General features: G+C 58.0%; 60 protein-coding genes. 51 read left to right on the top strand and 9 right to left on the bottom strand.

Going from position 1 to position 55366, the window contains the following annotated elements:
• The first annotated feature begins 132 nt into the window (after positions 1-132).
• The 37 genes from rplJ to AC0IW7_RS23245 all read left to right on the top strand — a co-directional run bounded on the left by rplJ (position 133) and on the right by AC0IW7_RS23245 (position 29682).
• Entirely contained in the window at positions 133-633 is a 501-nt protein-coding gene (gene rplJ / locus AC0IW7_RS23425) for a 50S ribosomal protein L10 (RefSeq protein ID WP_108096540.1), read from the top strand.
• Between the two features lie 78 nt (positions 634-711).
• The gene (gene rplL, locus AC0IW7_RS23420) at positions 712-1080 is read left to right on the top strand and encodes a 50S ribosomal protein L7/L12 (RefSeq protein WP_122453847.1); all 369 of its coding nucleotides are present in this window, start codon (positions 712-714) and stop codon (positions 1078-1080) included.
• Between the two features lie 220 nt (positions 1081-1300).
• Entirely contained in the window at positions 1301-5374 is a 4074-nt protein-coding gene (gene rpoB / locus AC0IW7_RS23415; RefSeq protein ID WP_122453848.1) for a DNA-directed RNA polymerase subunit beta, read from the top strand.
• A 62-nt stretch (positions 5375-5436) separates the two neighbouring features.
• Positions 5437-9630, top strand: a complete 4194-nt coding sequence (gene rpoC / locus AC0IW7_RS23410; RefSeq protein WP_471821161.1) for a DNA-directed RNA polymerase subunit beta' — start codon at positions 5437-5439, stop codon at positions 9628-9630.
• A gap of 182 nt (positions 9631-9812) precedes the next feature.
• The gene (rpsL, locus tag AC0IW7_RS23405) at positions 9813-10184 is read left to right on the top strand and encodes a 30S ribosomal protein S12 (protein ID WP_003186084.1); all 372 of its coding nucleotides are present in this window, start codon (positions 9813-9815) and stop codon (positions 10182-10184) included.
• 150 nt (positions 10185-10334) lie between these two features.
• Positions 10335-10805 (top strand): 30S ribosomal protein S7, encoded by a 471-nt coding sequence (gene rpsG, locus AC0IW7_RS23400; protein ID WP_002555493.1) that lies wholly within the window; start codon positions 10335-10337, stop codon positions 10803-10805.
• Positions 10806-10835: 30 nt separating this feature from the next.
• Entirely contained in the window at positions 10836-12941 is a 2106-nt protein-coding gene (gene fusA, locus AC0IW7_RS23395) for an elongation factor G (protein WP_122453850.1), read from the top strand.
• 32 nt (positions 12942-12973) lie between these two features.
• Positions 12974-14167: an elongation factor Tu gene (gene tuf / locus AC0IW7_RS23390; RefSeq protein ID WP_122453844.1), complete on the top strand. Its 1194-nt coding sequence runs from the start codon at positions 12974-12976 to the stop codon at positions 14165-14167.
• Between the two features lie 141 nt (positions 14168-14308).
• Positions 14309-14620: a 30S ribosomal protein S10 gene (rpsJ, locus tag AC0IW7_RS23385; RefSeq protein WP_003186070.1), complete on the top strand. Its 312-nt coding sequence runs from the start codon at positions 14309-14311 to the stop codon at positions 14618-14620.
• A gap of 83 nt (positions 14621-14703) precedes the next feature.
• Complete coding sequence (rplC, locus tag AC0IW7_RS23380) at positions 14704-15339, top strand: 50S ribosomal protein L3 (protein ID WP_122453851.1); 636 nt, start codon at positions 14704-14706, stop codon at positions 15337-15339.
• Between the two features lie 12 nt (positions 15340-15351).
• Positions 15352-15954 carry a 50S ribosomal protein L4 gene (rplD, locus tag AC0IW7_RS23375; protein WP_110618208.1) on the top strand — a complete coding sequence of 201 codons (603 nt, stop codon included), beginning with the start codon at positions 15352-15354 and terminating at the stop codon, positions 15952-15954.
• On the top strand, positions 15951-16250 hold the full coding sequence (gene rplW, locus AC0IW7_RS23370; protein WP_002555488.1) for a 50S ribosomal protein L23: 300 nt from the start codon (positions 15951-15953) through the stop codon (positions 16248-16250). The genes rplD and rplW overlap by 4 nt, the downstream gene beginning before the upstream one ends.
• 14 nt (positions 16251-16264) lie before the next feature.
• A complete protein-coding gene (gene rplB / locus AC0IW7_RS23365; protein WP_122453852.1) occupies positions 16265-17089 on the top strand; it encodes a 50S ribosomal protein L2 in 825 nt (274 codons plus the stop codon).
• Between the two features lie 16 nt (positions 17090-17105).
• The gene (rpsS, locus tag AC0IW7_RS23360) at positions 17106-17381 is read left to right on the top strand and encodes a 30S ribosomal protein S19 (protein ID WP_003255482.1); all 276 of its coding nucleotides are present in this window, start codon (positions 17106-17108) and stop codon (positions 17379-17381) included.
• 11 nt (positions 17382-17392) lie between these two features.
• A complete protein-coding gene (gene rplV, locus AC0IW7_RS23355) occupies positions 17393-17725 on the top strand; it encodes a 50S ribosomal protein L22 (RefSeq protein ID WP_003103908.1) in 333 nt (110 codons plus the stop codon).
• 13 nt (positions 17726-17738) lie between these two features.
• Positions 17739-18425, top strand: coding sequence for a 30S ribosomal protein S3 (gene rpsC, locus AC0IW7_RS23350; RefSeq protein WP_027982006.1), 687 nt, complete (start codon positions 17739-17741; stop codon positions 18423-18425).
• A gap of 12 nt (positions 18426-18437) precedes the next feature.
• Complete coding sequence (rplP, locus tag AC0IW7_RS23345) at positions 18438-18851, top strand: 50S ribosomal protein L16 (RefSeq protein WP_110618209.1); 414 nt, start codon at positions 18438-18440, stop codon at positions 18849-18851.
• On the top strand, positions 18851-19042 hold the full coding sequence (rpmC, locus tag AC0IW7_RS23340) for a 50S ribosomal protein L29 (protein ID WP_002555481.1): 192 nt from the start codon (positions 18851-18853) through the stop codon (positions 19040-19042). Before rplP ends, rpmC begins: the two co-directional genes overlap by 1 nt.
• 2 nt (positions 19043-19044) lie before the next feature.
• Entirely contained in the window at positions 19045-19311 is a 267-nt protein-coding gene (gene rpsQ / locus AC0IW7_RS23335; RefSeq protein ID WP_108096530.1) for a 30S ribosomal protein S17, read from the top strand.
• A 23-nt stretch (positions 19312-19334) separates the two neighbouring features.
• Entirely contained in the window at positions 19335-19703 is a 369-nt protein-coding gene (gene rplN / locus AC0IW7_RS23330; protein ID WP_003289207.1) for a 50S ribosomal protein L14, read from the top strand.
• An 11-nt stretch (positions 19704-19714) separates the two neighbouring features.
• A complete protein-coding gene (gene rplX / locus AC0IW7_RS23325; protein WP_056836274.1) occupies positions 19715-20029 on the top strand; it encodes a 50S ribosomal protein L24 in 315 nt (104 codons plus the stop codon).
• 20 nt (positions 20030-20049) lie between these two features.
• Positions 20050-20589, top strand: coding sequence for a 50S ribosomal protein L5 (gene rplE / locus AC0IW7_RS23320; protein WP_110618210.1), 540 nt, complete (start codon positions 20050-20052; stop codon positions 20587-20589).
• 13 nt (positions 20590-20602) lie between these two features.
• On the top strand, positions 20603-20908 hold the full coding sequence (rpsN, locus tag AC0IW7_RS23315) for a 30S ribosomal protein S14 (protein ID WP_122453853.1): 306 nt from the start codon (positions 20603-20605) through the stop codon (positions 20906-20908).
• 212 nt (positions 20909-21120) lie between these two features.
• The gene (rpsH, locus tag AC0IW7_RS23310; RefSeq protein ID WP_108096527.1) at positions 21121-21513 is read left to right on the top strand and encodes a 30S ribosomal protein S8; all 393 of its coding nucleotides are present in this window, start codon (positions 21121-21123) and stop codon (positions 21511-21513) included.
• A gap of 13 nt (positions 21514-21526) precedes the next feature.
• Complete coding sequence (rplF, locus tag AC0IW7_RS23305) at positions 21527-22060, top strand: 50S ribosomal protein L6 (RefSeq protein WP_108096526.1); 534 nt, start codon at positions 21527-21529, stop codon at positions 22058-22060.
• Between the two features lie 10 nt (positions 22061-22070).
• Complete coding sequence (gene rplR / locus AC0IW7_RS23300; protein ID WP_110618212.1) at positions 22071-22421, top strand: 50S ribosomal protein L18; 351 nt, start codon at positions 22071-22073, stop codon at positions 22419-22421.
• Positions 22422-22424: 3 nt separating this feature from the next.
• A complete protein-coding gene (gene rpsE, locus AC0IW7_RS23295) occupies positions 22425-22946 on the top strand; it encodes a 30S ribosomal protein S5 (protein ID WP_108096524.1) in 522 nt (173 codons plus the stop codon).
• Positions 22947-22948: 2 nt separating this feature from the next.
• On the top strand, positions 22949-23125 hold the full coding sequence (gene rpmD, locus AC0IW7_RS23290) for a 50S ribosomal protein L30 (RefSeq protein WP_003176408.1): 177 nt from the start codon (positions 22949-22951) through the stop codon (positions 23123-23125).
• 3 nt (positions 23126-23128) lie between these two features.
• Positions 23129-23563, top strand: coding sequence for a 50S ribosomal protein L15 (gene rplO, locus AC0IW7_RS23285; protein WP_110618214.1), 435 nt, complete (start codon positions 23129-23131; stop codon positions 23561-23563).
• A complete protein-coding gene (gene secY / locus AC0IW7_RS23280) occupies positions 23564-24892 on the top strand; it encodes a preprotein translocase subunit SecY (protein WP_471821156.1) in 1329 nt (442 codons plus the stop codon). It begins immediately after the preceding gene.
• A gap of 28 nt (positions 24893-24920) precedes the next feature.
• Complete coding sequence (gene rpmJ / locus AC0IW7_RS23275) at positions 24921-25037, top strand: 50S ribosomal protein L36 (RefSeq protein ID WP_002555468.1); 117 nt, start codon at positions 24921-24923, stop codon at positions 25035-25037.
• A 131-nt stretch (positions 25038-25168) separates the two neighbouring features.
• Positions 25169-25525 (top strand): 30S ribosomal protein S13, encoded by a 357-nt coding sequence (rpsM, locus tag AC0IW7_RS23270; RefSeq protein ID WP_108096520.1) that lies wholly within the window; start codon positions 25169-25171, stop codon positions 25523-25525.
• Positions 25526-25555: 30 nt separating this feature from the next.
• Positions 25556-25945 carry a 30S ribosomal protein S11 gene (gene rpsK / locus AC0IW7_RS23265; protein ID WP_002555466.1) on the top strand — a complete coding sequence of 130 codons (390 nt, stop codon included), beginning with the start codon at positions 25556-25558 and terminating at the stop codon, positions 25943-25945.
• A gap of 17 nt (positions 25946-25962) precedes the next feature.
• Complete coding sequence (gene rpsD, locus AC0IW7_RS23260; protein ID WP_108096519.1) at positions 25963-26583, top strand: 30S ribosomal protein S4; 621 nt, start codon at positions 25963-25965, stop codon at positions 26581-26583.
• 22 nt (positions 26584-26605) lie between these two features.
• Positions 26606-27607 carry a DNA-directed RNA polymerase subunit alpha gene (locus AC0IW7_RS23255; protein WP_108096518.1) on the top strand — a complete coding sequence of 334 codons (1002 nt, stop codon included), beginning with the start codon at positions 26606-26608 and terminating at the stop codon, positions 27605-27607.
• Between the two features lie 42 nt (positions 27608-27649).
• A complete protein-coding gene (gene rplQ / locus AC0IW7_RS23250) occupies positions 27650-28036 on the top strand; it encodes a 50S ribosomal protein L17 (protein WP_108096517.1) in 387 nt (128 codons plus the stop codon).
• 197 nt (positions 28037-28233) lie between these two features.
• Complete coding sequence (locus AC0IW7_RS23245; protein WP_471821153.1) at positions 28234-29682, top strand: catalase; 1449 nt, start codon at positions 28234-28236, stop codon at positions 29680-29682.
• A gap of 57 nt (positions 29683-29739) precedes the next feature.
• On the opposite strand, the gene AC0IW7_RS23240 is transcribed toward AC0IW7_RS23245, so the two are convergent.
• A complete protein-coding gene (locus AC0IW7_RS23240; protein WP_471821151.1) occupies positions 29740-30201 on the bottom strand; it encodes a tRNA (cytidine(34)-2'-O)-methyltransferase in 462 nt (153 codons plus the stop codon).
• A gap of 21 nt (positions 30202-30222) precedes the next feature.
• On the opposite strand from AC0IW7_RS23240, the gene AC0IW7_RS23235 reads away from it, so the two are divergent.
• A complete protein-coding gene (locus AC0IW7_RS23235) occupies positions 30223-30642 on the top strand; it encodes a hypothetical protein (RefSeq protein WP_471821149.1) in 420 nt (139 codons plus the stop codon).
• Positions 30643-30838: 196 nt separating this feature from the next.
• Here the strand turns inward: AC0IW7_RS23235 and ntrC are convergent, their stop codons facing one another.
• From ntrC to glnA, 6 genes are all read right to left on the bottom strand, one after another.
• Entirely contained in the window at positions 30839-32272 is a 1434-nt protein-coding gene (gene ntrC / locus AC0IW7_RS23230; RefSeq protein WP_122493530.1) for a nitrogen regulation protein NR(I), read from the bottom strand.
• Positions 32269-33354: a nitrogen regulation protein NR(II) gene (gene glnL, locus AC0IW7_RS23225; RefSeq protein WP_122493529.1), complete on the bottom strand. Its 1086-nt coding sequence runs from the start codon at positions 33352-33354 to the stop codon at positions 32269-32271. The genes ntrC and glnL overlap by 4 nt, the downstream gene beginning before the upstream one ends.
• Positions 33355-33545: 191 nt before the next feature.
• Positions 33546-34166 (bottom strand): DUF4124 domain-containing protein, encoded by a 621-nt coding sequence (locus tag AC0IW7_RS23220; protein WP_471821147.1) that lies wholly within the window; start codon positions 34164-34166, stop codon positions 33546-33548.
• A gap of 3 nt (positions 34167-34169) precedes the next feature.
• Positions 34170-34727, bottom strand: a complete 558-nt coding sequence (locus AC0IW7_RS23215) for a DUF4124 domain-containing protein (protein ID WP_471821145.1) — start codon at positions 34725-34727, stop codon at positions 34170-34172.
• Positions 34728-34910: 183 nt separating this feature from the next.
• Positions 34911-35336 carry a cupin domain-containing protein gene (locus AC0IW7_RS23210; RefSeq protein ID WP_471821143.1) on the bottom strand — a complete coding sequence of 142 codons (426 nt, stop codon included), beginning with the start codon at positions 35334-35336 and terminating at the stop codon, positions 34911-34913.
• Between the two features lie 194 nt (positions 35337-35530).
• On the bottom strand, positions 35531-36937 hold the full coding sequence (gene glnA, locus AC0IW7_RS23205; protein ID WP_122493526.1) for a glutamate--ammonia ligase: 1407 nt from the start codon (positions 36935-36937) through the stop codon (positions 35531-35533).
• A 331-nt stretch (positions 36938-37268) separates the two neighbouring features.
• Between glnA and thiI the strand changes: the two genes are divergently transcribed.
• Positions 37269-38723, top strand: coding sequence for a tRNA uracil 4-sulfurtransferase ThiI (thiI, locus tag AC0IW7_RS23200; protein ID WP_471821141.1), 1455 nt, complete (start codon positions 37269-37271; stop codon positions 38721-38723).
• 129 nt (positions 38724-38852) lie between these two features.
• Positions 38853-40673 carry a translational GTPase TypA gene (gene typA, locus AC0IW7_RS23195; protein WP_122453865.1) on the top strand — a complete coding sequence of 607 codons (1821 nt, stop codon included), beginning with the start codon at positions 38853-38855 and terminating at the stop codon, positions 40671-40673.
• Positions 40674-40861: 188 nt separating this feature from the next.
• On the opposite strand, the gene AC0IW7_RS23190 is transcribed toward typA, so the two are convergent.
• The gene (locus AC0IW7_RS23190; protein WP_122453866.1) at positions 40862-41269 is read right to left on the bottom strand and encodes a YkgJ family cysteine cluster protein; all 408 of its coding nucleotides are present in this window, start codon (positions 41267-41269) and stop codon (positions 40862-40864) included.
• 285 nt (positions 41270-41554) lie between these two features.
• Here AC0IW7_RS23190 and AC0IW7_RS23185 point away from each other — a divergent pair, with 285 nt between their 5' ends.
• The 7 genes from AC0IW7_RS23185 to AC0IW7_RS23155 all read left to right on the top strand — a co-directional run bounded on the left by AC0IW7_RS23185 (position 41555) and on the right by AC0IW7_RS23155 (position 51063).
• Positions 41555-45226, top strand: coding sequence for a DUF2339 domain-containing protein (locus AC0IW7_RS23185; RefSeq protein WP_471821139.1), 3672 nt, complete (start codon positions 41555-41557; stop codon positions 45224-45226).
• Positions 45223-46611: a DUF3999 domain-containing protein gene (locus tag AC0IW7_RS23180; protein ID WP_471821138.1), complete on the top strand. Its 1389-nt coding sequence runs from the start codon at positions 45223-45225 to the stop codon at positions 46609-46611. The genes AC0IW7_RS23185 and AC0IW7_RS23180 overlap by 4 nt, the downstream gene beginning before the upstream one ends.
• A 183-nt stretch (positions 46612-46794) precedes the next feature.
• A complete protein-coding gene (locus tag AC0IW7_RS23175) occupies positions 46795-48450 on the top strand; it encodes a histidine kinase N-terminal 7TM domain-containing diguanylate cyclase (protein WP_463551261.1) in 1656 nt (551 codons plus the stop codon).
• A gap of 113 nt (positions 48451-48563) precedes the next feature.
• Positions 48564-49574 (top strand): class 1 fructose-bisphosphatase, encoded by a 1011-nt coding sequence (locus tag AC0IW7_RS23170; protein WP_122453869.1) that lies wholly within the window; start codon positions 48564-48566, stop codon positions 49572-49574.
• Between the two features lie 3 nt (positions 49575-49577).
• On the top strand, positions 49578-50180 hold the full coding sequence (locus AC0IW7_RS23165) for a DUF924 family protein (RefSeq protein WP_471821136.1): 603 nt from the start codon (positions 49578-49580) through the stop codon (positions 50178-50180).
• A 59-nt stretch (positions 50181-50239) separates the two neighbouring features.
• Complete coding sequence (bamE, locus tag AC0IW7_RS23160) at positions 50240-50494, top strand: outer membrane protein assembly factor BamE domain-containing protein (protein ID WP_122493520.1); 255 nt, start codon at positions 50240-50242, stop codon at positions 50492-50494.
• An 11-nt stretch (positions 50495-50505) separates the two neighbouring features.
• Positions 50506-51063, top strand: a complete 558-nt coding sequence (locus AC0IW7_RS23155) for a lipocalin family protein (protein WP_122493519.1) — start codon at positions 50506-50508, stop codon at positions 51061-51063.
• An 84-nt stretch (positions 51064-51147) separates the two neighbouring features.
• On the opposite strand, the gene AC0IW7_RS23150 is transcribed toward AC0IW7_RS23155, so the two are convergent.
• Complete coding sequence (locus AC0IW7_RS23150; protein ID WP_471821133.1) at positions 51148-51594, bottom strand: DUF2141 domain-containing protein; 447 nt, start codon at positions 51592-51594, stop codon at positions 51148-51150.
• Positions 51595-51629: 35 nt separating this feature from the next.
• Here AC0IW7_RS23150 and AC0IW7_RS23145 point away from each other — a divergent pair, with 35 nt between their 5' ends.
• The 4 genes from AC0IW7_RS23145 to darH all read left to right on the top strand — a co-directional run bounded on the left by AC0IW7_RS23145 (position 51630) and on the right by darH (position 55196).
• Positions 51630-52547, top strand: a complete 918-nt coding sequence (locus tag AC0IW7_RS23145; RefSeq protein ID WP_471821131.1) for a dialkylrecorsinol condensing enzyme — start codon at positions 51630-51632, stop codon at positions 52545-52547.
• A gap of 63 nt (positions 52548-52610) precedes the next feature.
• On the top strand, positions 52611-53768 hold the full coding sequence (locus tag AC0IW7_RS23140; RefSeq protein ID WP_471821129.1) for a beta-ketoacyl-ACP synthase III: 1158 nt from the start codon (positions 52611-52613) through the stop codon (positions 53766-53768).
• On the top strand, positions 53758-54201 hold the full coding sequence (locus AC0IW7_RS23135) for a DarG family dialkylresorcinol biosynthesis protein (RefSeq protein ID WP_463540933.1): 444 nt from the start codon (positions 53758-53760) through the stop codon (positions 54199-54201). The genes AC0IW7_RS23140 and AC0IW7_RS23135 overlap by 11 nt, the downstream gene beginning before the upstream one ends.
• Positions 54198-55196: a BtrH-related acyltransferase DarH gene (darH, locus tag AC0IW7_RS23130; protein WP_463384593.1), complete on the top strand. Its 999-nt coding sequence runs from the start codon at positions 54198-54200 to the stop codon at positions 55194-55196. Before AC0IW7_RS23135 ends, darH begins: the two co-directional genes overlap by 4 nt.
• The last annotated feature ends 170 nt before the right edge of the window (positions 55197-55366 follow it).

Raw genomic sequence — 55366 nt, 5'->3', positions numbered from 1 at the left:
ATCCAAGACCGTAGGCGACGCAAGTCTTAAACCACAAGCCTACGCAGATGGTGCTCCCGGTTCCTTACGGAATCTGACACCAAACGACATCCGGCTCCGGCCAGATGAAACGTAACAAGCAGGAGTTAACCCGTGGCAATTAAACTCGAAGACAAGAAGGCCATCGTCGCTGAAGTCAACGAGGCTGCCAAAGTCGCTCTGTCCGCTGTCGTGGCTGATGCCCGTGGTGTGACAGTAGGCGCAATGACCGGACTCCGTAAAGAGGCTCGTGAAGCTGGCGTTTACGTACGCGTTGTACGTAACACCCTGCTCAAGCGCGCCGTTGCCGGCACTCAATATGACGTGCTCAACGACGTATTCACTGGCCCGACCCTGGTTGCATTCTCTAACGAACATCCTGGTGCTGCTGCCCGTTTGTTCAAAGAGTTCGCCAAAGGTCAGGATAAGTTCGAGATCAAGGCAGCTGCGTTCGAGGGCAAGTTCCTCGCAGCTAATCAGATCGACGTACTGGCAAGCCTGCCGACCCGTGACGAAGCAATTTCTCAGCTGATGAGCGTGATTCAAGGCGCAACCAGCAAATTGGCTCGTACTCTGGCGGCCCTTCGCGACCAGAAAGAAGCTGCCGCAGCCTGAGGCTGAGCAACTCCTTTCGCGTTTATTGTTTATTTCGATGGCCGCGTAGGCTGTCACCCCAATACAGGAATTAGAGTCATGGCTCTGTCTAATCAAGAAATCATCGACGCAATCGGCGAGAAATCCGTTCTGGAAATCGTTGAGCTGATCAAAGCAATGGAAGAGAAGTTCGGCGTTAGCGCTGCTGCTGCTTCCGCTGGCCCAGCTGCTGGCCCAGCTGCTGTTGCTGAAGAACAAACCGAATTCAACGTAATGCTGCTTGAATCCGGCGAGAAGAAAGTAAACGTGATCAAGGTCGTTCGTGAACTGACCGGTCTGGGTCTGAAAGAAGCTAAAGCTGTTGTTGACAGCGCTCCTGGCATCGTTAAAGAAGGCGTGTCGAAAGACGAAGCCGAAGCTGCCAAGAAAGCTCTGGAAGAAGCAGGCGCTAAAGTCGAGCTCAAGTAAGCGACGACCTTGCGTCTACAGCCCAAGCGTTGAGCGAAAGGCTGATGGCTGGTGGCAATTGCCACCGGCCTTTTTCCGTTATAGGCCGCCTTCGAGGGTTGGCCTGTAGCTGAAGCAGTAACCGCCCCGAGGGGTGGCGCAAACCGAGAGTTTGCAAGATTTTCTGGCTGCTCCCGTCGGGAGGAGCCAAATAAGCAGGTGACCAAGCTGGGGAACGCTGATGGCTTACTCATATACTGAGAAAAAACGTATCCGCAAGGACTTTAGCAAGTTGCCGGATGTCATGGATGTGCCTTATCTGTTGGCCATCCAGCTGGATTCGTATCGCGAATTCCTGCAGGCGGGAGCTACAAAGGATCAGTTCCGCGACATCGGCCTGCATGCGGCCTTCAAGTCCGTTTTCCCGATTATCAGCTATTCCGGCAATGCTGCTCTGGAATATGTCGGTTATCGCCTGGGCGAACCGGCATTTGACGTGAAAGAGTGCGTGCTGCGTGGCGTGACATTCGCCGTGCCGCTGCGGGTAAAAGTCCGTCTGATCATTTTCGATAAGGAATCGTCGAACAAAGCGATCAAGGACATCAAAGAGCAAGAAGTTTACATGGGGGAAATCCCCCTGATGACCGAGAACGGTACCTTCGTTATCAACGGTACCGAGCGCGTCATCGTGTCCCAGCTGCACCGCTCCCCAGGTGTGTTCTTCGACCACGACCGTGGCAAGACTCACAGCTCGGGCAAGCTGCTGTACTCCGCGCGCATCATTCCTTACCGCGGTTCGTGGTTGGACTTCGAGTTCGATCCGAAAGACGCCGTATTCGTACGTATCGACCGTCGCCGCAAGTTGCCGGCGTCCGTACTGCTGCGCGCTCTGGGTTACACCACTGAGCAAGTGCTCGACGCGTTCTACGAGACCAACGTGTTCCACGTACAGGGCGAGAACCTCAGCCTTGAGCTGGTTCCGCACCGTCTGCGTGGCGAAATTGCTGTTCTCGATATCAAAGACGAGAAGGGCAAGGTCATCGTTGAGCAAGGCCGCCGTATTACTGCGCGCCACATCAACCAGTTGGACAAGTCCGGGATCAAGACCCTGGAAGTGCCGCTGGACTACGTAATCGGTCGTACCTCGGCAAAAGCCATCGTACATCCGGCTACGGGCGAAATCATCGCCGAATGCAACACCGAGCTGAACACCGAGATCCTGGCGAAAATTGCCAAGGCTCAGGTCGTGCGTATCGAAACGTTGTACACCAACGATATCGACCGCGGTCCGTTCATCTCTGACACATTGAAAATCGACGGCACTACCAATCAATTGGAAGCGCTGGTTGAGATCTATCGCATGATGCGTCCAGGCGAGCCACCTACCAAGGACGCCGCCGAGACCCTGTTCAACAACCTGTTCTTCAGCGCTGAGCGCTACGACCTCTCTGCTGTAGGTCGCATGAAGTTCAACCGTCGTATCGGTCGGACCGAAATCGAAGGTTCGGGCGTATTGAGCAAGGAAGACATCGTCGAAGTTCTCAAGACACTGGTCGACATCCGCAACGGTAAAGGCATCGTCGACGACATCGACCACTTGGGTAACCGTCGCGTGCGTTGTGTTGGCGAGATGGCCGAGAACCAGTTCCGCGTGGGCCTGGTGCGCGTAGAGCGCGCGGTCAAAGAGCGTCTGTCGATGGCTGAAAGCGAAGGCCTGATGCCGCAAGATCTGATCAACGCCAAGCCTGTGGCTGCGGCGGTGAAAGAGTTCTTCGGTTCGAGCCAGCTTTCGCAGTTCATGGACCAGAACAACCCGCTGTCCGAGATCACCCACAAGCGCCGCGTTTCTGCTCTCGGCCCAGGTGGTTTGACTCGTGAGCGTGCTGGCTTCGAAGTTCGTGACGTACACCCGACGCACTATGGTCGTGTTTGCCCGATCGAAACGCCGGAAGGTCCGAACATCGGTCTGATCAACTCCCTGGCAGCCTATGCCCGCACCAACCAGTACGGTTTCCTCGAGAGCCCGTACCGTGTGGTGAAGGACACCCTGGTTACTGACGAAATCGTGTTCCTCTCTGCAATTGAAGAGGCAGACCACGTGATCGCTCAGGCATCGGCAACGATGAACCAGAAAGGTCAGCTGGTAGACGAGCTGGTAGCTGTTCGTCACTTGAACGAGTTCACCGTCAAGGTGCCGGAAGACGTCACGCTGATGGACGTTTCGCCGAAGCAGGTTGTGTCCGTCGCCGCTTCGTTGATTCCGTTCCTCGAGCACGACGACGCCAACCGTGCGTTGATGGGTTCGAACATGCAGCGTCAGGCTGTTCCGACATTGCGTTCGGACAAGCCGCTGGTTGGTACCGGCATGGAGCGCAACGTTGCGCGTGATTCCGGCGTATGCGTCGTGGCCCGTCGTGGCGGCGTGATCGACTCTGTCGATGCCAGCCGTATCGTGGTTCGTGTTGCTGATGATGAAGTTGAAACTGGCGAAGCCGGTGTAGACATCTACAACCTGACCAAATACACCCGTTCGAACCAGAACACCTGCATCAACCAGCGTCCGCTGGTGAGCAAAGGTGACAAGGTCGAGCGCAGCGACATCCTGGCCGATGGCCCGTCCACCGATATGGGTGAACTGGCGCTGGGTCAGAACATGCGCATCGCGTTCATGGCCTGGAACGGTTACAACTTCGAAGACTCCATCCTCCTGTCGGAGCGTGTGGTTCAGGAAGACCGTTTCACCACGATCCACATTCAGGAACTGACCTGTGTGGCACGTGACACCAAGCTCGGGCCAGAAGAGATCACGTCGGATATTCCGAACGTGGGCGAAGCTGCGCTGAACAAGCTGGACGAAGCCGGTATCGTTTACGTGGGTGCTGAAGTTGGCGCCGGCGACATTCTGGTAGGCAAGGTCACTCCGAAAGGCGAGACCCAACTGACCCCGGAAGAGAAGCTGCTGCGTGCGATCTTCGGTGAGAAGGCTTCCGACGTAAAAGACACCTCTCTGCGTGTACCAACTGGTACTAAAGGGACTGTCATCGACGTACAAGTCTTCACCCGTGACGGCGTAGAGCGTGACGCTCGTGCACTGTCCATCGAGAAGATGCAGCTCGACGAGATCCGTAAAGACCTCAACGAAGAGTTCCGCATCGTCGAAGGCGCAACCTTCGAGCGTCTGCGTTCCGCTCTGGTTGGCAAGAAAGCCGAAGGCGGTGCTGGTCTGAAGAAAGGCGCCGAGATCACCGACGAGTTCCTCGACGGCCTTGAGCGTGGTCAGTGGTTCAAGCTGCGTATGGCTGAAGATGCTCTGAACGAGCAGCTTGAGAAAGCGCAGGCTTATATCGTTGACCGCCGCCAATTGCTCGACGACAAGTTCGAAGACAAGAAGCGCAAGCTGCAGCAAGGCGATGACCTGGCTCCGGGCGTGCTGAAGATCGTCAAGGTTTACCTGGCAATTCGTCGCCGCATCCAGCCGGGCGACAAGATGGCCGGTCGTCACGGTAACAAGGGTGTGGTCTCCGTGATCATGCCGGTTGAAGACATGCCGCACGATGCCTACGGCACCCCGGTCGACATCGTTCTCAACCCGCTGGGCGTACCTTCGCGTATGAACGTCGGTCAGATCCTTGAAACCCACCTGGGCCTCGCGGCCAAAGGTCTGGGCGAGAAGATCAACCGCATGCTCGAAGAGCAGCGCAAGGTTGCTGAGCTGCGTAAGTTCCTGCACCAGATCTACAACGAGATCGGTGGCCGTCAAGAAACGCTGGCAGACCTGTCTGACCAGGAAATTCTGGATCTGGCTAAGAACCTGCGCGGCGGCGTTCCGATGGCAACGCCTGTGTTTGACGGTGCCAAGGAAAGCGAAATCAAGGCCATGCTGAAACTGGCAGACCTGCCAGAAAGCGGCCAGATGCAGCTGTTCGACGGCCGTACCGGCAACCAGTTCGAGCGCCGGGTGACCGTTGGCTACATGTACATGCTGAAACTGAACCACCTGGTGGACGACAAGATGCACGCTCGTTCTACCGGTTCCTACAGCCTGGTTACCCAGCAACCGCTGGGTGGTAAGGCGCAGTTCGGTGGTCAGCGCTTCGGGGAGATGGAAGTTTGGGCGTTGGAAGCATATGGCGCCGCGTACACCCTGCAGGAAATGCTGACCGTTAAGTCGGATGACGTGAACGGCCGTACCAAGATGTACAAAAACATCGTGGACGGTGATCACCGCATGGAGCCGGGCATGCCCGAGTCCTTCAACGTGTTGATCAAAGAAATCCGTTCGCTCGGTATCGATATCGATCTGGAAACCGAATAACACGAAGCGCAATGGGAGCGGGGCTGTAGAGCCCGCTCCTTGCTCCGCCAGGAGGAAAGGCCTTGAAAGACCTACTGAATTTGCTGAAAAACCAGGGTCAAGTCGAAGAGTTCGATGCCATCCGTATTGGGTTGGCGTCGCCAGAGATGATCCGTTCGTGGTCCTTCGGTGAAGTTAAAAAGCCGGAAACCATCAACTACCGTACGTTCAAACCTGAGCGTGACGGCCTGTTCTGCGCCAAGATCTTTGGCCCAGTAAAAGACTATGAGTGCTTGTGCGGTAAGTACAAGCGCCTCAAGCACCGTGGCGTGATCTGCGAGAAGTGCGGCGTTGAAGTTGCGCTGGCCAAGGTTCGTCGTGAGCGCATGGCGCACATCGAACTGGCTTCGCCGGTTGCCCACATCTGGTTCCTGAAATCGCTGCCGTCCCGTATCGGCCTGCTGCTGGACATGACCCTGCGCGATATCGAGCGCGTTCTCTATTTCGAGAGCTATGTCGTTATCGATCCGGGCATGACCACCCTGGAAAAGGGTCAGCTGCTGAACGACGAGCAATATTTCGAAGCCATCGAAGAGTTCGGTGACGACTTCGACGCCCGCATGGGTGCCGAGGCTGTCCGCGAGCTGTTGACTGCTATCGATCTGGAGCACGAAATCGGCCGCCTGCGCGAAGAGATTCCGCAGACCAATTCCGAAACCAAGATCAAGAAGCTGTCCAAGCGTCTGAAATTGATGGAAGCCTTCCAGGGTTCCGGCAATCACCCAGAGTGGATGGTGCTGACCGTTCTGCCGGTTCTGCCGCCAGATCTGCGTCCATTGGTTCCGCTGGATGGTGGTCGTTTCGCCACGTCCGACCTCAACGATCTGTATCGCCGGGTTATCAACCGTAACAACCGTCTGAAGCGCCTGCTCGATCTGTCCGCACCGGACATCATCGTGCGCAACGAAAAGCGCATGCTGCAGGAAGCGGTTGATGCCTTGCTCGACAACGGCCGCCGCGGTCGTGCCATCACTGGCTCGAACAAGCGTCCGTTGAAATCCCTGGCTGACATGATCAAGGGTAAGCAAGGTCGTTTCCGTCAGAACTTGCTCGGTAAGCGCGTGGACTACTCCGGTCGTTCCGTTATTACTGTGGGCCCGACTCTTCGTCTGCACCAGTGCGGTCTGCCGAAGAAGATGGCTCTCGAGCTGTTCAAACCGTTCATTTTCGGCAAGTTGGAAATGCGTGGCCTGGCCACCACCATCAAAGCTGCCAAGAAAATGGTTGAGCGCGAGCTGCCAGAAGTGTGGGACGTTCTCGCAGAAGTGATTCGCGAACACCCCGTGCTCCTGAACCGTGCACCGACCCTTCACCGTCTGGGTATTCAGGCGTTTGAACCGGTACTGATCGAAGGTAAAGCCATTCAGCTGCACCCGCTGGTCTGCGCCGCGTACAACGCCGACTTCGACGGCGACCAAATGGCCGTGCACGTACCGCTGACACTGGAAGCCCAGTTGGAAGCGCGCGCGTTGATGATGTCGACCAACAACATTCTGTCGCCCGCCAACGGTGAGCCAATCATCGTTCCGTCGCAGGACGTTGTACTGGGTCTGTATTACATGACCCGTGAAGCGATCAACGCCAAGGGCGAAGGTCGTGTGTTTGCCGATCTGCAGGAAGTCGACCGCGTATTCCGCGCCGGCGAAGCAGCGCTGCACGCCAAAGTTAAGGTGCGTATCAACGAGGTCATCAAAGACCGCGATGGCAGCATCACCAAGAACACCCGCATCGTCGACACCACTGTCGGCCGCGCGCTGCTGTTCCAGGTTGTTCCAGCCGGCCTGGCGTATGACGTCGTCAACCAGCCGATGAAGAAAAAAGCGATCTCCAAGCTGATCAACCAGTGCTACCGCACCGTAGGCTTGAAAGACACCGTGATCTTCGCTGACCAACTGATGTACACAGGTTTCGCCTACTCGACTATCTCCGGCGTTTCCATCGGCGTGAATGACTTCGTCATCCCTGATGAAAAAGCTCGCATCATCGATGCAGCCACCGAAGAAGTTAAGGAAATCGAAAGCCAGTACGCTTCCGGCCTGGTAACTCAGGGCGAGAAGTACAACAAGGTAATCGACCTCTGGTCCAAGGCTAACGACGAAGTGTCGAAGGCGATGATGGCGAACCTCTCGAAAGAGAAAGTGATCGACCGTCATGGCAAAGAGGTCGACCAAGAGTCCTTCAACTCCATGTACATGATGGCTGACTCCGGTGCTCGGGGTTCGGCAGCTCAGATTCGTCAGTTGGCCGGTATGCGTGGCCTGATGGCCAAGCCGGACGGCTCGATCATCGAGACGCCGATCACCGCGAACTTCCGTGAAGGCCTCAGCGTACTGCAGTACTTCATCTCCACTCACGGTGCTCGTAAAGGTCTCGCGGATACCGCGTTGAAAACTGCGAACTCCGGTTACCTGACTCGCCGTCTGGTAGACGTGGCGCAAGACTTGGTAGTTACCGAGGTCGATTGCGGCACCGAACACGGCCTGTTGATGACGCCGCACATTGAAGGCGGTGACGTGGTTGAGCCGTTGGGTGAACGTGTTCTGGGTCGAGTTATTGCCCGTGACGTATTCAAGCCTGGCACCGAAGAAGTCATCGTGCCTGCCGGTACCTTGGTAGACGAGCAGTGGGTTGAGTTCATCGAGCTGAACAGCATTGACGAAGTGATCGTTCGCTCGCCAATCAGCTGTGAAACTCGCTACGGCATCTGCGCCAAGTGCTACGGTCGCGATCTGGCCCGTGGTCACCAGGTGAATATCGGTGAAGCTGTCGGCGTTATCGCTGCGCAGTCGATCGGTGAGCCGGGTACCCAGCTGACCATGCGTACATTCCACATCGGTGGTGCGGCGAGCCGGACCTCGGCTGCTGACAGCGTTCAGGTCAAGAACGGCGGCACAATCCGCCTGCACAACCTGAAACACGTTGAGCGTGCTGACGGCAACCTGGTTGCGGTATCCCGTTCCGGTGAGCTGGCTGTTGCCGACGAGTTCGGTCGCGAGCGCGAGCGTTACAAGCTGCCTTACGGTGCGGTTATCTCCGTCAAGGAAGGCGACAAAGTGGATGCCGGCGCAATCGTTGCCAAATGGGATCCGCACACCCACCCGATCGTTACCGAAATGAAAGGTACCGTGACGTATGTGGGTATGGAAGAAGGCATCACCATCAAGCGTCAAACAGACGAATTGACGGGTTTGACCAACATCGAAGTACTGGATCCGAAAGATCGCCCGGCCGCCGGCAAGGACATCCGTCCCGCTGTGAAGATGGTTGGCATCGATGGCAAAGACTTGCTGCTGCCAGGTACTGACGTACCGGCTCAGTACTTCCTGCCAGCCAACGCCCTGGTCGGTGTGGCGGATGGTGTGCAAGTGGGTGTCGGTGATGTAATCGCTCGTATCCCGCAGGAAACTTCGAAAACTCGCGACATCACCGGTGGTCTGCCGCGTGTTGCCGACTTGTTCGAAGCACGTCGTCCGAAAGAAGCCTCGATTCTGGCTGAAGTCAGCGGCACCATCGCGTTCGGTAAAGAAACCAAAGGCAAGCGCCGTCTGGTTATCACCCCGAACGACGGTAGCGACCCGTACGAGGAGCTGATTCCGAAATGGCGTCACCTGAACGTCTTCGAAGGCGAACAAGTGAACCGCGGCGAAGTTATCTCCGACGGTCCGAGCGATCCGCACGACATTCTGCGTCTGCTGGGTGTGAGCGCGCTGGCCAAGTACATCGTCAACGAGATCCAGGACGTTTACCGCCTGCAGGGCGTGAAGATCAACGACAAGCACATCGAGACGATCCTTCGTCAAATGCTGCGTAAAGTTGAGATCACCGAATCGGGCGACTCCAGCTTCATCAAGGGCGACCAGATGGAACTGACTCACGTACTAGGCGAGAACGAGCGTCTGAGCACGGACGATAAATTTATCTCCAAGTTCGACCGCGTTCTGTTGGGTATTACCAAGGCCTCGTTGTCGACCGAGTCGTTCATCTCTGCGGCTTCCTTCCAGGAAACCACCCGCGTACTCACTGAGGCTGCAGTTACAGGCAAGCGTGACTTCCTGCGCGGCCTGAAAGAGAACGTGGTTGTGGGTCGTCTGATTCCGGCCGGTACCGGTCTGGCTTATCACAGCGAGCGCAAGCGTCGTCGTGAAGCCGGCAAGCCGGTTCAAGTGAGCGCCAGCGAAGCTGAAGCTCAACTGTCGGAAGCGTTGAACAACCTGTAATTAATACGGGTTGCCAATCAGGTCGGGGCCCGGTGAAGCGTTAAGCGTCACCGGGCCTTGTCTTGACGCGGTGTTAGAAGCTCTTTAGACTCTTGTACCCCTAAATTTGGCGGGACTGTGGTCCTGCCATTTTGTTTTTCTTGTAAGACAATAGCGTCGAAAGACAACAGTGGAGCTAGTAGATGGCAACTATCAACCAGCTGGTACGTCAGCCGCGTAAGCGTATCGTCGAGAAATCCGACGTGCCTGCGCTGCAGAACTGCCCGCAACGTCGTGGCGTATGCACCCGTGTGTATACCACCACGCCGAAAAAACCTAACTCGGCACTGCGTAAAGTATGCCGTGTGCGTCTGACCAACGGTTTCGAGGTTTCCTCGTACATCGGCGGTGAAGGCCACAACCTGCAAGAACACAGCGTGGTACTGATCCGCGGCGGTCGTGTAAAAGACTTGCCAGGTGTTCGTTACCACACCGTTCGTGGTTCTTTGGATACTTCCGGTGTTAAAGGTCGTAACCAGGGCCGTTCGAAATACGGTACCAAGCGTCCGAAGTAAGTGCAGCGTCCGAGTGATCGGTCGTTTCACCCAAAATAGATTTTCATTTTTCTGAGTCGATAAGAGTAAGGTCGGGCGTTTAACCCAGGATTGTCATCCAGAGGTTTTATTGTTCCCGGGCTAACCTGAAGACCGTTTGAGGGCTTATCCATGCCAAGAAGACGTGTAGCAGCCAAGCGCGAAGTGCTTGACGATCCAAAATACGGTAGCCAGATCCTGGCCAAGTTCATGAACCACGTAATGGAAAGCGGCAAGAAAGCCGTTGCCGAGCGTATCGTTTATGGCGCCCTGGAAAAGGTTAAAGAGCGCAAGAACAGCGATCCCCTGGAAATCTTCGAGAAAGCTCTCGACGCCATCGCTCCGCTGGTCGAAGTGAAGTCGCGCCGTGTAGGCGGTGCTACTTACCAGGTTCCGGTCGAAGTTCGTCCGTCCCGTCGTAACGCCCTGGCCATGCGCTGGTTGGTGGATTTCGCCCGTAAGCGTGGCGAGAAATCCATGGCCCTGCGCTTGGCTGGCGAGCTGTTGGATGCTGCTGAAGGCAAAGGTGCTGCAGTTAAGAAGCGTGAAGACGTGCACCGTATGGCTGAAGCCAACAAAGCGTTTTCGCACTACCGCTTCTAAATTTAGCGCTTTTAATATTGCGAGGGCTTTATGGCTCGTCTTACACCGATTTCCCGCTACCGTAACATCGGTATCGTCGCGCACGTGGATGCTGGCAAAACCACTACCACCGAGCGCGTGCTTTTTTACACAGGCGTGAACCACAAAATGGGCGAGGTGCATGATGGCGCCGCGACCATGGACTGGATGGTTCAGGAGCAGGAGCGCGGTATCACCATTACCTCCGCTGCTACTACTGCGTTCTGGTCTGGCTCCGTTAAGCAGCACAAAGACAGCTACCGCTTCAACATCATCGATACCCCCGGGCACGTTGACTTCACCATCGAAGTAGAGCGCTCGCTGCGCGTACTCGACGGCGCCGTCGTTGTGTTCTGTGGTACTTCGGGCGTTGAGCCACAGTCGGAAACCGTATGGCGTCAAGCCAACAAATACGGCGTTCCACGTCTTGTTTACGTAAACAAGATGGACCGTGCTGGCGCAAACTTCCTGCGCGTAGTTGGTCAGATCAAGCAGCGTCTGGGTCACACTCCGGTGCCAATCCAGTTGGCTATCGGTGCTGAAGACAACTTCCAGGGTCAGATCGATCTGATGACCATGGAAGCTGTTTACTGGGATGACGCCGACAAGGGCATGGCTCCTCGTCGCGAAGCAATCCCGGCCGAGCTGCAAGAGTTGGCTGACGAGTGGCGCAGCAACATGGTTGAAGCTGCCGCTGAAGCCAACGAAGAGCTGATGAACAAATACCTTGAAGGTGAAGAACTCACCAACGAGGAAATCAAGGCCGCTCTGCGTCAGCGTACTATCGCTGGCGAAATCGTCCTGGCTGTTTGTGGTTCTTCGTTCAAGAACAAAGGCGTGCCTTTGGTTCTCGATGCTGTTGTCGACTACCTGCCTGCTCCTGTCGACATCCCGGCCATCAAGGGTTCCGACCCGGATGACGAGACTGTCGAGATGGAGCGTCACGCAGACGACAGTGAGCCTTTCTCTGCTCTGGCATTCAAAATTGCCACCGACCCATTCGTGGGTACTTTGACCTTTGCCCGTGTTTACTCGGGCGTGTTGAGCTCCGGCGACGGCGTGATCAACTCGGTTAAAGGCAAGAAAGAGCGCGTGGGCCGTATGGTTCAGATGCACGCGAACACTCGCGAAGAGATCAAAGAAGTACGCGCTGGCGACATCGCGGCCCTGATCGGCATGAAGGACGTCACTACCGGTGACACCCTGTGCTCCGCTGAAAAGCCAATCATCCTGGTTCGTATGGACTTCCCGGAGCCGGTTATTTCGGTTGCCGTTGAGCCTAAGACCAAGGATGACCAGGAAAAGATGGGTATCGCTCTGGGCAAGCTTGCTCAGGAAGACCCGTCGTTCCGCGTCAAGACCGACGAAGAGACTGGCCAGACCATCATCTCCGGTATGGGCGAGTTGCACTTGGATATTCTCGTCGACCGCATGAAGCGCGAGTTCGGTGTAGAAGCCAACATCGGTAAGCCGCAGGTTTCTTACCGCGAGAAGATCTCCAAGAGCTGTGAGATCGAAGGCAAGTTCGTTCGCCAGTCCGGCGGTCGTGGCCAGTTTGGTCACTGCTGGATTCGCTTCGCACCGGCTGACGAAGGTCAGGAAGGTCTGGAGTTTGTGAACGAGGTTGTGGGTGGTGTGGTTCCGAAGGAATACATCCCGGCAATCCAGAAAGGTATCGAAGAGCAGATGAAGAACGGCGTCGTCGCCGGCTATCCGCTGATCGGCCTGAAGGCTACCGTGTTTGACGGTTCCTACCACGACGTCGACTCCAACGAGATGGCGTTCAAAATCGCAGCTTCCATGGCGACCAAGCAGCTGGCCCAGAAGGGCGGCGGTGTTGTGCTTGAGCCGATCATGAAAGTTGAAGTGGTAACCCCGGAAGATTACATGGGTGACGTGATGGGTGACCTGAACCGTCGTCGTGGTTTGATTCAAGGTATGGAAGATACGGTTTCCGGCAAGGTTATCCGTGCCGAAGTGCCGTTGGGTGAGATGTTCGGTTACGCGACCGACGTCCGTTCCATGTCTCAGGGTCGCGCGAGCTACTCCATGGAATTCTCTAAATACTCCGAGGCTCCGTCGAACATCGTCGAAGCTCTGGTTAAAAAACAAGGCTGATTTCAGCCCCTTTAGGCAAGGAGTTTATTGTCGTGGCTAAAGAAAAATTTGAACGTAACAAACCGCACGTCAACGTTGGCACCATCGGTCACGTTGACCACGGTAAAACCACTCTGACCGCTGCGCTGACTCGTGTTTGCTCCGAGGTTTTCGGTTCGGCTCGCGTTGACTTCGACAAGATCGACAGCGCTCCAGAAGAAAAAGCTCGTGGTATCACCATCAACACCGCTCACGTTGAATACGATTCGGCCGTGCGTCACTACGCACACGTTGACTGCCCAGGTCACGCCGACTACGTGAAAAACATGATCACCGGTGCTGCGCAGATGGACGGCGCGATCCTGGTTTGCTCGGCCGCTGATGGTCCGATGCCGCAAACTCGTGAGCACATCCTGCTGTCCCGTCAGGTAGGCGTTCCTTACATCGTTGTCTTCCTGAACAAGGCTGACATGGTGGACGACGCTGAGCTGCTGGAACTGGTAGAGATGGAAGTTCGTGATCTGCTGAGCACTTACGAGTTCCCAGGCGACGACACTCCGATCATCATCGGTTCGGCTCTGATGGCTTTGAACGGCCAAGACGACAACGAAATGGGCACCAGCGCTGTCAAGAAGCTGGTTGAGACTCTGGATAGCTACATTCCTGAGCCAGTTCGTGTTATCGACAAGCCATTCCTGATGCCAATCGAAGACGTATTCTCGATCTCGGGTCGCGGTACTGTAGTTACCGGTCGTATCGAGCGCGGTATCGTCAAGGTTCAAGAGCCTCTGGAAATCGTTGGTCTGCGTGACACCACTCAGACTACCTGCACCGGCGTTGAAATGTTCCGCAAACTGCTCGACGAAGGTCGTGCTGGCGAGAACTGCGGCGTTCTGCTGCGTGGTACCAAGCGTGAAGACGTTGAGCGTGGTCAAGTACTGGCCAAGCCGGGTTCGGTTAAGCCGCACACCAAGTTCGAAGCTGAGGTTTACATCCTGAGCAAAGACGAAGGTGGTCGTCACACTCCGTTCTTCAAAGGCTACCGTCCTCAGTTCTACTTCCGTACTACCGACGTTACTGGTAGCTGCGAACTGCCGGAAGGCGTTGAGATGGTAATGCCAGGCGACAACATCAAGATGGTTGTTACCTTGATCAAGTCGATCGCCATGGAAGATGGTCTGCGTTTCGCGATTCGCGAAGGCGGCCGTACCGTTGGTGCTGGCGTAGTTGCCAAAATCATCGAGTAATCGTTGATTGGCTAGAAAAAACCCCCGCTTGCGGGGGTTTTTTTATTGAGTTGACACCCGTAGGGGGCATCTATAGAATTGCGCCTCCTTTTAACGGGCGTATTGCGCGCGTTGGGAATAGCAACTGGGAGTCTGTGGACAATGCAAAATCAACAAATCCGGATTCGGTTGAAGGCTTTTGATCATCGCCTGATTGACCAGTCCACCCAGGAAATCGTGGAAACCGCGAAACGTACTGGTGCTCAAGTGCGTGGTCCGATTCCTCTGCCCACTCGCAAAGAGCGTTTCACTGTTCTGGTTTCCCCGCACGTCAACAAAGACGCGCGTGACCAGTACGAGATTCGCACTCACAAGCGCGTTCTGGACATCGTCCAACCAACGGATAAAACCGTTGACGCTCTTATGAAGCTTGATCTTGCAGCTGGCGTAGAAGTTCAGATCAGCCTCGGCTAAAACCGTCTGGTTTTAGTCGTGTAACGCTCTGAAATGGGCGGCCATAGCGGGTGAAAGCCCCGTACACTCATGAGGTTTACAACATGACTATTGGTGTAGTCGGTCGTAAATGCGGTATGACCCGTATTTTCACCGAAGAAGGTGTCTCCATTCCGGTTACGGTCATTGAGATCGAGCCGAATCGCGTCACCCAGTTCAAAACTGAAGAAAGCGATGGCTATCGTGCAGTGCAAGTCACTGTCGGTGAGCGTCGTGCTTCGCGCGTGACTGCTGCTCAGGCAGGTCACTTCGCTAAAGCAAACGTAGCTGCCGGTCGCGGCGTCTGGGAATTCCGTCTTGAAGAAGGCGAGTACCAGGCTGGCGATCTGATCAATGCAGAAATTTTCCAAGCAGGTCAGCTGGTGGATGTCACCGGTCAGTCCAAGGGTAAAGGCTTCGCCGGTACCATCAAGCGCTGGAACTTCCGCGGTCAAGATAACACCCACGGTAACTCCGTCTCCCACCGCGTCCCTGGCTCTATCGGCCAGTGCCAGACTCCTGGTCGTGTATTCAAGGGCAAAAAAATGTCCGGTCATATGGGCGCTGAGCGCGTGACCGTGCAGTCCCTCGAAGTTGTGCGCGTCGACGCTGAACGCAATCTGCTGCTGGTAAAGGGCGCTGTTCCTGGCGCTACCGGTGGCAACCTGGTTGTGCGTCCGGCAGCCAAGGCTCGCGGTTAAGGGGAAGCTGACATGCAATTAAATGTAAATGGCGCTCAGGCGATCGAAGTTTCCGAACTGACCTTCGGCGGCGAATTCAACGAGACACTGGTGCACCAGGCAGTCGTGGCCTACATGGCTGGCGGTCGTCAGGGCAGCAAGCAGCAAAAGACCCGTTCTGACGTATCCGGCGGCGGTAAGCGCCCATGGCGTCAAAAGGGTACTGGCCGCGCTCGTGCCGGTACTATCCGTAGCCCAATCTGGCGTGGCGGTGGTACCACTTTCGCAGCTCGTCCTCAGGATCACAGCCAAAAGCTGAACAAGAAGATGTATCGCGCAGCATTGCGCTCCATCCTTGCTGAGCTGGTACGTAGTGATCGTCTGGTTGTGGTTGAAGACTTCGCGGTCGATGCACCAAAAACCAAAACTCTGCTGAACAAGCTGAATGGCATGGGTCTGACTGATGTTCTGATCGTGTCTGATGCTGTTGATCAGAATCTGTACCTGGCTGCTCGTAACCTGCCGCACGTTGATGTTCGTGACGTACAGGGTTCCGATCCGGTCAGTCTGATCGCATACGACAAAGTGTTGATCACTGTGTCGGCCGTGAAGAAATTCGAGGAGCTGCTGGGATGAACCAGGAACGCGTATTTAAAGTGCTACTTGGCCCGCACGTCTCTGAGAAAGCCACGGTTTTGGCTGACAAAAAAGGCCAGTTCGTTTTCAAGGTTGCTACCGATGCAACCAAGCTGGAAATCAAAAAGGCCGTCGAAAGCCTGTTCAGCGTGAAAGTAGAGCGTGTTACTACCCTGAATGTTCTGGGTAAGAGCAAGCGTACTGCTCGCGGTCTGGGCAAGCGTAACGACTGGAAGAAGGCAGTTATCTCCCTTCAGCCGGGCCAAGATCTCGACTTCAGCAGCAGTGCTGAGTAAGGAAGGGGTGCATCATGGCAATCGTTAAATGCAAACCGACTTCCGCTGGCCGCCGTTTTGTGGTCAAGGTGGTCAACCAGGAGCTGCACAAAGGCGCTCCTTACGCACCGCTGCTCGAGAAGAAGTCGAAGTCTGGTGGTCGTAACAACAATGGCCGTATTACTACCCGTCATATCGGTGGTGGTCATAAGCAGCATTACCGTCTGGTCGATTTCCGTCGCAACGACAAAGATGGCATCCCAGCCACTGTCGAGCGTATTGAATATGACCCGAACCGTACCGCACACATCGCGCTGCTGATGTATGCAGACGGCGAGCGCCGCTACATCATTGCCCCTAAAGGTGTGAGTGCTGGCGACCAGCTGATCGCGGGTGCTCTCGCTCCGATCAAGCCGGGCAACTCGTTGCAACTGCGTAACATCCCAGTCGGTAGCACCATTCATGGTGTTGAGTTGAAGCCGGGTAAAGGCGCTCAGATCGCTCGTTCCGCTGGTGCTTCGGCACAGCTGATCGCTCGTGAAGGTGCGTACGTGACCCTGCGTCTGCGTTCCGGTGAAATGCGTAAAGTACTGGCTGAATGCCGTGCGACCCTGGGCGAAGTCTCGAACTCCGAGCACAGCCTGCGTTCGCTGGGTAAAGCTGGTGCCAAGCGCTGGCGTGGCGTTCGCCCAACCGTTCGTGGTGTTGCCATGAACCCGGTTGACCACCCACATGGTGGTGGTGAAGGTCGTACCTCTGGTGGTCGTCATCCGGTGTCTCCATGGGGCTTCCCGACTAAGGGCGCGAAGACTCGTGGTAACAAACGCACCGATAACATGATCGTCCGTCGTCGCAAGTAAATAGAGGGATACGACAGTGCCACGTTCTCTGAAAAAAGGTCCTTTTATTGATCTTCACCTACTGAAGAAGGTCGAAGTGGCGGTGGAAAAGAACGATCGCAAGCCGGTGAAAACCTGGTCGCGTCGTTCGATGATCCTGCCACAAATGGTCGGTCTGACCATTGCTGTGCATAACGGTCGTCAACATGTTCCAGTTCTCGTGAACGAAGACATGGTCGGTCACAAACTGGGCGAGTTCGCCGGTACCCGTACATATCGCGGGCACGTGGCTGACAAGAAAGCCAAGCGTTAAGGGGTAAGGAAATGGAAGTAGCCGCTAAGTTGTCGGGCGCTCGAATCTCCGCCCAGAAAGCCCGCTTGGTCGCCGACCAAATCCGCGGGAAGAAGGTGGGCGAAGCGCTCAACCTGCTGGCTTTTAGCAGTAAGAAAGCCGCGGAAATCATGAAGAAAGTGCTGGAGTCGGCTGTGGCCAACGCCGAGCACAACGAAGGCGCAGACGTTGATGACCTCAAGGTCTCCACCGTTTTCGTTAACGAAGGGCGTTCGCTGAAGCGCATCATGCCACGTGCCAAAGGCCGTGCTGATCGCATCGTCAAGCGGTCTTGCCATATCACTGTCAAGGTTGCTGACAAGTAACGGAGTCGAAGAGATGGGTCAGAAAGTACATCCCATTGGCATTCGCCTGGGAATCGTCAAGGAGCACACCTCCGTCTGGTACGCCGACGGTCGGACTTATGCGGACTATTTGTTCGCAGATCTGAAGGTGCGTGAATACCTCCAAGACAAACTAAAAAGCGCGTCCGTAAGCCGTATCGATATCCATCGTCCGGCTCAGACTGCACGCATCACCATCCACACCGCTCGTCCAGGTATCGTTATCGGGAAGAAAGGTGAGGACGTTGAGAAGCTGCGTCAGGACCTGACCAAGCAAATGGGTGTGCCGGTGCACATCAATATCGAAGAGATCCGCAAGCCGGAACTCGACGGTATGCTGGTTGCGCAGAGCGTAGCTCAGCAGCTGGAGCGTCGTGTGATGTTCCGTCGCGCTATGAAGCGCGCTGTACAGAACGCCATGCGTATTGGTGCCAAGGGCATCAAAATCCAAGTGAGCGGTCGTTTGGGCGGCGCAGAAATTGCCCGTACCGAGTGGTATCGCGAAGGTCGTGTGCCGTTGCACACCCTGCGTGCCGATATCGACTATGCCACGTACGAAGCGCACACCACTTATGGTGTGATCGGTGTGAAGGTTTGGATCTTCAAAGGCGAAGTAATTGGTGGTCGCCAAGAAGAACTGAAACCACAAGCACCAGCGCCTCGTAAAAAAGCTGCTAAGTAAGGGGTACGCCAAATGTTGCAACCAAAGCGTACGAAGTTCCGCAAGCAGATGACAGGCCACAACCGTGGTCTGGCACAGCGCGGTAGCAAAGTCAGCTTCGGCGAGTTCGCGCTGAAGTCTGTTGCCCGCGGTCGTCTCACCGCCCGTCAGATCGAGTCCGCTCGTCGTGCTCTGACTCGTCACGTAAAACGTGGCGGGAAAATCTGGATTCGCGTGTTCCCTGACAAGCCTGTTACCAAGAAGCCTCTCGAAGTGCGGATGGGTAAAGGGAAGGGTAGCGTTGAGTATTGGGTAGCCCAGATCCAGCCAGGCAAAGTCCTGTATGAGATCGAAGGCGTTTCCGAAGAGCTGGCGCGTGAGGCTTTCGCCCTGGCTGCTGCAAAGCTGCCGCTCGCCACCTCCTTTGTTAAACGGACGGTGATGTGATGAAAGCGAATGAACTTCGTGAAAAATCAGCACAGCAGCTGAACGAGCAACTGCTCGGCCTGCTGCGCGACCAGTTCAATCTGCGTATGCAGAAAGCAACTGGCCAGTTGGGGCAGTCTCACCTGCTCTCGCAAGTTAAGCGCGACATCGCTCGCGTGAAGACTGTGCTTAACCAGCAGGCAGGTAAGTAATCATGGCTGAAGCTGAAAAAACTGTCCGTACGCTGACTGGCCGTGTCGTCAGCGACAAGATGGACAAGACCATCACCGTACTGATCGAGCGTCGCGTTAAGCACCCGATCTACGGTAAATACGTGAAGCGTTCGACCAAATTGCACGCCCACGACGAGACCAACCAGTGCCACATCGGCGACAAAGTCACTATTCGTGAAACTCGTCCGATGGCCAAGACCAAAAATTGGGCACTGGTTGAAGTCGTTGAACGCGCAGTGGAAGTCTAAGGACTAGGGGTCGGAGAAATTATATGATTCAGACTCAATCCATGCTCGATGTAGCTGATAACAGCGGCGCTCGTCGTGTTATGTGCATCAAGGTGTTGGGCGGTTCGCATCGTCGTTATGCCGGCATCGGCGACATCATCAAAGTTACCGTCAAGGAAGCAATTCCGCGCGGTAAAGTGAAAAAAGGCCAAGTGATGACTGCTGTTGTAGTCCGCACTCGTCACGGCGTTCGTCGCCCTGATGGCTCTATCATTCGCTTTGATGGCAACGCTGCTGTTCTGCTGAACAACAAGCAAGAGCCGATCGGCACCCGTATCTTTGGGCCCGTGACCCGTGAACTTCGCTCTGAGAAGTTCATGAAGATCGTCTCGCTCGCCCCTGAAGTGCTGTAAGGAGATCCGACATGCAAAAGATTCGTCGTGACGACGAGATCATCGTGATCGCCGGCAAAGACAAAGGTAAGCGTGGCAAGGTGCTCAAGGTTCTCGCTGACGACCGTTTGGTCGTTGGTGGGATCAACCTGGTGAAGCGCCATACCAAGCCGAACCCTATGTCGGGCGTTCAAGGCGGTATCGTCGAGAAAGAAGCGCCTCTGCACGCTTCTAACGTCGCCATTTTCAACTCTGAAACCAGCAAGGCTGATCGCGTTGGTTTCAAAGTAGAAGAAGGCAAAAAAATTCGTGTCTTCAAGTCGACCCAAAAAGCGGTTGATGCTTGAACACTGCTAGGTAGAAGACCATGGCACGACTAAAAGAGATTTATCGGAAAGAAATCGCTCCGAAGCTTAAGGAAGAACTCAAGCTCTCGAACGTGATGGAAGTTCCGCGCGTTACCAAAATCACCCTGAACATGGGTCTTGGCGAAGCGATCGGTGACAAGAAAATCATCGAACACGCGGTAGCGGATTTGGAAAAGATCACCGGTCAGAAAGTCGTTGTGACTTATGCCAAGAAATCCATCGCGGGCTTCAAGGTTCGTGAAGGTTGGCCGATCGGCGTGAAAGTGACCCTGCGTCGCGAACGTATGTACGAATTCCTGGATCGTCTGCTTTCGATCTCCCTGCCGCGCGTGCGTGACTTCCGCGGCCTGAATGCCAAGTCCTTCGACGGTCGTGGCAACTACAGCATGGGCGTTAAAGAGCAGATCATTTTCCCGGAAATCGATTACGACAAAATCGACGCGCTGCGCGGTCTGGACATCACCCTGACCACTACTGCTCGTACGGATGATGAAGGTCGCGCCTTGCTGCGTGCTTTCAAATTCCCGTTCCGCAACTGATCGGAGTAGGAACATGGCCAAGACAAGCATGAAAAACCGCGAGCTGAAGCGTCAGCAAACGGTTGCCAAGTACGCCAAAAAGCGTGCTGAGCTGAAAGCTACCATCGTTAATCCGAACACCAGTCCGGAAGCTCGTTGGGAAGCGCAGATCGCCCTGCAAAAGCAACCACGTGACGCCAGTGCTTCGCGCCTGCGTAACCGTTGCCGCATCACCGGTCGTCCGCACGGCGTGTACCGCAAGTTCGGCCTCGGCCGTAACAAGCTGCGCGAAGCTGCAATGCGCGGTGATGTACCAGGTCTGGTGAAAGCCAGCTGGTAAGTCGAAGTCTCGACAAGCCGGGGTTGGCTCTTTACGGAGTTGGCCCTGGTACAGAGCAAAAATGAATCAAGCCCCTTTTGGGGCTTGATTCATTTTTAATCAGTCTCTAGAATGTTCGGCTCGCCTGAGCCTGGCTTTTATATGCACGGCATTTTTCTAGCGACATGCAGTAGCCGTTTGGCTAATTCTTTTGTTTCAGGAGCACCTAGCCCATGAGTATGCAGGACCCGTTAGCGGACATGCTAACTCGTATCCGTAATGCCCAGATGGCTGAAAAGTCCGTCGTAAGCATGCCATCTTCCACGTTGAAGGTGGCTGTAGCCAAAGTCCTGAAGGACGAAGGTTACATCGCGGGTTTTCAGATCAGCAGCGATGTTAAACCGCAGCTGTCCATCGAGCTGAAATACTTCGAAGGCCGTCCGGTCATCGAGGAAGTGAAGCGCGTCAGCCGTCCAGGCCTGCGCCAGTACAAGTCCGTTGATGATCTGCCGAAAGTTCGTGGCGGTCTCGGCGTTTCCATCGTCTCCACCAACAAAGGTGTGATGACGGATCGTGCTGCGCGCGCTGCCGGTGTCGGCGGCGAAGTGCTCTGCACCGTGTTCTAAGGGGGGAACAAGCATGTCTCGCGTTGCTAAGAACCCCGTTAAGCTGCCAGCTGGTGTCGAGATCAAACTCGCCGGCCAACAGCTCTCGGTGAAGGGTGCCAAAGGCGCTCTCGAACTGAACGTTCATTCGTCCGTTGAAATTGTTGAGGAAGCTGGTGAGCTGCGTTTCGCTGCTCGCAATGGCGACCAACAAACTCGTGCAATGGCCGGTACCACCCGTGCGTTGGTGAACAACATGGTAATCGGCGTCAGCCAAGGCTTCGAGCGCAAGCTGCAGCTGGTTGGTGTTGGTTACAAGGCTCAGGCTAAAGGCGAAATCCTTTCCCTGGCACTTGGCTTCTCGCACCCGGTGGATTACGAACTTCCACAAGGCGTAACCGCAGAAACTCCTAGCCAAACCGATATCCTGATCAAGGGCATCGACAAGCAGCTGGTAGGTCAAGTGGCCGCTGAGATCCGTGACTTCCGTCCGCCAGAACCTTACAAAGGTAAAGGTGTGCGTTACGCAGACGAAGTCGTCCGCCGTAAAGAAGCGAAGAAGAAGTAGGGCATAGCAAATGACCGACAAAAAAGTTACTCGACTGCGTCGCGCTCGCAAAGCACGCCTGAAAATGCACGAGCTAGAAGCCGTGCGTCTCTGCGTGTACCGCTCTTCGCAGCACATTTACGCCCAGGTCATCTCGGCCGACGGCAGCAAAGTCTTGGCAAGCGCTTCGACTTTGGACAAGGATCTGCGTACTGGTGCCACTGGCAACATCGACGCGGCCACGAAAGTTGGCCAACTGGTTGCTGAGCGTGCGAAAGCCGCTGGCGTCACTCAGGTGGCATTCGACCGTTCTGGCTTCAAGTACCACGGCCGCGTCAAGGCGCTGGCTGATGCTGCTCGTGAAGGCGGGCTGGAGTTCTAAGTTATGGCAAATAACGATCAAAGACGCGACAGCCGTGACAACGGCAACGACGAAGGCTACATCGAGAAACTGGTTCAAGTTAATCGCGTAGCTAAAACCGTAAAAGGCGGCCGTATCTTCACTTTCACCGCGTTGACCGTGGTGGGTGATGGCAAGGGCCGTGTAGGTTTCGGTCGTGGCAAGTCTCGCGAAGTACCGGCTGCTATCCAGAAAGCTATGGAAGCTGCTCGTCGCAACATGATTCAAGTGGACCTTAACGGCACCACTCTGCAGTACGCAATGAAGTCTGCCCATGGCGCCTCCAAGGTGTACATGCAGCCTGCTTCGGAAGGTACCGGTATCATCGCTGGCGGCGCTATGCGTGCTGTCCTCGAAGTTGCTGGCGTGCAGAACGTATTGGCCAAGTGCTACGGCTCGACTAACCCGGTAAACGTGGTTCACGCCACTTTTAAAGGTTTGAAAGCTATGCAATCCCCAGGTTCTATTGCTGCCAAGCGCGGCAAGAGCGTCGAGGAGATCCGCTGATCATGGCTACCGTTAAAGTTACGCTGATCAAAAGCATGACCGGCCGCATCCCTAACCACAAACTGTGCGTTAAGGGTCTGGGTCTGCGTCGCATCGGTCACACTGTAGAAGTCCAGGATACTCCCGAGAATCGCGGGATGATCAACAAGGCTTACTACATGCTGCGAGTTGAGGGTTAACACATGTACCTGAACGATCTGAGTCCTGCGCCGGGTTCCCGTCGCGAGAAGCACCGTCCGGGCCGTGGTATCGGTAGCGGTTTGGGTAAGACTGGTGGCCGCGGCCACAAAGGTCAGACCTCCCGCTCCGGTGGCACCATCGCTCCGGGCTTTGAAGGCGGTCAACAGCCGCTGCATCGTCGTCTGCCGAAGTTCGGCTTCGTCTCCCTGAAGGCAATGGATCGTGCAGAAGTTCGCACCTCCGAGCTGAATAAAGTGGAAGGCGATGTTGTGACTTTGCAGTCCCTGAAGGATGCCAACCTGATTAATCAACACGTACAGCGCGTGAAAGTAATGCTGTCCGGTGAGATTACTCGTGCGGTGACCCTCAAAGGTATCGCGGCCACCAAAGGTGCGCGCGCGGCTATCGAAGCAGCTGGCGGCAAATTCGAGGAATAAATGGCTAAGCAAGGTGCTCTCTCAGCGCTCAGCAATGGCGGGTTATCCGAGCTCTGGGCTCGTCTGCGCTTTCTCATTATGGCGATCATCGTCTATCGAGTAGGTGCTCACATCCCAGTTCCAGGTATCAACCCGGACCGGTTGGCGGATCTGTTTCGGCAGAACGAGGGGACCATTCTTAGCTTGTTCAACATGTTTTCCGGCGGTGCGCTGGAGCGTATGAGCATTTTTGCATTGGGGATCATGCCGTACATTTCGGCTTCGATCATCATGCAGCTCATGACCGCTGTCAGCCCGCAGCTGGAGCAGTTGAAGAAGGAAGGTGAGTCTGGCCGTCGCAAGATAAGCCAGTACACCCGCTACGGCACCTTGGTCCTGGCTTTTGTGCAGGCGACCGGCATGTCGGTTGGTCTGGCAGGCCAAGGTGTGGCGTTCTCGGGCGATTTCGGCTTTCACTTCGTGGCAGTCAGCACATTTGTTGCTGGCGCCATGTTCATGATGTGGCTGGGTGAGCAGATCACTGAGCGGGGTGTCGGCAACGGCATTTCGATGTTGATCTTCGCAGGTATTGTCGCCGGTTTGCCGCGTGCAATTGGGCAGTCTTTCGAGTCTGCGCGTCAGGGTGATATCAATATTTTCGCCTTGGTTGCAATCGGTCTGCTCGCGGTAGCGATCATCGGTTTTGTGGTGTTCATTGAGCGTGGCCAGCGTCGTATTGCTGTGCATTACGCCAAGCGTCAGCAGGGTCGTAAGGTCTTTGCTGCGCAAACTAGCCACCTGCCGTTGAAGGTGAATATGGCCGGTGTTATTCCGGCTATTTTCGCTAGTAGCCTTCTGTTGTTCCCGGCTTCGCTGGGCGCCTGGTTTGGTCAGTCTGCTGGTTTGGGCTGGCTTCAGGATGTGTCGCAGGCTATCGCTCCTGGTCAGCCGTTGAACATTTTGCTGTTTAGTGCAGGGATCGTTTTCTTCTGCTTCTTCTACACAGCGTTGATGTTCAACCCGAAAGACGTAGCGGAAAACCTGAAAAAGTCTGGTGCCTTTATTCCCGGCATCCGTCCAGGTGAGCAGTCGGCGCGCTATATCGATGGCGTGTTGACTCGCTTAACCATGTTCGGTGCTTTGTACATGATGGCTGTTTGTTTGCTGCCGCAGTTCTTGGTGGTTGCCGCAAACGTGCCGTTCTACCTTGGCGGGACTTCGCTGCTGATCGTGGTGGTGGTTGTGATGGACTTTATGTCGCAAGTACAATCGCACCTCGTTTCACACCAGTACGAATCCCTGATGAAGAAAGCCAACCTGAAGGGCTACGGCAACGGCATGCTCCGTTGATGTGTCCATAAGGTTCGAGGAGTTGGTGATGAAAGTTCGTGCATCGGTGAAAAAGCTGTGCCGTAACTGCAAAATTATTCGCCGTGAAGGTGTCGTGCGAGTTATTTGCAGTGCTGAGCCGCGTCACAAGCAGCGCCAAGGCTGAGTGTGATCAAAAGCTATAAGCCCGGCAGCTAGTGCGCTGTCGGGTTGCTTATTTGTTATTACAGCGTTAATATCTCGCGCCCTTTTCTTGGCTTCCGGGGCGTAGGTAGCTGTCAATTGGAGTTTCATTGAATGGCCCGTATTGCAGGCGTCAACATTCCAGATAACAAGCATACTGTTATCTCGCTGACCTACATCTTCGGTGTTGGTCGCACAACTGCGCAGAAAATTTGCGCAACCACCGGGGTTAACCCGGCGGCAAAGATTAAAGATCTGAGCGATGAGCAGATTGAACTTCTGCGTGGCGAAGTGGCAAAGGTAAACACCGAAGGTGACCTGCGTCGTGAAGTCAACATGAAAATCAAGCGCTTGATGGACCTGGGTTGCTACCGCGGCCTGCGTCACCGTCGCGGCCTTCCGGTCCGTGGCCAGCGTACCAAGACCAACGCACGTACCCGTAAGGGTCCGCGTAAGCCGATCCGCAAGTAATCGCGCCCGCGAATCGACAGGAATCTAGTCATGGCAAAACCTGCTGCTCGTCCTCGTAAAAAAGTCAAAAAGACAGTGGTTGATGGCATCGCCCACATCCACGCGTCTTTTAACAACACCATTGTGACCATTACCGATCGTCAAGGTAACGCCCTGTCTTGGGCTACCTCTGGTGGCTCGGGTTTCCGCGGTTCACGCAAGTCCACTCCGTTCGCTGCTCAAGTAGCTGCTGAACGTGCTGGTCAAGCTGCGCTGGAATATGGCCTGAAAAACCTCGACGTTAACGTCAAGGGCCCAGGTCCAGGTCGTGAGTCCGCTGTCCGTGCATTGAACGGCTGCGGTTACAAGATCGCCAGCATCACCGACGTGACGCCAATCCCGCATAACGGGTGCCGTCCGCCGAAGAAGCGCCGCGTGTAATCAGGAGACGATAGATAATGGCTCGTTACATTGGTCCAAAATGCAAACTGGCGCGTCGTGAAGGCACTGACCTGTTCCTGAAAAGCGGCGTTCGCGCCCTGGAATCGAAGTGCAACATCGAAGCTGCTCCTGGTATCCACGGTCAGCGCCGCGGTCGCCAATCCGACTACGGTACCCAACTGCGTGAAAAGCAGAAGGTCCGTCGTATCTATGGCGTGCTCGAGCGTCAATTCAGCGGTTACTACAAAGAAGCTGCCGGCAAGAAAGGCGCTACTGGTGAGAACCTGCTGCAACTGCTCGAATGCCGTCTGGATAACGTTGTATACCGTATGGGCTTCGGCGCTACTCGTGCTGAATCCCGTCAGCTGGTTTCGCACAAAGCGATCAGCATCAACGGTAAGACTGTAAACATCCCGTCCTACCAGGTTCGTGCTGGTGACGTGGTTGCAGTTCGCGAGAAATCGAAGAATCAGCTGCGCATTGTTCAAGCTCTTGAGCTGTGTGCCCAGCGTGGCCGCGTTGAGTGGGTCGAAGTTGACACTGAGAAGAAATCGGGCGTTTTCAAAAGCGTTCCAGCTCGCAGTGACCTCTCCGCTGACATCAACGAAAGCCTGATTGTCGAGCTCTACTCCAAGTAAGGGCTAGAAAATAGGTGCATCCATGCAGATTTCGGTAAATGAGTTCCTGACCCCCCGCCATATCGATGTGCAGGTGGTCAGTCCGACCCGCGCTAAAATCACGCTCGAGCCTCTCGAGCGTGGTTTTGGCCACACTTTGGGCAACGCGCTGCGTCGCATTTTGTTGTCCTCAATGCCTGGCTGTGCAGTAGTCGAGGCCGAGATTGACGGTGTACTCCACGAGTACAGCGCCATCGAAGGTGTACAGGAAGACGTAATTGAAATCCTGCTCAACCTGAAAGGTCTGGCTATCAAGTTGCACGGTCGTGACGAAGTGACTCTGACACTGGCGAAGAAGGGCTCGGGCGTTGTTACCGCTGCCGATATTCAGCTGGATCATGATGTCGAGATCGTCAACGGTGATCACGTTATTGCCAACCTGGCTTCTAACGGCGCACTGAACATGAAGCTGACTGTGGCTCGTGGTCGCGGCTATGAGCCTGCTGATTCGCGTCAGAGTGATGAAGACGAAAGCCGCAGCATTGGTCGCTTGCAGCTGGACTCTTCTTTCAGCCCCGTACGCCGTGTTGCGTACGTTGTTGAAAACGCCCGTGTTGAGCAGCGTACTAACCTTGACAAGCTGGTTATCGACCTGGAGACCAACGGTACTCTGGATCCTGAAGAGGCTATCCGCCGCGCTGCAACCATTCTGCAACAGCAGTTGGCTGCGTTCGTCGACCTCAAAGGCGACAGTGAGCCAGTGGTAATCGAGCAGGAAGACGAGATCGATCCGATCCTGCTTCGTCCGGTTGATGATCTGGAACTGACCGTTCGTTCGGCCAACTGCCTCAAGGCGGAGAACATCTACTACATCGGCGACCTGATTCAGCGCACCGAAGTAGAGTTGTTGAAAACTCCGAACTTGGGCAAGAAGTCCCTGACTGAGATCAAGGACGTGCTGGCCTCTCGTGGTCTTTCTCTCGGTATGCGCCTGGACAACTGGCCACCGGCAAGTCTTAAGAAGGACGACAAGGCGACTGCCTGATCGTCGTAATCACCGAACGTAAGTTTGGTAAGGAATAGAACCATGCGTCATCGTAAGAGTGGTCGTCACCTGAGCCGCACTAGCGCTCACCGCAAGGCCATGTTTCAGAACATGGCGGTGTCGCTGTTTGAGCACGAGCTGATCAAAACGACCCTGCCTAAGGCCAAGGAACTGCGTCGCGTAGCCGAGCCGCTGATAACCCTGGCTAAAGAAGATAGTCTGGCAAACCGTCGTTTGGCCTTCGACCGTACTCGTTCGAAAGCCATCGTTGGTAAGCTGTTCAACGACCTGGGCAAGCGCTACGCCACCCGTCAGGGCGGTTACCTGCGTATTCTCAAGTGCGGTTTCCGCGCTGGCGACAATGCTCCAATGGCTTATGTTGAGCTGGTTGACCGTCCGGTCGGCGGCGCAGCAGTAGACGCCGAGTAAGTCGTAGGTTGTAAGAAAAAACCGGGCCTGGCCCGGTTTTTTTATGCCCGAAGAAAGCCTCTCTATCGAAAAGGCGCTGAGTGAAAGAATTTACCTATCGATAGCGTTAGGTTAATGAATTGGGTCCTTTCGATAGCGGTCTTTAATATCTCCGTCAACGCCGGGCGACACCGGATGAAATGACCAGGAGAGCACCAATGAGCGAGACCCCTATCCTCACAACGGCAAGCGGCGCGCCGGTTGCAGATAACCAGAATTCTCGCACCGCAGGCGCACGCGGCCCGCTGTTGTTGGACGACTTCCATCTCGTCGAAAAACTCGCCCACTTCAATCGTGAGGTTATTCCTGAGCGTCGCGTGCATGCCAAGGGCTCTGGCGCATACGGAACCTTCACGGTTACCCGCGATATTACCCAGTACAGCTATGCCAATCTGTTCAGTACGATCGGCAAGCAAACGCCCATTTTCTTGCGTTTTTCTACGGTGGGCGGCGAGCGTGGCTCTGCTGACACCGAACGCGATCCGCGCGGTTTTGCGTTGAAGTTTTATACCGAAGAAGGCAACTGGGACATCGTCGGCAACAATACCCCAGTGTTTTTTATTCGCGATCCATTGAAGTTTCCCGACTTCATTCACACCCAAAAGCGCCTGCCGCAGAGCAACCTTAAAAGTCCGCAGATGATGTGGGATTTCTGGTCGCTTTCGCCTGAATCGCTGCATCAGGTAACCATTCTGTTTTCCGACCGCGGTATCCCAGACGGTTATCGGTTTATGCATGGCTTTGGTAGCCACACGTTCAGCCTGATCAACGCTAACGGCGAGCGTCACTGGGTGAAATGGCATTACAAGAGTCAGCAAGGCATCAAGAATCTGGCGCCCGCTGATGCTGCTCGCTTGGCCGGCACCGACCCGGACTACGCCCAACGCGACCTGTTCGGTGCCATCGAGCGCGGCGAGTTTCCGAGGTGGACTGTGTGCATTCAGGTGATGTCCGAGACGCAAGCCGCTGCCCATCGCGAGAATCCGTTCGACGTGACCAAAACCTGGTCGCAGAAGGAGTTTCCGCTGATCGAGGTCGGAGTGATCGAGCTGAACCGTAACCCGCAAAACTATTTTGCCGAGGTTGAGCAGGCAGCGTTTGCGCCGAGCAACGTGGTGCCAGGTGTGGGGTTGTCGCCCGACCGCATGCTGCAAGGCCGCGTATTCGCTTACGCCGACGCCCAGCGCTATCGCATCGGCACTAACCACCAGCAGTTGCCAGTGAACGCGCCTAAATCGCCGGTGAATAACTACCAACGAGATGGCGCCATGCGCTTCGATGGCAATGGTGGGGCTGCCACGCACTACGAGCCGAACAGCTACGCCAGCGCGCCGAAGCAAGCGCCGCAGTATCGTGAGCCTGCGTTGGCGTTGGAAGGTGTGGCCGACCGTTACGACCACCGCACCGACAGCGATTACTACAGCCAGGCGGGTGCGCTGTTCCGCTTGATGAATAGCGATCAGCAAGCGTTGCTCATTAGCAATATCGCGGGTGCGATGCACAGCGTTACTCGAGACGTACAGCTGCGTCAGCTCCAACACTTCACCCAGGCCGACCCAGCGTACGGGAGCGGTGTGGCGAAGGCGCTCGGTTTAAACGTGGAATAACCGTTACGCAATAAAAAGAGGCGCCTTTCAGGGGCGCCTTTTTTATTCGCGAGGTAATCAGTCCAGGCCAAACCCCAGCTGACGCCAACCTTCATAAACAGCCACCGCTACTGTATTCGAGAGATTGAGGCTTCGGCAGCCCGGTCGCATTGGCAGGCGCAGCCGTTGCACGGCCGGCAGCGCTTCCAGTACGTCAGCGGGCAAGCCGCGACTTTCCGGGCCAAACAACAGCGCGTCGCCTTTGGCATAGGTGGCCTCGTGGAAAGGGCGCGATGCTTTGGTGGTGTACGCGAATAACCTGGGGCGGCCCAAGCTTTCCAAGCAGCTGTTCAGATCTGCGTGGCGCGTAAGCGTCGCGTATTCGTGATAGTCCAAGCCCGCACGACGCAGACGCTTGTCGTCCAGCTCGAAACCAATCGGTTCGATCAGGTGCAGACTGCATCCGCTATTGGCGCAGAGCCTGATAATGTTGCCGGTATTGGGGGGGATTTCCGGTTGAAACAAAATCACGTGAAACATGCACGACTCCGACTTGAGGGCGTGGAGGATTTTACCCCTGCGGAGCCCGATCCGCGGCCGAAATTATTGCTCCGGGTAATCGCCTCGCTCGCGCTGTTCGGTTTTCTGGTGGGAATGATGATTGGCCGCCTCGGTGATCCGCAGCCCATCATGCTGGAGAAGGTCCAAGTCGTTTCAGGCGGCCTTGAGCTGCTGTTCGATACCGAACCAAAAGTGACCGCCGAGCACGTGGATGGTGCGCTGGTGATGCGCTTTGATGCCGATGGCAGCTCGCGGCAAGGGCAGCTGCAACTCGACGGCAAGAACGTCAATTGGCGGCTTTTGCGAAGTAAGGGTGGGTTGCTGCTTAACTTGGTGGCTGCCCGTCCGCTACGTGCCCAGTGGCACGGTACAGCGGAGGGTGGGAGCTGGCGGCTGGTGATCAGCCTTGCTTCGGAGTGACGGTTGCGGGTTGAACCGCAGAATAAAAAAGGGGAATCCCCGGCCTGCCTGTACCAAGGTCCCCGAAAACTGGGGGTGTTTCGTGTTCCTTACTTAACACTATGCAGGGCGTGTGCCAGTTTTATTGCAATGTTGTTTTTGGGCAAAAAAAAGCGAGCTCAAGGCTCGCTTTTTTATGTGCAATTGACCGGAAGGTCTAGCCTTCGTCTTCCTCGTCGTCGCCGCCGTCGATCTTCATGCCCAGCTCTTTTATCTTACGGGTCAAGGTGTTACGGCCCCAGCCCAGCAAAACGGCGGCGTCGCGGCGGCGTCCGGCGGTGTGTTTCAGGGCCGTCTCAATCATGATTCGTTCGAACGTCGGCACAGCCGTATCAAGCAAGCTGGACTGCCCGCGCGCGAGCGCCTGATCGGCCCATTGGCGCAAAGCCTGCTCCCAATTGGTTGCCGGAGCACTGTCTTGGGGCTGCGTGAGCAATTCCGGGGGCAGGTCATCAATATGAACCTCGCGGCCCGACGCCATTACCGTGATCCAGCGGCAGGTATTCTCCAGCTGGCGCACGTTGCCTGGCCACGGCAGGTTCTTCAGGTAGTCCTCAGTCTCGGTTTTAAGCAGCTTCGGCTCGACTGCCAGCTCCTGCGCCGCACGGGCGAGGAAGTGGCGCGCCAGGGTCGGAATGTCTTCGCGACGATCCGACATGCGCGGGATGTGAATCCGAATCACGTTGAGGCGGTGGAATAAGTCTTCGCGAAACTTGCCAGCTTGCACCAGGTTTTCCAGGTTCTGGTGGGTGGCGGCGATGATGCGCACGTCCACCTTCACCGGCGTATGTCCGCCCACGCGGTAGAACTCGCCGTCGGCCAGCACGCGCAATAGGCGGGTTTGCGTATCGGCCGGCATATCGCCGATTTCATCCAGAAACAGCGTGCCGCCATCGGCCTGTTCGAAGCGGCCGCGACGCTGGTTCGCGGCGCCGGTAAACGCGCCTTTCTCATGGCCGAACAGTTCGGACTCCATCAAGTCCTTCGGAATCGCCGCCATGTTCAGCGCAATAAAAGGCGAGGCCGCACGTGGACTGTGGCGGTGCAGCGCGTGCGCCACCAATTCCTTGCCAGTGCCGGACTCACCATTAATAAGCACGGTGATGTTCGAGTGGCTCAGACGGCCGATGGCGCGAAACACTTCCTGCATCGCCGGCGCTTCACCGATGATTTCCGGCGTGCGGGTTTGTTCTACGGGAACGTGCAGGCCTTGCTGTTCCTGAGCGTGCTGGAACGCGCGCTTGACCAGCGAAACCGCCTCGTCCACGTCAAATGGCTTGGGCAGGTATTCGAAGGCGCCGCCCTGATAAGACGCGACCGCGCTTTCAAGGTCGGAGTGGGCCGTCATGATGATCACGGGCAGGCGCGGATATAGCTCGCGTATGCGGGCGAGCAAATCCAGGCCGCTGGCGCCGGGCATACGAATGTCCGAAATGATCACGTCCGGCTGTTGGCGAGTGAGGCGGGTGAGCACACCGTCAGCGCTGTCAAAGCTGGTGGTGGTCATGCCTTCTTGCTGCAGGGCTTTTTCCAGTACCCAACGGATGGAACGGTCGTCGTCGACAATCCAGACGGTTTCGCTGCGGCTCATGACGAAGTAGCTCCTTGTTCCAGCGGCAGAAAGATCGAAAACACGGTATGGCCAGGGTGGCTCTCGCATTCGATCAGTCCCTGATGCTGACTGATGATGTTCTGGGTAATAGCCAAGCCCAGTCCGGTACCGTCCGGACGACCACTGACCATGGGATAGAAGATGGTTTCTTGAAGTTCGGCGGGAATGCCGGGGCCGTTGTCGATGATTTCGACTTTGGCCACCAGGCGATGTCGGGTGTGGGCGATGGTGAACTGCCGCAAGGTGCGTGTGCGCAACAGGATGCGGCCTTGGCGGAACTCGTTCTGGCCGCCGATGGCCTGCATGGCGTTGCGCACGATATTGAGCACCGCCTGAATCATCTGCTCGCGGTCGATCAACACGTCGGGAATGCTCGGGTCGTAATCGCGCACCAAGGTGATGCCGCCTTGGCTTTCCGCTTCGACCAGGCTGCTGACACGTTCCAGCACTTCGTGCACGTTGGTCAGCGCCAACGACGGCAACTTGTTCGAGCCGAGCATGCGGTCGACCAGGTTACGCAGGCGGTCGGCCTCTTCGATGATGACGTTGGTGTAGTCCTTGAGGTTCTCGTCCGGCAGTTCACGCGCCAGCAGTTGCGCGGCGCCGCGAATTCCGCCCAACGGATTCTTTATTTCGTGGGCCAGGCCGCGCACCAGCATCTTGGTGGTTTCCTGCTTGGACAGCTGGGCCTCTTCTTTAGTGATGCGCAGCAACCGATCACGCGGATGCACTTCTAGCAATAACAGGGTCTCGCCCCGGTTAAGGATCGGCGTTACCGCGTAGTCCACCGTCAGCGTTTGGCCGGTCAGCGCGATCAGCACAGCTTCGCGCTTATTGAAGGGATGGGCCTCTTCGACGGCTTGGCGTAAGGAGGCCAGCGCTTCGGGCGACTCGGTGAACAATTCGCTAATGAATTGCCCGTGGCTGCGTTGACCGCTAACGGCAAGCAGCATCTCCGCTGCGGGGTTCATGTACTCCAGGCGCAATTGCGCGTTGAGCAACAAAGTCGCAGTGGTCAGGTTGTCCAGCAGCAGGCGGTGCAGGGCGTCGTTGATGGTCATCTATGGGATCCCGAGAATGGGACTGAAAATGCAAAAAGCAAACCAAAGCCCCGAAAAGACGCGCGATACGCGCCTGAATGGGGAAATTGGCTTGTTTTGCTGCACCAGCCGCTGTCGTGTGCGAACCAAAACAGGGAGAGCATAGAATTTGGTGCGCCGCAAAGCACCATATTGGTGCTTTGCTTCAGGCGTTAGAAAAACGGCAGGATGGAGATGTCGTCGTCTTCTTCGGGCTTATCGCCAATCGGGCATTCCGGGCGAACGCCGTAATCGTCTTTCTTGCACGGGTTTGCCCGGCGCTTGCTGTCCAGCGAGGTGCGCACAATGTGCACGGGCTGGCTGGGCGTGCGCTCGATGATACGCCCTTGGCTATCGATGATTTCGGCTGCTAATTGATGGGTGCCGCGGTCCAGATTGGTCAGCGGAAACACCGGGCTGCGGCTGGGCGCGCCGATGATCTTGCCGTCGAGCAGCAGGCGATAGGTGTGGTCGTCCATCAAGCCGGGGTCGCTGGTGAGCGTGACGATCAAATCGCCGGACGATCCTTCGCGGATAGTCGCATCCGGCTCCGGTACCAGAATGCGCAACAGCTGGTACGCCGGCAATTCGGCCACAGGCGCCACCGGCGTGACCGTGCGCACGCTGGGTGGGTTGGTCTGGTTCATGCCGTTGGTGGGCGCGATGTCCAGCTTCTTGGCATTGGCGCGCGGTTGGTCGGTAAATACCCGGTTACCTTCGCTGTCGATGTAGGTGTACACATCGGCCATGGCTGGCAGGCCCAGCAACAGCAGGCAGAACAGAGCGAATCGCATGGTTTAGTTGGCTGGCCTTGGGGTCGGTTTGGGCGGTGTCACGCGCGCGGGATTGTTCGTGCTGGTGCGCTGCAAGGTAAAGGAGATAGTGGGGCTCTGCTGAATCAGTCGGTCGCCGCTAAACACTTGGGCGCTCAAGGTGTGATCGCCACGCTCAATATTGTTCAGCGGGAATTGCAGGCTGTTAGTGAGGCCGCCGTAGGGTTGGCCGTCGAGCACCAACTGGATGCTGTCGCCAATGCGCAGTGAGGGTTCCAGGCGAACGCCCACGGTGAAGTTACCGTTGTTGCTGCGCAGCGCATCTTCGGTCGGCACGTTAGTGATTTCCACCACGCTGTACACCTGTTCCTCGGGCGCGCCGCTCTGGCTGCTGTCGGGCATGGCCGGCGGCGGAGGCGATTGCACCGTGTTGACAGGCGGCAGCGAAACTTCCTGCGCGTTGGTGCCTTGCGGTGGCTGGTTGGTGAACACGGTATTGCCGTTGGCGTCGGTGTATTTGTAAATCTCGGCGCTGGCTGGCAGGGCGAGGGCGGCGAGCAGGCAGGTCACGATCAGGCGCATGGCTGGGGTCTCGTGGAATGTGTGCTAAGCCTTGCACTGCAACGCTGCGCTGGCAAGTTTGTACGGCTGTCGCTGTGCACGAGGACAAGGATTTGGCGAATTAAAAAACGCCTCCGCCTTGAACGGGGCAGAGGCGCCTAATCAGGCTTCCCCCCGACTTTGGAGGGCATTGGCCGGCTTGGCTTATTTGGCGGTCTCCGATAGCGGCAGCATCGGCACGCCCGCGTAAAAAACCAGCAGTTCGACGGCCTGCGCTCCTGTTGTGCCCCGGTGAATGATGCCGACCGTTTCGGCCACAGTATCGCCCTGTTTGAGAAGGCGCTTCTGGTCAGGTTTTCGAGTTTCTACACTGAGCTCACCGCTGAGGATGTACGCAGCATTCGGGACGGGATGGGTGTGCCAGTTCAATACTGTGTGCGCGGGAATGTGGAGTTTAATCAGCGTCAGTTCCGGTTGCCCGCGCGGGTACGACGTATACGGCGTACCGTCCCAGGAGGCGGTGGTCTTCAGCAGAATCTGCGACTCGATTGTGCTCTTGGTGGTCGCGTGGTTGCAGCCTGCGAGGCAAAGGCAGGCGAGGGCTGCGGTGGCAAAGCATAGAGTTTTCATGATGACGCTCCGACAGGTGGATTGCAGTAGGAGCATTGCCAGGGCGCGACATCCATGACTGTCAGTCCGGGCTTTAACGGGCCCGACTTAAAGCTTTCGTAACCTAGGAAAGCGCCCATAAAAAAGGCCTCCCGAGGGAGGCCTTTTCAATCACGCCGCTAAGCAAGCGGCATGTCTGGCTTGGACGCTACTACTTAAACGCTGTAGTAGAGGTCGTATTCCAGAGGGTGCACGAAGGTGCGCACTTTGATTTCTTCTTCGCTCTTCAGCTCGATGTAGGCATCGATGAAGTCGTCGCTGAACACGCCGCCTTTGGTCAAGAACGCACGGCCCTTGTCCAACTCTTCCAGAGCTTCTTTCAGGCTGCCGCACACTTGTGGGATCAGCTTGCCTTCTTCTGGTGGCAGGTCGTACAGGTTTTTGTCCGCAGCATCGCCAGGGTGGATTTTGTTCTGGATGCCGTCCAGGCCAGCCATCAACAGCGCGGCGAACGCCAGGTACGGGTTAGCAGCCGGGTCCGGGAAACGTGCTTCGATACGGCGGGCTTTCGGGCTCGACACGTAAGGAATGCGGATGGAGGCGGAGCGGTTGCGAGCCGAGTAGGCCAGCATTACCGGTGCTTCGAAACCTGGGACCAGACGCTTGTACGAGTTGGTCGACGGGTTGGTGAAGCCGTTCAGAGCCTTACCGTGCTTGATGATGCCGCCGATGAAGTACAGAGCGGTGTCGGACAGGCCGGCATAGCCTTCGCCGGAGAAGGTGTTCTTGCCATCTTTGGAGATGGACATGTGTACGTGCATACCCGAGCCGTTGTCGCCGTACAGAGGCTTAGGCATGAAGGTCGCGGTTTTGCCGTAGGCATCGGCCACGTTGTGTACGCAATACTTCAGGGTTTGAACTTCGTCAGCCTTGGCAACCAGGGTGTTGAACTTCACGCCGATTTCGTTCTGGCCGGCAGTCGCCACTTCGTGGTGGTGAACTTCGATGACCAGGCCCATTTCTTCCATGGCATTACACATGGCAGTACGGATTTCGTGGTCGTGGTCGACGGGTGGAACCGGGAAGTAGCCGCCTTTGACGCCGGGGCGGTGGCCTTTGTTGCCGGTTTCGAAATCGCTGTCGGTGTTCCAGGACGCTTGTTCAGAGATGATTTTGAACATCGAGCCGGAAATGTCGGACTTGAATTTCACTTCGTCGAAAACGAAGAACTCAGGCTCCGGGCCTACGAATACGGTGTCGCCAATGCCGGTCGACTTGAGGTATTCCTCAGCGCGAGCAGCGATGGAGCGCGGGTCACGGTCGTAGCCTTGCATGGTCGACGGTTCGATGATGTTGCAGACCAGAATCAGGGTCGGCTCTTCGGTGAACGGGTCGAGAACGGCAGTGCTGTCTACTGGCAGCAGGATCATGTCGGAGGCTTCGATGCCTTTCCAGCCATGGATCGAGGAACCGTCGAACATTTTGCCGACTTCGAAGAATTCGTCGTCAAGGGCGTCACGGGCCGGCATGGTCACGTGGTGCTGCTTGCCTTTGGTATCGGTGAAGCGCAGGTCAACCCACTTCACGTCGTGATCTTTGATTAGTTGAAGCGCCTTCGACATGGTGTCCTCCAGATGGTGGGGCGTTGTGATTTTTTAGCCCCAAATAAAACGGTGAAGCCGGGCGGCATAGTCCGCCAGGGCAACCTGCCTCACAAGGGAGCAAATTGCATGCCAGTGCCCCGAAGTGGGTTTGCTGCCCGAAAGTCAGGCGCTGCGGGGGCTGCACGTTAAAAGAACGAGGCGTCGCGCACCAAAATGAATCTCGCGCGAAAGGTCGTGATGCATTTTGGTGCGTGCCGGATCTTTCTACGCATTGCCTGGTTAAACCTTGAGCAATTTCCGCTATAATCCGCGCCCCTTAATTTAGGCCAGGCTCGCGCGCGCTGTTTTCATGAAACTTATCGTCAAAGTCTTCCCCGAGATCACCATAAAAAGCCGGCCGGTGCGCACGCGCTTCATCCGCCAGCTCACGAAGAATATTCGTGCGGTGATGCGTGACCTGGATCCGAATCTCGTGGTTGACGGCGTGTGGGACAACATCGACGTCGAAACCCGTCTCACCGAGCCCAAGGTTCTGGCCGAGCTGAAACAGCGCCTCTCGCGTATCTCCGGCATCGGTCAATTCCTGGAAGTGAACGAATACCCGTTGGGCGATTTCGACGACATGGTCGAAAAATGCAAAGCCCATTTCGGCGATCAACTAGCCGGCAAGGTTTTCGCCGTGCGCTGCAAGCGCGCCGGCAAACACAGCTTCAGTTCGATGGATGTCGAGCGTTATGTCGGCAGCCAACTGCGTCGCCAGTGCGGCGCTGCCGGTATCTCGTTGAAAGACCCCGAGCTGCTGGTGCGCATGGAAATCCGCAATCAGCTTCTCTATATCATCCACAGCCAGCACGAAGGCCTGGGCGGCTACCCGCTCGGCGCCATCGAGCAGACGCTGGTGCTGATGTCCGGCGGCTTCGACTCCACCGTGGCCGCGTATCAAATGATTCGTCGCGGCATGATCAGCCACTTCTGTTTCTTCAACCTTGGCGGCCGTGCTCACGAGCTGGGCGTAATGGAAGTGGCCCACTACTTGTGGAGCCAGTACGCCAGTTCGCACCGCGTGCTGTTTATTAGCGTGCCGTTTGAAGAAGTGCTCGGCGAGATTCTTGGCAAAGTCGATAACGCGCACATGGGCGTTGTGCTCAAGCGCATGATGCTGCGCGCCGCCAGCCGAATTGCGGATGGTCTGGATATTGATGCGCTGGTCACCGGCGAGGCGATTTCCCAGGTTTCCAGCCAGACGCTGCCGAACCTCTCGGTCATCGATCGCGCCACTGACAAGCTGGTCATTCGCCCGCTGATCGCTAGCCACAAGCAAGACATCATCAACATGGCCGAGGCCATCGGCACCGCCGATTTCGCCAAGCACATGCCTGAATACTGCGGCGTGATTTCGGTAAACCCGACCACCCGCGCAAAACCTGACCGCGTCGTTTACGAAGAAGCCCAGATCGACATGACCGTGTTTGAGCGCGCCCTGGAGCGTGCCCGTTCGGTGACGATTGATCGGGTGATCGACGAGTTGGGGCAAGACATCCAGGTCGAGGAATTGAGTGAAGCCTTGCCTGGGCAGATCGTGCTGGACATCCGTCACCCGGACGCCCAGGAAGATTTGCCGCTGGAGTTGGACGGCATCGAAGTAAGAGCGTTGCCGTTCTTCGCGCTCAACAGTCGCTACAAGGAACTGGACCCTACCCGTCAGTACCTGCTGTATTGCGACAAAGGCGTGATGAGCCGCCTGCATGCCCACCACTTGCTCAGCGAGGGGCATGCCAATGTGCGCGTTTATCGTCCGGCATAAAACGCCGGGTCTGAATGGCGGCAGTATCCGCCACCGCCCCCCCGACCGACGGGGCAGTTGAGCCACTCATTCTTCATACTGGCCGCCTAGACTTAGCGGCGAACCGAATCCTCTGATCGAGATGCAAAAGTGATCGAAAATCTACGCAACATCGCCATCATCGCCCACGTTGACCATGGTAAGACCACCCTGGTTGATAAACTCCTGCGTCAATCCGGCACCCTGGAGCGCAACGAGCTCAACGACGAGCGCGTGATGGACTCCAACGACCAGGAAAAAGAGCGCGGCATTACCATTCTTGCCAAGAACACCGCGATCAACTGGAACGGCTACCACATCAACATCGTCGACACCCCCGGCCACGCCGACTTCGGCGGCGAAGTTGAGCGCGTTATGTCGATGGTTGACTCGGTTCTGCTGCTGGTCGACGCTCAAGACGGCCCGATGCCACAAACCCGCTTCGTAACCAAGAAAGCCTTCGAAGCCGGTCTGCGTCCTATCGTTGTGATCAACAAAGTTGACCGTCCAGGCGCACGTCCGGATTGGGTTCTGGACCAGATTTTCGACCTGTTCGACAACCTCGGTGCTACCGAAGAACAGCTCGACTTCAAAGTGGTTTACGCCTCCGCCCTGAACGGTATTGCTGGTCTCGACCACACCGACATGGCTGAAGACATGACCCCGCTGTACCAGTCCATCGTCGACAACGTTCCGGCTCCGGCCGTTGACCGCGACGGTCCGTTCCAGATGCAAATCTCGGCACTGGATTACAACAGCTTCCTCGGCATTATCGGCGTTGGCCGTATCGCCCGTGGTCGCGTCAAGCCGAACACCCCGGTTGTGGCCATCGACGCCGACGGCAAGCGCCGTAACGGTCGTATCCTCAAGCTGATGGGTCACCACGGCCTGCACCGCGTAGACGTAGAAGAAGCCGCCGCTGGCGACATCGTCTGCATCAGCGGTATGGACCAGCTGTTCATCTCCGACACCCTGTGCGACGTGAACAACGTTGAAGCCATGAAGCCGTTGACCGTTGACGAGCCGACCGTTTCGATGACCTTCCAGGTAAACGACTCGCCGTTCTGCGGTAAAGAAGGCAAGTTCGTGACCAGCCGCAACATCAAAGAGCGTCTGGACAAAGAGCTGCTGTACAACGTGGCACTGCGCGTTGAAGAAGGCGACTCGGCTGATCGTTTCAAAGTATCGGGCCGTGGCGAGCTGCACTTGTCCGTACTGATCGAAACCATGCGTCGCGAAGGTTTTGAAATGGGCGTAGGCCGTCCGGAAGTAATCATCCGTGTGGTTGATGGCGTGAAGAACGAGCCGTTCGAAAACGTCACCATCGACATCCCTGAAGAATCGCAGGGCAAGGTCATGGAAGAGATGGGTCTGCGTAAAGGCGACCTGACCAACATGTCCCCGGATGGTAAAGGCCGTGTACGTCTGGAATACAACATTCCAGCCCGTGGTCTGATCGGTTTCCGTAACCAGTTCCTGACCCTCACCAACGGTGCCGGCATCCTGACCTCGATCTTCGACCGTTACGACGTGATGAAGTCGGGCCACATGTCTGGCCGTCAGAACGGCGTTCTGGTTTCGGTTGAAACCGGCAAGGCACTGACCTACTCCCTGGAAACCCTGCAAGCGCGCGGCAAGTTGTTCGTTGAGCACGGTCAGGACATCTACAACGGTCAGATCGTTGGTCTGAACAGCCGTGACAACGACCTGGGCGTGAACCCAACCAAAGGCAAGAAGCTCGACAACATGCGTGCTTCGGGCAAGGACGAAACCATCGCCCTGGTTCCGCCGGTTCGTTTCACCCTGGAACAAGCGCTGGAATTTATCCAGGACGACGAGCTGTGCGAAGTGACGCCAAAATCCATCCGTCTTCGTAAGAAGATCCTGGACGAAGGCGAGCGCACCCGCGCTGCTAAAAAGGCTGCCAAGTAAGGTTTAGCTTCGGCTAAATAAAAACGCCCCCGGTCGCGAGACCGGGGGCGTTTTTTTTTAGCAGCGTTTCTTCTCAAAGGCCGTAGGAGCGAGCTTGCTCGCGAACCCTGCAAACGGAATTACAGAGCGGCGTTTGCGCCATTCGCGACCAAGGTCGCTCCTACAAAAAAGCAGCGCAGGCGCTTGCCCTAAACCTTCCCAACCGCTTTGGGCTTATACGCACAATACCCCGGCCGAGGCCCGATTTTCGGGTGGTTGCGGCAGGTATCCGGGCGTTGTTCGTAAATGGTGCACAACCGGCTTTTGCGGTCCAGGTACAGGCAATCGTTGTTGCCCATGCGGGTCAGCGTGTAGATGCCGTATTTCTGATTGAAGCGTTCCACCACGCCTTCTTTCATCAAGCGCTTGGCGATCTGCTTGGCCGGTTCGCTGCGTTCGAACTCCTGCACCAGGCCGATGCGCAGCAGGTCGTTGAATTTCACTTCCACCGGCATGGTGCAGCAGCTCGATACGCAGCTGCTGCACATGGTGCGTTCGTATTTGATCCAGGTGTCGGTGCGATCGAGCTCAGCGCCAACTACCAATAACTTTGTCATGACGTGCATACCTGTGGAAAACGCTGCGCCCGGCCAGTGGGGCAGGGGCGGGAAGCGGTGGGGGCGGCATCATAGCGATATTGGTGAAATTGTGAACAACCATCCGCCGAATCACGCGCAAAGCGTGCACTGGTAGTAGCGGTGCGGTGGGGTAGGGCGGATATACTGCCGCCGTTGCGGGCCACGGCCTGCGCGTGCTGGACAGGGATGCCCGGTGGCGGGATGTGACGCCGCTATAACGGCGGCAGTCTCTGGCTGGCACCTCGCCTGACTAGGAAGTGCTGCATGCAATGGATTTTCATGCTGGTCGGTCTGCTCATCGGCGTTTCGCTGGATGAGTCGATTACGGATGGGTTGCTCGGCGCCTCGCTGGGTTTTGCCGCTGGCCTCTGGCTTCAGCTGCGCAACCTGCAACTGCGCCATGACGAGCTGCAGACCAAACTGAGCGGTTTCGCCGAGCGCTTTGAGCGCGGCACCCTCGCCGTCACCACACGTCTAACGCATCTTGAAGAGCGCCTCGCCACCGGCGGCAGCGCTACCGTTGCCGAGCCGCCACCCGCGCCGGCCACCGCAGCCGAAGCGCCCATTTTCAGCGGCGCCGTCGACGATCTGGATTTCACCTTCGAATTCGACCCGCAGCCCGAGCCGGTTGCCGTTCCCACCAGCGAGCCCGGCTTGGTGTTTGAGCTTCCGCCCGAGTTGCTGGCTACACCGCCGAAGCCGGTAACCGGCGTTGTCGACCAAATGCCCGTCAGCGACTGGGCCCGCGAGCCCGTGGCGCCTGCCGCACCGCCTCGCCAACCGCCGACGCCGCCGACTCCCCGTGAACCCAACCTGTTCGAGCGTGGTTTCAGCGCGGCGAAGAATTGGCTGTTCGGTGGCAATACCGTACTGCGCATCGGCGTGGTGCTGCTGTTTCTCGGCCTGGCCTTTTTGCTGCGTTACGCCACCGAAGGCATGGTGGTGCCGGTGCAGGTGCGGTATGCCGGCGTGGCCGCCAGTGCGGTGGCGTTGCTGGCGCTGGGCTGGTGGCTGCGTCTGCGTAACCCGAACTACGCCCTGATGTTGCAGGGCACCGGCATCGCCGTGCTGTACCTGACGGTGTTCGCGGCCTTCCGCCTGCATCCGCTGCTCGACCCGAAAATGGCGCTGAGTCTGTTGGTGATCGTGACCATCTGCTCGGCCATTCTTGCTGTCACGCAGAACGCCATGGCGTTGGCCGCCGTCGCCGCCTTGGGCGGTTTTGCGGCGCCGATTCTGACCTCCACCGGCAGCGGCAATCACGTCGCGCTGTTCTCATACTTCATCCTGCTCAACAGCGGCATCTTCGCCATCGCCTGGTTCAAGGCGTGGCGCATGCTCAACCTGATCGGTTTTGTCGGCACCTTCGGCATCGGCTTCGCCTGGGGCATGCGTTCCTATAAACCGGAACTGCTGTGGAGCACCGAGCCGTTCCTGATCGTGTTCTTCCTGATGTACGTCGCCATCGGCCTGCTGTTCGCCCGCCGCAAATTGCGCGATCACAGCGTCGGCCCAGTGGATGACAGCCGCGACGCGCTGCTGCTCTGGTCCCGCCGTCAGGGCGACTATGTCGACGGCACCATGCTATTCGGCCCGCCGCTGGTGGGCTTTGGCTTGCAGTTCGCACTGGTGCACCACATTGAGTTCGCCGCCGCGTTCAGCGCCTTGGCCATGGGCCTGCTGTATATGCTCATCGCCCGTGTGCTGGTCGGGCGTGCGCCGGGTCGTGCCTTGCTGCTGGTGGAAACGTGCATGGCGCTGGGCGTGATCTTCGGTTCGCTGGCCATTCCGTTGGGGCTGGACGCCAGCTGGACCTCCGCCGCCTGGGCCGTCGAGGGTGCCGGCATTTACTGGCTGGGCCTGCGTCAGCAACGGCCACTGGCCCGAGCCTTTGCGCTGCTGCTGCAACTGGGCGCGGCGCTGGCGTTTCTGGTGGACCTGCACATCGGCGTCACCTCGCTGCTCTACGGCTCATGGCTTGGGGCGTTGATGCTCGGCCTGGCGTTGCTGTTCAGCCATCACCAATTGCGCAAAACCCCGGATGATCACACCACCGAGCTGGAGCGCCGCTTTCTGCCGATGCTGGCAGTGCTGGGCCTGACGTTTCTTTATCTGTTGGCGCCGCTGAACCTGCGTGCCGAAGCCACGGCCATCGTCTGGGCGTTGGCGGGCTTGGCGACTTTGTTTGTCGGCTTGCGCATCCGCGCCCGCAGCTTCCTGTTTTCCTCGTTCGCTGTGCAGTTGGTGGGTGGGGCCTTGTTCCTGCTGCAACTGCGCGGCGCGACCGGCGACGACAGCGGCGTGTTCAGTGCCGGCTGGCGCGGCTTGCTGGTGGCCTCGTTGATTGGCCTGGCGCTGGTCGGCGGCATGTTGGTGGCGGCGCGCGATAAAGAAGTGCGCAACGACGCCGGCCTGATGCGCGGGCTGTCGCTGGTGCTGCTGGTGGGCCTGGTGTTTATCAACTTGGCCGTGCTGTTTGTGCTGCCTTGGCAAACCGCCAGCGCGGTGTGGGCGGGCAGCGGTTTGCTGATCGTGTGGCTGAGCCTGCATTTGCAACAGCGCGCCAGTTTTGTCTTTGGATTACTGCTGCAGGCAGTGGGCGGCGTGGCGTTTCTGGCGGCCAGTCCGCTGTTGCTGGGGCCGCTGAGCAGCGAGGGCCTGCGCCCGCTGGCCCATGCCGGCTTCTGGACGCCCGCAACCCTGGCGCTGGCCGCCATGGTTGGCGCCTGGCGCCTGATGCGCGCCGCCCGCAACGATGCCGATGTAATGGGCTCGCTGAGTTTGGAACGGCTGTCGCAACTTCTGCTGGTGTGGGGCGCCGGTTGGTGGGTGCTGGCGACTGTCAGCGAAGTGCTGCGTTTTGCCGAGCCGGCGTTGCAGGCGCCGCTGTTGCTGATGGCGGCGGCGGTGAGCGTGGCGCTCTGGAGTTGGCTGGCTGGGCGCGAGAAATGGCAGGCACTGGCGTTGCTGTGTCCGATGCTGGTGCCGGCTGCTGGTGTGGTGCTGTTGTACATCTGGCACGAGGCCTATCACCCGGCGGCCAACTTCGGTTGGCTGGCGTGGGGCTTGGTCTTTGCCGTGCACCTGTGGTCGTTGCGCCGCCTGGCCGGCTTGCTGCCCGCGAATGCGTTGAGCGCTGCGCACGTACTGGGCTGCTGGCTGATTCTCGGCGTGCTGGCGCTGGAGCTGCGTTATTTGCTGTACGTGCTGTCCGACCATTACAACGCCTGGCGCTGGTTGGGTTGGGCGGTACTGCCGAGCATTTACCTGCTGGCCATGGCCTCGCCGCGTAATTGGCCGTGGCCGGTGCGCGCTTACCCGCGCGAGTACCGTCACTTGGCCGCGCTGCCGTTGGCGGTGCTGATGCTCGGCTGGTTCTGGCTGGCCAACATCGCCAGCGACGGCAATGCCGACCCGCTGCCCTACGTGCCGCTGATCAACCCGCTGGAGCTGGGCCTGTTGTTCGCCTTGTTCGGCGTCTGCCGCTGGCTGCATACCGCCTTGCCGCACCTGCCCAACGGCGAGCGCCTGGGCTGGCTGCCACAGGTGGTGGCGGGCGCCTCGTTATTTGCCTTGTTCACCGCTTTGGTGTTCCGAGCGGCTCACCACTGGGGCGGCGTGCCGTATCAGTTGGATTTGCTGCTGGAGTCGATGCTGGTGCAGGCGGGCTTGTCGATTGTGTGGACGCTGATCGCCCTGGCGCTGATGATTTTCGGCCACCTGCGCAGCCGTCGCGAAGTGTGGTTGGTGGGCGCCGCGTTGATTGCCGTGGTGGTCGCCAAGCTGTTCTTTGTCGAGCTGGGCAACCGTGGCGGCCTGGAGCGCATCGTGTCGTTTATTGGTGTCGGCGTGCTGCTGCTGGTGGTCGGCTATTTCGCGCCACTGCCACCTCGGCATGCGGCCACTGAAACTGAAGAAGAGCAGGTCAGTTCATGAGTGCGTTGTTTTCTTTGGCGGCCATGCGCCGCGTGGTAGTGGGTGGTGCGATCACGCTGGCCTGCGCCGGCGCGTTTGCCGAGCAGCCAGCGGACTACACCACCCAGGTTCCCCTGACCCTGAGCGGCGAAGGGCCGTGGTACCGGCTCGAAGTGCCCATGGCCTTGCGCCTGGCCGCGCGCTTTGGCGACTTGCGTGACGTGCGTGTATTCAACGCCGAAGGCCAGGCGCAGGCCTATGCCTTGACCGCAGGCAGTGCCGAGCGAAGTGAAACCAACACCGCCACGGCAGTGAAATGGTTCCCGCTTTACAGCGCCGCCGACGCCCCTGCCGGCGCGCCGAGCGTGCGCGTGCAACGCACCACCACCGGCACCATTGTTGAAGTCGGCCCGGAGGCGGTGACTGCCACCGACAAACCCAATCAGGTGCTGCGCGGCTGGTTGCTCGACGCCAGCGCCATCGACGCGCCGCTGAACAAACTGAGCCTGGACTGGACCTCCGAGCAGGACGGCTTCCAGCGTTTCTCCATCGAAGCCAGCGACGACCTGCAAACCTGGACCCCGTGGGAAGACGGCCAGATCGCCCGACTGGCCTTCGCCGATGAGCGCATCGAACAGCGCGAGACCACCTTGCCCGGCCAGCGCGCCCGTTACTTGCGCTTGCTCTGGCTGGCGCCGCAAAAGGCACCGGTGCTGGTCAGCGCCGAGCTGAGCAGCACCACCCACAGCAGCGTGGCGGCGCCGGTGTCGTGGTCCGACGGTTTGCCGACCACGCAGGTGAAAGACGGCGAATACACCCTCGACTTGCCCGTGCCGTTGCCGCTTGAGCTGCTGCGCGTTGAGCTGACGCAAGCCAACACGCTGGCGCCGGTCACTGTCAGCACCCGGCGGGACAGCAAAGACAGTTGGCAGTCGCTTACGCGCGGCCTGCTGTATCGCCTGCCGGAAAATGGCAAGGACGTGATCCATGATGAGCTGCAGCTACCCGGCCAGTGGGTTCAACACCTGCGCTTGCAGGTGGACCCGCGCGGCGGTGGGCTGGGCCAGGCCGCGCCGACCGTGCGCATCGGCCTGCGCTCAACGCAACTGGTGTTCCTCGCCCGGGGCAGTGCGCCGTATGTGCTGGCGCTGGGCAATCCGAGCGGTACGGCCAACAACTTGCCGCTCAGCACGTTGATTCCCGGCTACGACGATAAACGCCTGGCCTCGCTCGGCATCGCCAAGGCCGGCACCCCGGTGGCGGCAACGTCCGCGACGCAGACGGCGAGCCCCGCCGCGAACGTTGACTGGCAGCGTTACGGGCTTTGGGCTGTGCTGCTCGTGGGCGTAGCGCTGCTGGTAGGCATGGCGCTGAGCTTGTTAAAGGCGCAAAAGCCTCAGGAGTAGGGTGGGCGCCGCTCAACCCTGCCTGGCCCACCTACGTTTTTCCGTTTAGATGGCGTATCGTTGCGCGTTCGCTTCGATACTGGCATTGAGCCTTCTGGCTGGGCCGGTACACCTTTCTACCATTTACCCGCAGATGGCTCCCCGGTTCCGGGCGTTGGGCCGTTTGGCTGTAGGTGTAGGGTCATGAGCCTTTGCAGTAATTCAGGTTGGGCGTTGAGCATGCCGGTGGTGTTTACCCTAGTGGTATGCCTGGGCGTGGTCATGCTTGCCCATTGGGTTACTCGCCAACGCAGCTTTCCCGGTCGGGACAGTTTCTTTCTCCTGCATATGGCCAGCCTCTGGTGGCTGCTCGCCGCCAGCCTGGAGTTGGCTGCTCAGGGCGGTGAATGCAAGCAGTTCTGGGCGAGCATGGCGTGGCCGGGCATCGTTGGCCTGCCGACGTTTTGGGCGGTGTTTCTCTGGCAATACGTCAACAGCGAGCGGCAGCCGCTGCCGTTGAGTCAGGTGGCGGTGTTCGCCGTGGTGCCCCTGGTGGTTTGGGCGTTAGCGTTGAGCAACCCGTGGCATGGCTTGTTCTATACACCGGACACCGGCCCTGCCTCCGAACTGCCCGGCGCGCCGATTCTGTACCGGCACGGTCCTTTGTTCTACGCCACGGCAATCTACGAGTACGCCTTTGTGCTGTTCTGCCTGGCCGTGCTGATCAAAGCGGCTGTGCTTAGCACCGGTGTGCATCGCCGTCATTACCTGGCGTTCGGGCTGGTCACGCTGCTGCCGTGGGGCGCCAACCTCTCCTATGTGTTCTGGGACGTTCAGCTGTTTGGCTTCGACCCCACGCCGTTCTGTTTCGCCTTCACCTTGCTGGCGTTTTCCTGGCTGATTGTCGGCGTGCGGCTGTTTGATCTGCTGCCCGTGGCGCGGCATTTGTTGCTGGAGGAATTGCTCGATCCGGTGCTGGTGGTCGACACCCAACAGCGCGTGCTCGAAGCCAACCCGGCGGCGTGCCGCCTGGCCGGCCAAAGCGACACCTGGCAGGGCGTGCCCCTGGCCGAGTGGCCGGTTTATGGCGCCGCGCTGGAAGCCGTACTGAGCCAACCGCTGAGCGCCAATGGTGATCGGCTGCTGACGCTGGACAATCCTGCCCGCTATTTCGAAGTATCGTGCCGCGCCATCGAGCGTGCCACGCGCAGCAGTTCCTCGGTGCTGGGGCAAATGCTCTACCTGCGCGACGTCACCCAGCGGCACATCAGCGAGCGCAAGTTGGCCGAAGCGCTGGCCGTGAGCGAAGACCGCTTGCGCACCATTTCCAGCCTGCACGAACGCTTGCAGGAACAGGCCCTGCGCGATCCGCTGACCGGCCTGTATAACCGCCGCTACCTCGAAGAATTCTTCGACCGTGAACTGGCCCGCGCCCAGCGCGAGCAGAGACCGTTGGCGCTGGCGCTGATCGACCTCGACCATTTCAAAGCACTCAACGACGCCCATGGCCACTTGGTCGGCGATGACGTGCTGGTGCTGGTTTCGCAGTTGCTCACCGATGCCTTGCGCAGTACCGACGCGGTATTTCGTATCGGTGGCGAGGAGTTCTTGCTGATTCTGCCCGGCGTCGCGCCAGAAGAAGCACGCCAGCGCGTCGAGGCCATTTGCATGCAGTTGGCGACCACCCAAGTGGCCACGCGCAATGGTCCGCAAGCCGTCACGCTGTCCGCCGGCTTGGCGTTCTGGCCAGCCCAGGGCGAGTTCCTGGATGACCTGCTGCAAATCGCTGACAAAGCGCTCTACCAAGCCAAACGTAGCGGTCGTAACAGAGTTTGTGGCATGGATAGTGCGTCGCTCTAGGCAATGTCCTAGGCAACTACTGAACTCTCCTGACAGCCCCTGGGTCTGACAGGAGGAATTGCTGACAGACTCGCGCTAAACTGCGCGGGATTTCAAACCCTCTGGAGCCTTCCATGTCCCGCGTTACCCTCAGCCGCTACTTGATCGAGCAGACCCGAAGTAACAACACTCCCGCCGATCTGCGCTTCCTGATCGAAGTGGTCGCGCGTGCCTGCAAAGAGATCAGCCACGCGGTATCCAAAGGCGCCCTGGGTGGCGTACTGGGCAGCATGGGCACCGAAAACGTGCAGGGTGAAGTGCAGAAGAAACTCGACGTCATCTCCAACGAGATTCTGCTCGAAGCCAACGAATGGGGCGGCCACCTGGCCGGTATGGCGTCCGAAGAAATGGACAACGCTTACCAGATCCCCGGCAAATACCCGAAAGGCGCCTACCTGTTGGTGTTCGACCCGTTGGACGGCTCCTCCAACATCGACGTCAACGTCTCGGTTGGCACCATCTTCTCGGTGCTGCGTTGCCCGGACCAATACCTGAGCCAGAACGACAGCCTCGACGAGCAGGCTTTCCTGCAACCTGGCACCAAGCAAGTGTGCGCCGGCTACGCCATTTACGGCCCGCAAACCATGCTGGTGCTGACCCTGGGCAACGGCGTAAAAGGCTTCACCCTCGACCGCGAGCTGGGCAGCTTCGTGCTCACCCACGACGACATTCGCATTCCGGAAACCACCGCTGAATTCGCCATCAACATGTCCAATTCCCGCCACTGGGAAGCGCCAGTCAGCCGCTACGTGGGCGAGCTGTTGGCCGGTGAAGAAGGCCCGCTGGGCAAGAACTACAACATGCGCTGGGTCGCGGCGATGGTTGCCGATGTGCACCGCATCCTCACGCGTGGCGGTCTGTTCATGTACCCGCGTGATTCGCGCGAGCCGAGCAAGCCCGGCAAGCTGCGCCTGATGTACGAAGCCAACCCAATGTCCTTTATCGTCGAGCAAGCCGGTGGCGTTTCCACTAACGGTCTGGAACGTATCCTCGACATTCAGCCGACTTCCCTGCACCAGCGCGTCGCGGTGTACCTGGGCTCGAAAGAAGAAGTCGAGCGCGTCACTGCTTACCATCAGGGTTAAGCCGTGAGCGCCCCTTGGCAGCCGTTGCTGGACTGGTGGTTTGGTTCCGGTGAAACAGCGGCCGAGGTCGCCGAATTGCAGAATCGCCTGTGGTTCGGCAAGCACGCTGCCCAAGACGACTACGCCCGCGAACACTTTTCGCCGCTGGTGCGCCAAGCACTGGCGGGGGAATTGGAAGGCTGGACGGAAACCGCCGAGGGCTGGCTTGCGCTGATTCTGCTGCTCGATCAGCTGCCCCGCATGATTCACCGCGACAGTCCGTTCGCCTATTCCGGTGATGCGCGTGCTCAGCAATTGGTGGCCCGTGGTCTGGCCGCTGGTTGGGATCAAGCACTGGCGCCGGTGGAACAACTCTTCGTGTTCCTGGTGCTCGAACACACCGAAAACCTCGCCGCTCAAGACTTGTCTGTCGAATGTTTCGCAGCCTTGCTTGAGCAAGTGGACGAGGATGAGCGTGCGTACTTCGAGAACACCCTTGATCACGCTCGCCGGCATCAACAGGTGATCGCTCGGTTCGGACGTTTTCCCCATCGAAATCAGGCACTTGGTCGTGACAGTACGGCCGAGGAAATTTCCTATCTCAAGGAACCGGGTTCCGGCTTCTGACGTCCAAGCAGGCAGTTGCTTGTCGCCTGCCCCTACTTTTCCTGCCTTGGAGTTCTTCCATGACCCTGCGTCGTTTCTTGCTCTTGTCAGCCTGTGTGCTGATCACCGCGTGCAGCAAGATCAACCAAGACAATTACTCAAAAATTCAGGTCGGCATGAGCAAAGCCGAGGTCGAAAGTCTGCTCGGTTCGCCGGCCGACTGCTCTGGCGCCCTGGGCCTCACCAGTTGCACCTGGGGCGATGAAAAACGCTACATCAGCATTCAATACGCCGGCGAAAAAGTGGTGGTGTTCGCAGGCCATGGTCTGAAATAAGGAGCTCGCTTATGCGTTTGCGTCTGACATTACTCGCGGCCTTGCTGCTCAGCGGCTGCGCCAACTCCGGCACCGGCCCGGTGCCGCCGAAAACCGTGGAAAAGGTAGACCTCGAACGCTACCAAGGCACCTGGTATGAAGCGGCGCGTTTGCCGATGTTCTTCCAGCGTGACTGCGCCCAATCCGAAGCCCACTACACCCTGCAAGCCGACGGCAAAGTGGGCGTGCTCAATCGCTGCCGCACGCTGGAAGGCGAATGGCAGGAAGCCAAAGGCGAGGCGGTGCCGCAGGTTGAAGGCAAAACCGACAAGCTCTGGGTGACGTTCGATAATTGGGTAAGTGATGTGCTGCCCGGCGTGACCAAGGGTCAGTACTGGGTGCTTTACCTGGACGACGACTACGAAACCGCCATGGTCGGCAGCCCGGACCACGAATACCTGTGGCTGTTGTCGCGCACCCCCGAGCTGAAACCCGGCATGCGCGACAAGCTGCTCGAAGTCGCCAAAGGCCAGGGCTATGAAACCGGCAAACTGATCTGGCGCACGCCGGATGGGTCGATCAAGAAGTAGCAAGGGAACCTGTAGGAGCGGCTTTAGCCGCGATGCTCTCGACGCTAAAAGCTCGAGGCTAAAGCCTCTCCTACACGAGCCGCGTTATTGCTTGGGCTCTTTCGCCTTAAGCGTGACCTGCACCTGCGTATCCCCAGCCCCATGCTCAAACCCGCACTTAAGCGGCGTCGGCTTGCCCAGCAATAACGAGGGGTTGCTAGAAAACCCCACCGGTTCCAGTGGAATGCCGCGTGGGCTGAGGTCAAGCTGGCCGTTGCCGTTGGTGTCCTGGAACACCTGCAGCGCATAACGCCCCGGCGGCAAATTGCGCAGTCGTACCGTCGAGTCCTGGCTGTGCACTTCGCGCAGCACCGTCTGTGGCCATTCTTTTTGATCGGCGAATACCATGGCGACCCCCAGTTCGCCGTCGGCCTTAACGCCGTCGATGTTGACCACAATGTCGCCCGCCATGGCCTGCGCCCCGACGAGTAACAGGAACAAGCCGGCAGTTCTGGCGAGCGTGGCTACGGGCGTATGAATTCTCTGTGGCATAATTCCGACACTTTGTTGCAAGGATTGCGCGCGCTATGCGTCAGGTGTTGGTGGTTCACTATTCGCAGACAGGGCAGTTAAGCCGGCTGGTTAATGCCGTGTGCGGACCCCTGTTGCAGCGCGACGACGTTCAGGTGGACTTTCTGGCCATCGAGCCGGCGCAACCTTACCCGTTTCCCTGGCCCTTTCTCAGCTTTTTCCGAATCTTCCCGGAAACCGTTCTGATGCGCGCCCAGCCCTTAAAACCACTGACCGTCGACGCCGCAAAACGTTACGACTTAGTCATCCTCGCCTACCAGGTGTGGTTCCTCACGCCGTCGCTGCCCATCACCAGTTTTCTCGCCACGCCTGAGGCTGCGCAGTTGCTGCGCGATACGCCGGTGGTCACGGTAATTGGCTGCCGCAACATGTGGCTGATGGCGCAGGAAAAACTCAAAGCGCGACTTACCGAACTGGGCGCACGCCTGCTCGACAACGTGGCGCTGACCGACGCCTGCGGCACCGCCGCCAGCTTTCTATCGACGCCGTTGTGGATGTTCACCGGCCGGCAGAAACCCTACAGCTGGGTGCCGCGCGCCGGTATCGATGAGGCAGAAATTGCCGCCTCCAGCCGCTTTGGCGAAGCAATTGCCCGTCGCTTGGCCGCTGATGACCAGCCCCTTCGCGAACCCATGCTGCAAGGACTGGGCGCGGTGCGCGTGGATGAAAAACTGATCGGCAGCGAAACCGTGGGCAACCGCAGCTTCCAACTGTGGAGCCGCCTGCTCGCCGCCATCGGCCCGCAGCAAAGCCTGCGTCGCGGTCTGGGCTTGGTGGTGTACGTGGTGTTTTTGCTGTGCCTGATCGTGACCGTGGTGCCCTTGGGCGCCGTGCTGAAAAAACTCCTGGCGCCGGTATTCAAAACCCGCACCCAACGACAGAAAGCTTATTTTGCCGGCCCATCCGGTGAGTGAAGAGCGCATCGCCGGTGGCTGTTGCACCGTGCCGCGCGCCCTGAAGTGACTCGAGGACGTCCCGTGGTTCAACCCGTATTTATCAACCGCATCAGCGCCTACTTGCCCCATGACGCTGTCGACAACGACACCATGGAAGCGCGTCTGGGCATGGTCGGTCCGCGCCCCTCGCGAGCGCGCAAGCTGGTGCTGCGCAGCAACGGCATTCAGCAACGCCATTACGTGATCGACCCTGCCACCGGCGAGCCGAGCATGACCAACGCCCAAGTCAGCGCCGCCGCCATTCGCGGCTTGGCCGGCAATGGCTTTGAGCTCGACCAGCTCGACTGCCTGGTGGCCAGCAGCTCATCGCCGGATCAAGTGATGCCCAACCATGCCGTCATGGTGCACGGCGAGCTGGGCAATCCGCCGTGCGAAGTGGTGTCCACCGCCGGCATTTGCCTGTGCGGCATGACCGCCCTGAAATACGCCTGGCTCAGTGTCGCCAGCGGCGAGAGCCGCAACGCGGTGGCCTGTGGCTCGGAGGTGGCCTCGGTATTGATGCAGGCAAAAAACTTCAACGCGGAATACGAGAGCCGCGTGGAAGAGCTGGAAAGCCACCCGGAAATCGCCTTCGAAAAAGACTTTCTGCGCTGGATGCTTTCCGATGGCGCCGGCGCCGTTCTGGTGCAGCAGCAGCCCAACGCCAAGGGCCTGAGCCTGCGCATTGATTGGTTGGATATCTACTCGTTCGCCGACCAGATGCCGGCGTGCATGTATGCCGGCGCCGACATGCAAGACGGCCAGCTTAAAGGCTGGAGCCGCTACGACGCCGACGAGCGCGGCCGTCACTCGGTAATGGCGATCAAGCAGAACGTCAAACTGCTCAACGACAACATCGTCAAATACACCGTCGAGCAGGCGTTGCAGCGAATCATGTCCAAGCGCGCCTTGCATGCCGACGACATCGACCTGTTCCTGCCGCACTATTCCTCAGCGTTTTTTCGCGACCGCCTGGCGGTTGGCCTGGCCAACGCCGACCTGCCGATTCCCCAAGAGCGTTGGTTCACCAACCTCACCACCAAGGGCAACACCGGCGCGGCGTCGATTTTTATCATGCTCGAAGAGCTCTTTAACGGCGGCCGCCTGCACAGCGGTCAACGCTTGCTCTGCTACGTGCCGGAAAGCGGGCGTTTCTCCAGTGCGTTTATGCACCTGACGGTGGTTGGCCATGAAGCTTGATGAAGTGCCGCAAGACCACAGTTCTACCTACGGCGGGCACAGCAAGTTGGTCTACGCCGTGGATGCCGACGGTCATTACCAAGGCTTGCAGAGCGATGGCTGGGAGCCCGAAGCCTTCGCCACGCAGTTGGCCGTGGAAGAGCTTGAAGGGCTGGAAGCCGAGGCCCACGCCGCCTGGCAACGCGGAGAGTTGTCGGCTCTGAAATTTCTGATGTACCGCTACCGCCTTGATGAGCCGGCGCTCGCGCAAATTACCGGGCTGTGGCAATGGCGCATTCGCCGGCACTTTCGCCCGGCTGTTTACAAAGGGCTGTCTGCCGCCGTTCTGGCCCGTTACGCCGAAGCGTTCGGTTTGCCGCTGGCCGACTTGACCCACTATCAGCAATCCAAGAGTCAGCACCCCAATAATCAGCACACCAAGGACCCGGTATGAGCAGCTTCCAACACCGCCAGAGCGCCCACTGTGAAAGCGGCGTAATGGCCAGCCTGCTCACCCATGCCGGCCTGCCCATGAGCGAGCCGATGGCCTTTGGCTTGGCCTCGGGCCTGGCGTTCGCCTACCTGCCCATCGTCAAGCTCAGCGGTATGCCGCTGATTGCCTATCGGATGCCGCCCAAGTACCTGATCAAAACCTTGAGCAAACGCCTCGGCGCCAAGCTGCACACGCAAACCTTCAGCAAGCCTGAACAGGGCCGCCTGGCCCTCGACGCTGCGTTGGACGGCGGCCGCCTGGCAGGCCTGCAAAGCTCGGTGTTCTGGCTGCCGTACTTTCCGCCAGAGATGCGCTTTCACTTCAACGCCCACAACCTGCTGGCTTACGGGCGCGAAGGCAACGAGTACCTGATCAGCGACCCGGTGTTCGAAGAGCCGGTGCGCTGCGCCGCCGAAGACCTGCAAAAAGCCCGCTTTGCCAAAGGCGCGTTGGCCGCCAAAGGCCTGATGTACTGGCTCGACGACGTGCCACTTGAGCAGGACTGGAACCGCCTGATTCGCCAGAGCGTATTGTCCACCACGCGCATTCTTGACGGCATGCCGCTGCCCTGGATTGGCGTGCGCGGCATTCAGCATCTGGCCAGCAAGGTCGAGCAGCTCGACCCGGCGCAGGTGAAATACAACCGCCTGTACCTCACCCATATCGTGCGCATGCAGGAAGAAATCGGCACCGGCGGCGCCGGCTTCCGCTTTATGTACGCGAGCTTTTTGCAGGAAGCGGGCGAGAAGCTGGGCGATGCCAGCCTGCAGGAAGCGTCGGTGCAACTGACCGCTATTGGCGACAACTGGCGGCAATTTGCCTCGGCCTGCGTGCGCGCCTGCCGCAGCAAAACCGAGGCGCCGAACTTCGCGCCGATTGCCGATTCGTTGCGGGCGATTGCGGTGCAGGAGCGGGGGTTGATGAAAGAGTTGGGGGCGTGGGCCAAGCGTAAATAGGCGTCTGCCCTGGCCCTCTCCCCCGGCCCCTCTCCCGCGCGCGGGCGAGGGGTGACGTCTCCCGGCGAACTTCGATCAGCTCCCTCTCCCGCCTGAAGTGCGCCCCAAAAGTTGGACACCCATCCAACCTTTGGGGCTTCTTCCATGAGCAAGTACACAACACAGTTCAA

Source organism: Pseudomonas sp. AC229 (assembly GCF_979254655.1).
The sequence above is the reverse complement of the archived record's forward strand: the minus strand, read 5'-3'. Positions and strand labels throughout refer to the sequence as shown.

Bases quoted from the DNA above. Each gene is read 5' to 3' on its own strand.
- rpsC (WP_027982006.1), top strand. From the start codon at position 17,739: ATGGGTCAGAAAGTACATCCCATTGGCATTCGCCTGGGAATCGTCAAG.
- AC0IW7_RS23220 (WP_471821147.1), bottom strand. From the start codon at position 34,166: ATGCGATTCGCTCTGTTCTGCCTGCTGTTGCTGGGCCTGCCAGCCATG.
- AC0IW7_RS23240 (WP_471821151.1), bottom strand. From the start codon at position 30,201: ATGTTTCACGTGATTTTGTTTCAACCGGAAATCCCCCCCAATACCGGC.
- rpsM (WP_108096520.1), top strand. From the start codon at position 25,169: ATGGCCCGTATTGCAGGCGTCAACATTCCAGATAACAAGCATACTGTT.
- rplP (WP_110618209.1), top strand. From the start codon at position 18,438: ATGTTGCAACCAAAGCGTACGAAGTTCCGCAAGCAGATGACAGGCCAC.
- AC0IW7_RS23185 (WP_471821139.1), top strand. From the start codon at position 41,555: ATGCAATGGATTTTCATGCTGGTCGGTCTGCTCATCGGCGTTTCGCTG.
- fusA (WP_122453850.1), top strand. From the start codon at position 10,836: ATGGCTCGTCTTACACCGATTTCCCGCTACCGTAACATCGGTATCGTC.
- glnA (WP_122493526.1), bottom strand. From the start codon at position 36,937: ATGTCGAAGGCGCTTCAACTAATCAAAGATCACGACGTGAAGTGGGTT.
- rpsH (WP_108096527.1), top strand. From the start codon at position 21,121: ATGAGTATGCAGGACCCGTTAGCGGACATGCTAACTCGTATCCGTAAT.
- rplV (WP_003103908.1), top strand. From the start codon at position 17,393: ATGGAAGTAGCCGCTAAGTTGTCGGGCGCTCGAATCTCCGCCCAGAAA.
- AC0IW7_RS23215 (WP_471821145.1), bottom strand. From the start codon at position 34,727: ATGCGCCTGATCGTGACCTGCCTGCTCGCCGCCCTCGCCCTGCCAGCC.
- rplW (WP_002555488.1), top strand. From the start codon at position 15,951: ATGAACCAGGAACGCGTATTTAAAGTGCTACTTGGCCCGCACGTCTCT.
- darH (WP_463384593.1), top strand. From the start codon at position 54,198: ATGAGCAGCTTCCAACACCGCCAGAGCGCCCACTGTGAAAGCGGCGTA.
- rpsE (WP_108096524.1), top strand. From the start codon at position 22,425: ATGGCAAATAACGATCAAAGACGCGACAGCCGTGACAACGGCAACGAC.
- rpsL (WP_003186084.1), top strand. From the start codon at position 9,813: ATGGCAACTATCAACCAGCTGGTACGTCAGCCGCGTAAGCGTATCGTC.
- glnL (WP_122493529.1), bottom strand. From the start codon at position 33,354: ATGACCATCAACGACGCCCTGCACCGCCTGCTGCTGGACAACCTGACC.
- ntrC (WP_122493530.1), bottom strand. From the start codon at position 32,272: ATGAGCCGCAGCGAAACCGTCTGGATTGTCGACGACGACCGTTCCATC.
- rpsQ (WP_108096530.1), top strand. From the start codon at position 19,045: ATGGCTGAAGCTGAAAAAACTGTCCGTACGCTGACTGGCCGTGTCGTC.
- rplL (WP_122453847.1), top strand. From the start codon at position 712: ATGGCTCTGTCTAATCAAGAAATCATCGACGCAATCGGCGAGAAATCC.
- AC0IW7_RS23135 (WP_463540933.1), top strand. From the start codon at position 53,758: ATGAAGCTTGATGAAGTGCCGCAAGACCACAGTTCTACCTACGGCGGG.
- AC0IW7_RS23150 (WP_471821133.1), bottom strand. From the start codon at position 51,594: ATGCCACAGAGAATTCATACGCCCGTAGCCACGCTCGCCAGAACTGCC.
- AC0IW7_RS23245 (WP_471821153.1), top strand. From the start codon at position 28,234: ATGAGCGAGACCCCTATCCTCACAACGGCAAGCGGCGCGCCGGTTGCA.
- AC0IW7_RS23175 (WP_463551261.1), top strand. From the start codon at position 46,795: ATGAGCCTTTGCAGTAATTCAGGTTGGGCGTTGAGCATGCCGGTGGTG.
- AC0IW7_RS23145 (WP_471821131.1), top strand. From the start codon at position 51,630: ATGCGTCAGGTGTTGGTGGTTCACTATTCGCAGACAGGGCAGTTAAGC.
- rplO (WP_110618214.1), top strand. From the start codon at position 23,129: ATGTACCTGAACGATCTGAGTCCTGCGCCGGGTTCCCGTCGCGAGAAG.
- rplN (WP_003289207.1), top strand. From the start codon at position 19,335: ATGATTCAGACTCAATCCATGCTCGATGTAGCTGATAACAGCGGCGCT.
- rplR (WP_110618212.1), top strand. From the start codon at position 22,071: ATGACCGACAAAAAAGTTACTCGACTGCGTCGCGCTCGCAAAGCACGC.
- AC0IW7_RS23180 (WP_471821138.1), top strand. From the start codon at position 45,223: ATGAGTGCGTTGTTTTCTTTGGCGGCCATGCGCCGCGTGGTAGTGGGT.
- rpsK (WP_002555466.1), top strand. From the start codon at position 25,556: ATGGCAAAACCTGCTGCTCGTCCTCGTAAAAAAGTCAAAAAGACAGTG.
- secY (WP_471821156.1), top strand. From the start codon at position 23,564: ATGGCTAAGCAAGGTGCTCTCTCAGCGCTCAGCAATGGCGGGTTATCC.
- AC0IW7_RS23255 (WP_108096518.1), top strand. From the start codon at position 26,606: ATGCAGATTTCGGTAAATGAGTTCCTGACCCCCCGCCATATCGATGTG.
- rplQ (WP_108096517.1), top strand. From the start codon at position 27,650: ATGCGTCATCGTAAGAGTGGTCGTCACCTGAGCCGCACTAGCGCTCAC.
- rpsD (WP_108096519.1), top strand. From the start codon at position 25,963: ATGGCTCGTTACATTGGTCCAAAATGCAAACTGGCGCGTCGTGAAGGC.
- thiI (WP_471821141.1), top strand. From the start codon at position 37,269: ATGAAACTTATCGTCAAAGTCTTCCCCGAGATCACCATAAAAAGCCGG.
- rplC (WP_122453851.1), top strand. From the start codon at position 14,704: ATGACTATTGGTGTAGTCGGTCGTAAATGCGGTATGACCCGTATTTTC.
- bamE (WP_122493520.1), top strand. From the start codon at position 50,240: ATGACCCTGCGTCGTTTCTTGCTCTTGTCAGCCTGTGTGCTGATCACC.
- rplE (WP_110618210.1), top strand. From the start codon at position 20,050: ATGGCACGACTAAAAGAGATTTATCGGAAAGAAATCGCTCCGAAGCTT.
- rplF (WP_108096526.1), top strand. From the start codon at position 21,527: ATGTCTCGCGTTGCTAAGAACCCCGTTAAGCTGCCAGCTGGTGTCGAG.
- rpsG (WP_002555493.1), top strand. From the start codon at position 10,335: ATGCCAAGAAGACGTGTAGCAGCCAAGCGCGAAGTGCTTGACGATCCA.
- rplB (WP_122453852.1), top strand. From the start codon at position 16,265: ATGGCAATCGTTAAATGCAAACCGACTTCCGCTGGCCGCCGTTTTGTG.
- rpsJ (WP_003186070.1), top strand. From the start codon at position 14,309: ATGCAAAATCAACAAATCCGGATTCGGTTGAAGGCTTTTGATCATCGC.
- AC0IW7_RS23170 (WP_122453869.1), top strand. From the start codon at position 48,564: ATGTCCCGCGTTACCCTCAGCCGCTACTTGATCGAGCAGACCCGAAGT.
- AC0IW7_RS23210 (WP_471821143.1), bottom strand. From the start codon at position 35,336: ATGAAAACTCTATGCTTTGCCACCGCAGCCCTCGCCTGCCTTTGCCTC.
- rpmJ (WP_002555468.1), top strand. From the start codon at position 24,921: ATGAAAGTTCGTGCATCGGTGAAAAAGCTGTGCCGTAACTGCAAAATT.
- AC0IW7_RS23190 (WP_122453866.1), bottom strand. From the start codon at position 41,269: ATGACAAAGTTATTGGTAGTTGGCGCTGAGCTCGATCGCACCGACACC.
- rpmC (WP_002555481.1), top strand. From the start codon at position 18,851: ATGAAAGCGAATGAACTTCGTGAAAAATCAGCACAGCAGCTGAACGAG.
- rplX (WP_056836274.1), top strand. From the start codon at position 19,715: ATGCAAAAGATTCGTCGTGACGACGAGATCATCGTGATCGCCGGCAAA.
- rpmD (WP_003176408.1), top strand. From the start codon at position 22,949: ATGGCTACCGTTAAAGTTACGCTGATCAAAAGCATGACCGGCCGCATC.
- AC0IW7_RS23155 (WP_122493519.1), top strand. From the start codon at position 50,506: ATGCGTTTGCGTCTGACATTACTCGCGGCCTTGCTGCTCAGCGGCTGC.
- rplD (WP_110618208.1), top strand. From the start codon at position 15,352: ATGCAATTAAATGTAAATGGCGCTCAGGCGATCGAAGTTTCCGAACTG.
- rpoB (WP_122453848.1), top strand. From the start codon at position 1,301: ATGGCTTACTCATATACTGAGAAAAAACGTATCCGCAAGGACTTTAGC.
- rpsN (WP_122453853.1), top strand. From the start codon at position 20,603: ATGGCCAAGACAAGCATGAAAAACCGCGAGCTGAAGCGTCAGCAAACG.